At 62.7% G+C, this 55,794-nt stretch carries 56 protein-coding genes and 4 pseudogenes (1 of these 60 only partly in view); 29 read left to right on the forward strand and 31 right to left on the reverse strand.

Features of this window, described 5'->3' with window-relative positions:
• Positions 1-42: 42 nt before the first annotated feature.
• Both PXJ20_RS26320 and PXJ20_RS26325 read right to left on the reverse strand, forming a co-directional pair.
• On the reverse strand, positions 43-777 hold the full coding sequence (locus tag PXJ20_RS26320) for an immunity 52 family protein (RefSeq protein WP_421032959.1): 735 nt from the start codon (positions 775-777) through the stop codon (positions 43-45).
• 138 nt (positions 778-915) lie between these two features.
• On the reverse strand, positions 916-1,329 hold the full coding sequence (locus tag PXJ20_RS26325) for a PAAR domain-containing protein (protein ID WP_421032695.1): 414 nt from the start codon (positions 1,327-1,329) through the stop codon (positions 916-918).
• 354 nt (positions 1,330-1,683) lie between these two features.
• On the opposite strand from PXJ20_RS26325, the gene imuA reads away from it, so the two are divergent.
• The 6 genes and pseudogenes from imuA to PXJ20_RS26355 all read left to right on the forward strand — a co-directional run.
• Entirely contained in the window at positions 1,684-2,391 is a 708-nt protein-coding gene (imuA, locus tag PXJ20_RS26330) for a translesion DNA synthesis-associated protein ImuA (protein ID WP_421032696.1), read from the forward strand.
• Complete coding sequence (locus tag PXJ20_RS26335; protein WP_421032697.1) at positions 2,321-3,790, forward strand: Y-family DNA polymerase; 1,470 nt, start codon at positions 2,321-2,323, stop codon at positions 3,788-3,790. Before imuA ends, PXJ20_RS26335 begins: the two co-directional genes overlap by 71 nt.
• A 6-nt stretch (positions 3,791-3,796) precedes the next feature.
• Entirely contained in the window at positions 3,797-6,946 is a 3,150-nt protein-coding gene (locus tag PXJ20_RS26340) for an error-prone DNA polymerase (protein WP_421032698.1), read from the forward strand.
• Between the two features lie 68 nt (positions 6,947-7,014).
• Positions 7,015-7,974 (forward strand): SOS response-associated peptidase family protein, encoded by a 960-nt coding sequence (locus PXJ20_RS26345; RefSeq protein ID WP_421032699.1) that lies wholly within the window; start codon positions 7,015-7,017, stop codon positions 7,972-7,974.
• A gap of 194 nt (positions 7,975-8,168) precedes the next feature.
• Positions 8,169-8,933, forward strand: coding sequence for an H-NS family nucleoid-associated regulatory protein (locus tag PXJ20_RS26350; RefSeq protein WP_421032700.1), 765 nt, complete (start codon positions 8,169-8,171; stop codon positions 8,931-8,933).
• Positions 8,934-9,292: 359 nt separating this feature from the next.
• A pseudogene (locus PXJ20_RS26355) lies at positions 9,293-9,470 on the forward strand (IS21 family transposase); the annotation flags it as partial.
• A 150-nt stretch (positions 9,471-9,620) separates the two neighbouring features.
• Here the strand turns inward: PXJ20_RS26355 and PXJ20_RS26360 are convergent.
• Positions 9,621-10,073 (reverse strand): Rrf2 family transcriptional regulator, encoded by a 453-nt coding sequence (locus tag PXJ20_RS26360; protein WP_042303655.1) that lies wholly within the window; start codon positions 10,071-10,073, stop codon positions 9,621-9,623.
• 101 nt (positions 10,074-10,174) lie between these two features.
• On the opposite strand from PXJ20_RS26360, the gene PXJ20_RS26365 reads away from it, so the two are divergent.
• Positions 10,175-11,080, forward strand: coding sequence for an NAD(P)/FAD-dependent oxidoreductase (locus PXJ20_RS26365; protein WP_421032701.1), 906 nt, complete (start codon positions 10,175-10,177; stop codon positions 11,078-11,080).
• Positions 11,081-11,276: 196 nt separating this feature from the next.
• Here the strand turns inward: PXJ20_RS26365 and PXJ20_RS26370 are convergent.
• A pseudogene (locus PXJ20_RS26370) lies at positions 11,277-11,420 on the reverse strand (IS30 family transposase); the annotation flags it as partial.
• A pseudogene (locus PXJ20_RS26375) lies at positions 11,420-11,733 on the reverse strand (helix-turn-helix domain-containing protein); the annotation flags it as partial. The pseudogenes PXJ20_RS26370 and PXJ20_RS26375, both read right to left, overlap by 1 nt.
• Before the next feature lie 229 nt (positions 11,734-11,962).
• Here PXJ20_RS26375 and PXJ20_RS26380 point away from each other — a divergent pair.
• The 4 genes from PXJ20_RS26380 to PXJ20_RS26395 all read left to right on the forward strand — a co-directional run bounded on the left by PXJ20_RS26380 (position 11,963) and on the right by PXJ20_RS26395 (position 14,629).
• On the forward strand, positions 11,963-12,412 hold the full coding sequence (locus tag PXJ20_RS26380) for a hypothetical protein (protein ID WP_421032702.1): 450 nt from the start codon (positions 11,963-11,965) through the stop codon (positions 12,410-12,412).
• A 426-nt stretch (positions 12,413-12,838) separates the two neighbouring features.
• Complete coding sequence (locus PXJ20_RS26385; RefSeq protein WP_421032703.1) at positions 12,839-13,498, forward strand: M15 family metallopeptidase; 660 nt, start codon at positions 12,839-12,841, stop codon at positions 13,496-13,498.
• Between the two features lie 179 nt (positions 13,499-13,677).
• The gene (locus tag PXJ20_RS26390) at positions 13,678-14,016 is read left to right on the forward strand and encodes a DMT family transporter (protein ID WP_421032704.1); all 339 of its coding nucleotides are present in this window, start codon (positions 13,678-13,680) and stop codon (positions 14,014-14,016) included.
• Between the two features lie 178 nt (positions 14,017-14,194).
• On the forward strand, positions 14,195-14,629 hold the full coding sequence (locus PXJ20_RS26395) for a VOC family protein (protein ID WP_421032705.1): 435 nt from the start codon (positions 14,195-14,197) through the stop codon (positions 14,627-14,629).
• Positions 14,630-14,984: 355 nt separating this feature from the next.
• Here the strand turns inward: PXJ20_RS26395 and PXJ20_RS26400 are convergent, their stop codons facing one another.
• A complete protein-coding gene (locus PXJ20_RS26400; RefSeq protein WP_421032706.1) occupies positions 14,985-15,866 on the reverse strand; it encodes an NmrA family NAD(P)-binding protein in 882 nt (293 codons plus the stop codon).
• A gap of 115 nt (positions 15,867-15,981) precedes the next feature.
• Between PXJ20_RS26400 and PXJ20_RS26405 the strand changes: the two genes are divergently transcribed.
• The 6 genes and pseudogenes from PXJ20_RS26405 (at position 15,982) to PXJ20_RS26430 (ending at position 21,158) form a co-directional block, all read left to right on the forward strand.
• The gene (locus PXJ20_RS26405) at positions 15,982-16,860 is read left to right on the forward strand and encodes a LysR family transcriptional regulator (protein ID WP_421032707.1); all 879 of its coding nucleotides are present in this window, start codon (positions 15,982-15,984) and stop codon (positions 16,858-16,860) included.
• 207 nt (positions 16,861-17,067) lie between these two features.
• Positions 17,068-17,261: pseudogene (locus PXJ20_RS26410) on the forward strand (DUF1289 domain-containing protein).
• A gap of 446 nt (positions 17,262-17,707) precedes the next feature.
• A complete protein-coding gene (locus PXJ20_RS26415) occupies positions 17,708-17,977 on the forward strand; it encodes a CPCC family cysteine-rich protein (protein WP_421032708.1) in 270 nt (89 codons plus the stop codon).
• A 255-nt stretch (positions 17,978-18,232) separates the two neighbouring features.
• A complete protein-coding gene (locus PXJ20_RS26420; RefSeq protein WP_421032709.1) occupies positions 18,233-19,288 on the forward strand; it encodes a hypothetical protein in 1,056 nt (351 codons plus the stop codon).
• Between the two features lie 359 nt (positions 19,289-19,647).
• Positions 19,648-20,451, forward strand: coding sequence for a lipid II flippase Amj family protein (locus PXJ20_RS26425; protein ID WP_421032710.1), 804 nt, complete (start codon positions 19,648-19,650; stop codon positions 20,449-20,451).
• A 155-nt stretch (positions 20,452-20,606) separates the two neighbouring features.
• Positions 20,607-21,158, forward strand: a complete 552-nt coding sequence (locus PXJ20_RS26430; RefSeq protein ID WP_421032711.1) for an adenylate kinase — start codon at positions 20,607-20,609, stop codon at positions 21,156-21,158.
• A 346-nt stretch (positions 21,159-21,504) separates the two neighbouring features.
• Here PXJ20_RS26430 and PXJ20_RS26435 read toward each other — a convergent pair whose 3' ends face one another.
• Positions 21,505-21,945 (reverse strand): NUDIX domain-containing protein, encoded by a 441-nt coding sequence (locus PXJ20_RS26435; protein ID WP_421032712.1) that lies wholly within the window; start codon positions 21,943-21,945, stop codon positions 21,505-21,507.
• A 46-nt stretch (positions 21,946-21,991) separates the two neighbouring features.
• Entirely contained in the window at positions 21,992-23,395 is a 1,404-nt protein-coding gene (locus tag PXJ20_RS26440; protein ID WP_421032713.1) for an AAA family ATPase, read from the reverse strand.
• A 664-nt stretch (positions 23,396-24,059) separates the two neighbouring features.
• Between PXJ20_RS26440 and PXJ20_RS26445 the strand changes: the two genes are divergently transcribed.
• The 3 genes from PXJ20_RS26445 to PXJ20_RS26455 all read left to right on the forward strand — a co-directional run bounded on the left by PXJ20_RS26445 (position 24,060) and on the right by PXJ20_RS26455 (position 25,845).
• Positions 24,060-24,980: a tyrosine-type recombinase/integrase gene (locus PXJ20_RS26445; protein ID WP_042303857.1), complete on the forward strand. Its 921-nt coding sequence runs from the start codon at positions 24,060-24,062 to the stop codon at positions 24,978-24,980.
• A gap of 71 nt (positions 24,981-25,051) precedes the next feature.
• On the forward strand, positions 25,052-25,519 hold the full coding sequence (locus PXJ20_RS26450) for a hypothetical protein (protein WP_421032714.1): 468 nt from the start codon (positions 25,052-25,054) through the stop codon (positions 25,517-25,519).
• Between the two features lie 128 nt (positions 25,520-25,647).
• Positions 25,648-25,845 carry a hypothetical protein gene (locus PXJ20_RS26455; RefSeq protein WP_042303855.1) on the forward strand — a complete coding sequence of 66 codons (198 nt, stop codon included), beginning with the start codon at positions 25,648-25,650 and terminating at the stop codon, positions 25,843-25,845.
• A 354-nt stretch (positions 25,846-26,199) separates the two neighbouring features.
• On the opposite strand, the gene PXJ20_RS26460 is transcribed toward PXJ20_RS26455, so the two are convergent.
• The 9 genes from PXJ20_RS26460 to PXJ20_RS26500 form a co-directional block, all read right to left on the reverse strand.
• Complete coding sequence (locus tag PXJ20_RS26460; protein ID WP_042303854.1) at positions 26,200-26,553, reverse strand: hypothetical protein; 354 nt, start codon at positions 26,551-26,553, stop codon at positions 26,200-26,202.
• A gap of 113 nt (positions 26,554-26,666) precedes the next feature.
• Complete coding sequence (locus PXJ20_RS26465) at positions 26,667-27,218, reverse strand: phospholipase D-like domain-containing protein (protein ID WP_421032715.1); 552 nt, start codon at positions 27,216-27,218, stop codon at positions 26,667-26,669.
• An 80-nt stretch (positions 27,219-27,298) separates the two neighbouring features.
• The gene (locus PXJ20_RS26470; protein WP_042303853.1) at positions 27,299-27,505 is read right to left on the reverse strand and encodes a hypothetical protein; all 207 of its coding nucleotides are present in this window, start codon (positions 27,503-27,505) and stop codon (positions 27,299-27,301) included.
• A 47-nt stretch (positions 27,506-27,552) separates the two neighbouring features.
• A complete protein-coding gene (locus PXJ20_RS26475) occupies positions 27,553-27,750 on the reverse strand; it encodes a hypothetical protein (RefSeq protein ID WP_421032716.1) in 198 nt (65 codons plus the stop codon).
• Between the two features lie 72 nt (positions 27,751-27,822).
• Entirely contained in the window at positions 27,823-30,144 is a 2,322-nt protein-coding gene (locus PXJ20_RS26480; RefSeq protein ID WP_421032717.1) for an SMC family ATPase, read from the reverse strand.
• Positions 30,132-30,677, reverse strand: a complete 546-nt coding sequence (locus PXJ20_RS26485) for a hypothetical protein (RefSeq protein ID WP_421032718.1) — start codon at positions 30,675-30,677, stop codon at positions 30,132-30,134. The genes PXJ20_RS26480 and PXJ20_RS26485 overlap by 13 nt, the downstream gene beginning before the upstream one ends.
• 224 nt (positions 30,678-30,901) lie before the next feature.
• The gene (locus PXJ20_RS26490; RefSeq protein WP_421032719.1) at positions 30,902-32,251 is read right to left on the reverse strand and encodes a metallophosphoesterase family protein; all 1,350 of its coding nucleotides are present in this window, start codon (positions 32,249-32,251) and stop codon (positions 30,902-30,904) included.
• A gap of 262 nt (positions 32,252-32,513) precedes the next feature.
• Positions 32,514-33,857: a hypothetical protein gene (locus PXJ20_RS26495; protein ID WP_421032720.1), complete on the reverse strand. Its 1,344-nt coding sequence runs from the start codon at positions 33,855-33,857 to the stop codon at positions 32,514-32,516.
• Positions 33,854-34,123 carry a DUF7696 family protein gene (locus PXJ20_RS26500; protein ID WP_421032721.1) on the reverse strand — a complete coding sequence of 90 codons (270 nt, stop codon included), beginning with the start codon at positions 34,121-34,123 and terminating at the stop codon, positions 33,854-33,856. Before PXJ20_RS26500 ends, PXJ20_RS26495 begins: the two co-directional genes overlap by 4 nt.
• Before the next feature lie 643 nt (positions 34,124-34,766).
• On the opposite strand from PXJ20_RS26500, the gene PXJ20_RS26505 reads away from it, so the two are divergent.
• From PXJ20_RS26505 to PXJ20_RS26515, 3 genes are all read left to right on the forward strand, one after another.
• On the forward strand, positions 34,767-35,381 hold the full coding sequence (locus tag PXJ20_RS26505; protein ID WP_421032722.1) for a DUF1845 domain-containing protein: 615 nt from the start codon (positions 34,767-34,769) through the stop codon (positions 35,379-35,381).
• An 80-nt stretch (positions 35,382-35,461) separates the two neighbouring features.
• Entirely contained in the window at positions 35,462-36,235 is a 774-nt protein-coding gene (locus PXJ20_RS26510) for a hypothetical protein (protein WP_421032723.1), read from the forward strand.
• A gap of 13 nt (positions 36,236-36,248) precedes the next feature.
• A complete protein-coding gene (locus PXJ20_RS26515; protein WP_421032724.1) occupies positions 36,249-36,665 on the forward strand; it encodes a bactofilin family protein in 417 nt (138 codons plus the stop codon).
• A 515-nt stretch (positions 36,666-37,180) separates the two neighbouring features.
• Here PXJ20_RS26515 and PXJ20_RS26520 read toward each other — a convergent pair.
• From PXJ20_RS26520 to PXJ20_RS26580, 13 genes are all read right to left on the reverse strand, one after another.
• On the reverse strand, positions 37,181-37,735 hold the full coding sequence (locus tag PXJ20_RS26520) for a GNAT family N-acetyltransferase (protein WP_421032725.1): 555 nt from the start codon (positions 37,733-37,735) through the stop codon (positions 37,181-37,183).
• A 9-nt stretch (positions 37,736-37,744) separates the two neighbouring features.
• Positions 37,745-38,548 carry an SAM-dependent methyltransferase gene (locus PXJ20_RS26525; protein WP_421032726.1) on the reverse strand — a complete coding sequence of 268 codons (804 nt, stop codon included), beginning with the start codon at positions 38,546-38,548 and terminating at the stop codon, positions 37,745-37,747.
• A 113-nt stretch (positions 38,549-38,661) separates the two neighbouring features.
• Positions 38,662-39,822 (reverse strand): citrate/2-methylcitrate synthase, encoded by a 1,161-nt coding sequence (locus tag PXJ20_RS26530; protein WP_421032727.1) that lies wholly within the window; start codon positions 39,820-39,822, stop codon positions 38,662-38,664.
• Positions 39,823-39,836: 14 nt separating this feature from the next.
• The gene (locus PXJ20_RS26535) at positions 39,837-40,508 is read right to left on the reverse strand and encodes a class I SAM-dependent methyltransferase (RefSeq protein WP_421032728.1); all 672 of its coding nucleotides are present in this window, start codon (positions 40,506-40,508) and stop codon (positions 39,837-39,839) included.
• 44 nt (positions 40,509-40,552) lie between these two features.
• Entirely contained in the window at positions 40,553-41,989 is a 1,437-nt protein-coding gene (locus PXJ20_RS26540) for an MATE family efflux transporter (protein WP_421032729.1), read from the reverse strand.
• A complete protein-coding gene (locus PXJ20_RS26545; RefSeq protein WP_421032730.1) occupies positions 41,982-43,217 on the reverse strand; it encodes a hypothetical protein in 1,236 nt (411 codons plus the stop codon). Before PXJ20_RS26545 ends, PXJ20_RS26540 begins: the two co-directional genes overlap by 8 nt.
• A 25-nt stretch (positions 43,218-43,242) precedes the next feature.
• Positions 43,243-44,709: a class I adenylate-forming enzyme family protein gene (locus PXJ20_RS26550; protein WP_421032731.1), complete on the reverse strand. Its 1,467-nt coding sequence runs from the start codon at positions 44,707-44,709 to the stop codon at positions 43,243-43,245.
• Positions 44,706-45,980, reverse strand: coding sequence for a beta-ketoacyl-[acyl-carrier-protein] synthase family protein (locus PXJ20_RS26555; RefSeq protein ID WP_421032732.1), 1,275 nt, complete (start codon positions 45,978-45,980; stop codon positions 44,706-44,708). Before PXJ20_RS26555 ends, PXJ20_RS26550 begins: the two co-directional genes overlap by 4 nt.
• A complete protein-coding gene (locus PXJ20_RS26560) occupies positions 45,977-47,074 on the reverse strand; it encodes a beta-ketoacyl synthase N-terminal-like domain-containing protein (RefSeq protein ID WP_421032733.1) in 1,098 nt (365 codons plus the stop codon). The genes PXJ20_RS26555 and PXJ20_RS26560 overlap by 4 nt, the downstream gene beginning before the upstream one ends.
• Positions 47,075-47,173: 99 nt before the next feature.
• Complete coding sequence (locus PXJ20_RS26565) at positions 47,174-47,530, reverse strand: acyl carrier protein (protein ID WP_042303835.1); 357 nt, start codon at positions 47,528-47,530, stop codon at positions 47,174-47,176.
• Positions 47,531-47,555: 25 nt separating this feature from the next.
• Positions 47,556-48,284, reverse strand: a complete 729-nt coding sequence (locus PXJ20_RS26570) for an SDR family NAD(P)-dependent oxidoreductase (RefSeq protein ID WP_421032734.1) — start codon at positions 48,282-48,284, stop codon at positions 47,556-47,558.
• Positions 48,281-48,652, reverse strand: a complete 372-nt coding sequence (locus PXJ20_RS26575) for a hotdog fold domain-containing protein (protein WP_042303833.1) — start codon at positions 48,650-48,652, stop codon at positions 48,281-48,283. The genes PXJ20_RS26570 and PXJ20_RS26575 overlap by 4 nt, the downstream gene beginning before the upstream one ends.
• Positions 48,649-49,098 (reverse strand): hypothetical protein, encoded by a 450-nt coding sequence (locus PXJ20_RS26580; protein WP_421032735.1) that lies wholly within the window; start codon positions 49,096-49,098, stop codon positions 48,649-48,651. The genes PXJ20_RS26575 and PXJ20_RS26580 overlap by 4 nt, the downstream gene beginning before the upstream one ends.
• Before the next feature lie 374 nt (positions 49,099-49,472).
• Here PXJ20_RS26580 and PXJ20_RS26585 point away from each other — a divergent pair, with 374 nt between their 5' ends.
• Genes PXJ20_RS26585 through PXJ20_RS26600 form a run of 4 tightly spaced genes read left to right on the forward strand, consistent with a single transcriptional unit; the run spans position 49,473 to position 53,641 of the window.
• Positions 49,473-50,180, forward strand: a complete 708-nt coding sequence (locus PXJ20_RS26585; protein WP_421032960.1) for an ABC transporter ATP-binding protein — start codon at positions 49,473-49,475, stop codon at positions 50,178-50,180.
• Positions 50,177-51,574, forward strand: a complete 1,398-nt coding sequence (locus PXJ20_RS26590) for an ABC transporter permease (RefSeq protein WP_042303830.1) — start codon at positions 50,177-50,179, stop codon at positions 51,572-51,574. Before PXJ20_RS26585 ends, PXJ20_RS26590 begins: the two co-directional genes overlap by 4 nt.
• A 15-nt stretch (positions 51,575-51,589) precedes the next feature.
• A complete protein-coding gene (locus tag PXJ20_RS26595) occupies positions 51,590-52,375 on the forward strand; it encodes an outer membrane lipoprotein-sorting protein (protein WP_421032736.1) in 786 nt (261 codons plus the stop codon).
• A 3-nt stretch (positions 52,376-52,378) separates the two neighbouring features.
• Entirely contained in the window at positions 52,379-53,641 is a 1,263-nt protein-coding gene (locus PXJ20_RS26600; protein ID WP_421032737.1) for a hypothetical protein, read from the forward strand.
• 187 nt (positions 53,642-53,828) lie between these two features.
• Here PXJ20_RS26600 and PXJ20_RS26605 read toward each other — a convergent pair whose 3' ends face one another.
• Positions 53,829-54,362 (reverse strand): hypothetical protein, encoded by a 534-nt coding sequence (locus PXJ20_RS26605; RefSeq protein ID WP_421032738.1) that lies wholly within the window; start codon positions 54,360-54,362, stop codon positions 53,829-53,831.
• 252 nt (positions 54,363-54,614) lie between these two features.
• Here PXJ20_RS26605 and PXJ20_RS26610 point away from each other — a divergent pair, with 252 nt between their 5' ends.
• The gene (locus PXJ20_RS26610) at positions 54,615-55,688 is read left to right on the forward strand and encodes a sensor histidine kinase (protein ID WP_421032961.1); all 1,074 of its coding nucleotides are present in this window, start codon (positions 54,615-54,617) and stop codon (positions 55,686-55,688) included.
• A 1-nt stretch (position 55,689) separates the two neighbouring features.
• Positions 55,690-55,794, forward strand: the 5' end (the start) of a protein-coding gene (locus PXJ20_RS26615) for a LytR/AlgR family response regulator transcription factor (protein ID WP_421032739.1). Its footprint extends 627 nt past the window's final position; only the first 105 of its 732 coding nucleotides appear in the window; the start codon lies at positions 55,690-55,692; the stop codon falls past the right edge of the window.

A 55,794-nucleotide genomic window follows, 5' to 3' on the forward strand; every position in this document is an offset into this window, starting at 1 on the left:
CGTGGCGTCGATATCTGCGACCCAGACGATGTTGTCGCTCATTCAGATATCCGAATAGCGCGGCAGCAGGTCCTGATCGACCAGGCGGATTTCAATGCGGTTTGCGATCTCAACGTGTTCAGGATTGTCCACGGAGAACACGGAATCCGTGACGCTTACGATGATCGTGCCGGCCTGTCTGCTCCCGGCCTCGGGTACTGGAATCAGCGCGCGCGCTTCGGGAACGTCCTGCACGGTGAGGACCTTCGGCAGATAGAGCATCCACCCGGCGCCGGGCTTGTCATCAAACACCTGGTGCGAAAAATACTCCCGTGACGAGACAGACACATAGACCGGCGAGTAGGTCGATACGATTTCGCCGACGATCTCCGCCACGTCGGCGTAGCTTCGAAGGCCTGCGGCAGCTTCACGTGGACGTGGCAATGCCACCTCGATTTCCTCAGGAAGCGTCTTCGAATCGATGGCAAGTTTCAGCGTCGCACGGTCTGCCTCGCCAACATGACCGTTCCAGAAGCCGAACACTTTCGGTCGGCCCATCTTCGTTTCGTACCGCTGTGCCAATACGGCAAGAACGGCTGTCGACGGAATGCCCGGACCTTCGTACATCCGGTACAGGCGCGCTTCTTCCTCGGTGTCCGCCTTGAGATACCACTCCCCCAGCCGTTCGTCCTTCCGCGCCAGTGCATCAACGACAGGCCACAGTCGGACGAGATGGGCAGCGAAGTCCCCGGGCGGGGCGAAGTCGGTGGGGTTGCGAAACTGGGCAAGTATTTCCATGTGTGTCAGGGCAAGCGTGCCGGCGCCGTCGGTACCCGCGTACATGAGCGCGTCGAACAACGCGTAGAGCCGCAGGGGTAAGGTCGCCTGCAGCTGGCGTTGAGCGAGATAGTCGTCGATCGGGGGCACTGGAACCACCTAACCACGCATCACTGTGGTCGCTGCGCTTTCGGTAGCCGCTTTCAGGCATTCGAGGCACAGCGTGGGGCTCGGCGCAAGCGCAGTCGTTGCCGGCCCCGTTGCAACCCCGTGACTGCCCTTGCCTTCTCCGATGTCGTCGATGGTGGCGGTCGACTGCGAAGCGACAAGCACGGCGCCACACGCGGTGCGCATGCCCTCCACGGCGGTGTCCCGACCGTGGAGCCTGTGAGGGTGAAGCCTGCCCAGTGTGTCGGGAAGAATCGGGAATGTGCCCTTGCACTGCGGGCACGCCACCATGTGGCCGACGCCGGCGATTGCCCGTCCATTCACCGTGGCGCTGTCAGTGCCCTGGAGCACGCGTCCGCCGTGCGATGTCGTGTCGCCGACGAGGATCATGGCGCGTTTTCCCACCTCAATTTCCTGTTGGCCGCAGGGTCCGAAGCCTGTCACGACTGGCTAGACTTCGCCACCTCTCTAGCTTGGCAGCTGGTCTGCGTGTTCCTCATACGATTGCGTGTGAAATGTGTGGAGTGCGTCGCCGCTCGCCCTCAGCCTGGTCGAGTTCGTCGCTTTTATCCGCCCCCGTGGGTCAGGTTTCAGTGCAAATCGACGCCCTTGGCGGTAGTCGAACCCGTCTGGGGCATGGAGTGATCCGCAATCCTGGTTGTGCGTCACGTGCGACCCCACCTCCAAAAAAGTACCAGTTCACCTTCGCCGGTTTTGCGCTAGCATACTGTATAAATATACAGGTTTGTTGCCGTCCCCATGTCTGTCGCCCGCGTCCGCCCCGAAGAAATCCATCCGTCCCTGTGGCAGGCGTCCCAGCTCGCTCGCGGCCGCGGGCGCGTGGTGGATACGGGTTACGCGGCGCTCTCCGCCGAGCTTCCGGGCGGCGGCTGGCCACTCGGTGGCCTGATAGACCTGCTGGTTCAACAGTCGGGCATCGGCGAGATGCGGCTCCTGCGGCCCGCGCTCAGTGCGCTGGGCAACCGGCCCATCTCGCTGGTCCAGCCACCCCATCTGCCGAACGGCCTGGGGCTCGCCTATATCGGGCTGGGGCTGGAACGCTTCGTTTACGTCCGGGCCCAGAAGACAGCAGATGCACTCTGGTCGACGGAGCAGATACTGCGCAGTGGTAGCGCTGGCGCGCTCATCTTCTGGGCTCAGCGCGTTCCGTCGGGCTCGTTGCGCCGGCTCCACCTCGCGGCGCAGTCTTCAGAGACCCTGTTTGTCATGGTGCGGCCCGCGCTGACCGCACAGGATTCATCGCCAGCAGTCCTGCGACTGGCAATCCGGCCATCAGCCGACGGGCTCATGGTCGACATCCTGAAACGACGAGGGCCCCCACGCGCTGAGCCCCTGTCGGTTCCCCTTCAACCCACTCCAGTCCTGTTTTCACGTCATGCGCGTCTTCCTCGCCGTTCACCTGCCATTGCTTTCCCTCGAGGTGTTCCGGCCGACGTGGGCGCCTGAACCTGAACATGGCTTTGCGGTGCTGGAGAAAGACCGTGTCATCGCCGCGGACCGGGTAGCACGTGCCGCCGGCGTGCGTGACGGGATGCGACGCGGTGGCGTGCTCACGCTCTCCCCAGGGACGCTGACGTACCGGCGAGATACTGCCCGCGAGAATGCGGCCCAGCACGATGTCGCCACGGCGTTGATGACGTTCTCGCCAGACGTCGCCGTGCTGGACGAAGCGACCGTCGTGGTCGAGGTGGGAGCAAGCCTGCGACTGTTTGGTGGCGTGCTGTCGCTGTGCCGGCAGGTCAAGGCGACACTGGGCACGCTCGGACTGACAGCGTGCGCGTGCATGGCGCCTACCGGGCAAGGCGCATGGCTGCTCGCACGGTGCCGCAGCCGGCGTGTGATTCGGCTCGGCACGCTGGAGCGCGCGCTCACGCTGCTTCCAATGGTGACGGTGCCTGAGCTGCGTCCCTTCGTTGACTGGTTTGCCGGCCTCGGCTGCGAAACCATCGGAGACGTCCGTCGCCTGCCGCGCGCGGGCCTGCAGAAGCGATGTGGCGAGCATCTGCTCGACTCGCTCGACCGCGCGTTCGGTACGGCGCCAGAGCTCTTCGACTGGCTCGAATTACCTCCATCGTTCACGGCACATATCGAGCTGCCGGACCGCATAGACGATGCGGAAATGGCGATGTTTGCCGCGCACCGGCTGATTGTCCAGCTATGCGGCTGGCTGTGTGCAAAGCAGCTTGCCATCACCGCGTTCACCCTTTCGCTCGAACACGAACGTGGCCGCGAAGCCATTCCTCCGACGCAAATCGAGATCGCGCTGGGCGAACCGGCCTGGCGTGAGGACCATCTTGTCCGCCTGCACCGGGAGCGGCTTCACCGGGTCGAACTCGCGGCGCCCGTTATCGCGCTGAAACTGGATGCATCGAAGATTGAGCCGGCCGCACCGCCCACAGACAGCCTGTTTCCTGAGCCTGGTGGCTCACCTGAAGACCATGCACGGCTGGTGGAGCTGCTCGTGGCCCGACTCGGTGATGACAAGGTCCTGTGTCCAGCGCCGACAGCCGACCACCGGCCGGAGATTGCGAACCGCTGGGTTTCCGTCAGCCAGACCAGGCCGAAGGCGCAGCTGCCGCAGGGTCTGCCACGTCCAACGTGGATGCTCGAGACGCCGGTGCGTCTGCTCATGCGCCAGCACAAGCCCTTCTATGGTTCACCGTTAAAGCTCGTGTCACCCGGAGAGCGCATTGAGGCCGGCTGGTTCGATGGCCAGCTTGTTACCCGCGACTACTTTGTCGCCCAGGGCGACGACCAGAGCTGCTACTGGGTTTACCGGGAACGCGTGAGCAGCCGTCAGGCAGACGAAGAACCGCGCTGGTTTCTCCATGGCCTTTTCGGATGATGGGCGATGGACACGACCTTCGGCGCACTGCCGGCGTATGCCGAACTGTTCTGCTTTTCGAACTTCACGTTCCTGCGTGGCTCGTCACATGCTGAAGAACTCGCCGAACGTGCTGCCCAGCTGGGCTATTCCGGTCTCGCCGTCACCGATGAATGCTCACTGGCGGGCGTCGTGCGTGCCCATGTTGCGGCGAAGAACGCCGGCCTGCCTCTCGTTGTCGGCGCGTATTTCCAGCTGCGCAACGCCGACGGCACGTCCGCGTTCGGCCTGATACTGCTTGCCCAGAACCGCGCGGGGTACGGCAACCTGTCCGAGCTTGTGACGCTTGCCAGGATGCGCGCGCCGAAAGGCGAATACCGCCTCACGCCACAGGACCTGTCGCGGCCCGACCGCGAGCATGCCCATCTGCGCGGCATGCCGGACTGTCTCGCCATTCTCGTTCCGGACTTCCCCGCGAAGGAGGAGCAACTGGAAGCACAGCTCGAGTGGCTCGATGCGACGTTCCCTGGACGGGCGTGGACTGGCCTCGTCCTGCACCAGCGTGCAATGGACGACATTCACCGCGGCGCGGTCGAGTATGTCGCGGACCGGCGTGGAATTCCCGTGGTCGCCCTGGGCAACGTCGTGATGCACGTGCGTTCTCGCAAGCCCCTGCACGACACGATGACCGCCATCCGCGTCGGCCGCCCCGTGCACGAATGCGGCTACGACCTTGCGCCCAACGCCGAGGCGCATCTGAGGTCGCGGCTGCGGCTCGCGAACCTGTATCCCGGTTACGCGCTCAGCGAAACGACCAACATCCTCGCGCACTGCCGGTTCTCGCTGGATGAGCTTCGCTACGAGTACCCGGACGAGCTGGTACCGGGCGGCTTCACGCCTGCAGCGTACCTGCGGCAGGAGACCTATCTCGGCGCGCATCGCCGCTTTCCGGCCGGTATTCCTGCAGAGGTCCAGGCCCAGATTGAACATGAGCTCGAGCTCATTGCAGAGCTGCAATACGAACCGTACTTTCTTACGGTCTACGACATCGTGCGCTTCGCACGCAGCCAGCACATCCTGTGTCAGGGCCGCGGCTCTGCGGCCAACAGCGCCGTGTGCTTCTGTCTTGGTGTGACAGAGGTCGACCCCGCGCGCGGCAACATGCTCTTCGAGCGATTCATTTCGAAGGAGCGTGGCGAACCGCCTGACATCGACGTCGACTTCGAACACCAGCGGCGTGAGGAGGTCATCCAGTACATTTATGGAAAGTACGGTCGCGACCGTGCCGCGATAGCGGCAGCCGTTTCGACGTACCGCCCACGTGGTGCACTGCGTGAGACAGGCAAGGCGCTCGGCGTCGACCCGCAGATTGTCGACATGGTGGCGAAATCCCATCAATGGTTCGATGGCCGCCAGGACCTGCTCAGGCGCTTCACCGAATGCGGTCTCGACGCCGGGGCACCGCTCATCCAGGCGTGGGCGTCGCTTGCTTCGCAGCTGCTGGGTTTTCCGCGCCATCTGTCGCAGCATTCGGGCGGCTTTGTCATCAGCCGCGGGAAGCTGTCGCGGCTCGTGCCCATCGAGAATGCCGCGATGCCCGGGCGCAGTGCCATCCAGTGGGACAAGGACGACCTCGAGTCCCTCGGGCTGCTCAAAATCGACGTGCTCGCCCTCGGCATGCTATCGGCCATCCGGCGCACGCTTGACCTTGTCTCGGAGCAGCGCGGAGAAAGATTTGAGATGCAGGACATTCCTGCAGAAGACCCGCTCACCTACGAAATGATTTCCCGGGCCGATACGGTGGGTGTGTTCCAGATTGAATCGCGGGCGCAGATGAGCATGCTGCCGCGACTCAGGCCCCGGACGTTCTACGACCTAGTCATCGAGGTCGCCATTGTGCGGCCGGGTCCGATTCAGGGCGGCGCCGTCCATCCTTATCTGCAGCGTCGTCAGGGATTCGAGCCTGTCACCTATCCCAGCGAGGCACTGAAGGTCGCACTGTCCCGGACGCTGGGCGTGCCTATTTTCCAGGAGCAGGTGATGCAAATCGCGATGCTCGCAGCGGGCTTCAGCGCCGGTGAGGCAGACCAGCTACGACGTGCGATGGCGGCCTGGAAGCGCAAGGGAGGTCTGGAGAAATACTATGACCGCATCGTCAACGGGATGACGTCGCGGGGATACGACCAGGCATTTGCCGACGGCATCTTCCAGCAGATAAAAGGGTTCGGCGAGTACGGATTCCCGGAGAGCCATGCGGCCAGCTTTGCACTGCTCGTCTACGCCAGCGCCTGGCTCAAATGCCATGAGCCCGAAGCTTTCCTTGCGGCCATGCTGAACTCGCAGCCGATGGGATTCTATTCACCATCGCAGCTCGTGCAGGATGCGAAACGCCACGGAGTCGTAGTGCTGCCCGTCGACGTGACCATCAGCAGCTGGGATTCGGCGCTCGAGAGGAATGGTGATGCCGCACGCCCCGCTGTCCGGCTGGGGCTTTCACTGCTGCGTGGCATGCGCGATGGCGCCGCAGAGCGTATTGCCAACGCCCGGGCCGTACGCCGTTTTGAATCGGTGCGCGACATGGCACGGCGCGCCCAGCTTGACCGTCATGACCTTCAGGTGCTCGCTGCGGCCAACGCACTTCCGTCGCTCGCCGGCCATCGTCGCGAGGCATTGTGGCAAGCTGCGGCGGCAGTGCCCGACAGGGACATGCTGGCAACGGCTTCGCCTGAAGACGAAACGCCTGCCCTCCAGCAGCCGTCCGAGGCGGAGGACATTGTCGGCGATTACCGGTCCATGGGGCTCACACTTGGACGGCACCCGCTGGCTTTGCTGCGGGCACGTCTGAAGGCCAGCCGCCTGATGCCGGCTTCGACGCTGCACACCTACCGTAACGGCCGGCTTGCGCGGGCCTGCGGCATTGTGACGGTGAGGCAGCGTCCCGATACAGCGAAGGGCGTCATTTTCCTGACGATTGAAGACGAGACAGGAAACGTCAACGTCATCATCTGGCCGAAGGTACTGGAGCGGCAACGCAGGGAGGTACTGGGTTCATCCCTGCTCGGCGTACTGGGTGTGTGGCAGTGCGAGGGGGAAGTGAAACACCTTGTGGCGCACCGCCTCATTGATATGTCCCACCTGCTTGGCGAGCTGCCATCCATCAGCAGGGACTTTCACTGAATTGCCGCGCGGAGCTTCGTGCTTCACACTTGTCATCAGGGACTTTCCGGCCAGACCTGGAGGCGCATATGTGCTACTCGGCCCAGATTCAGGCGAGCTACCGCAAGTACGTCAGGATGTTCGGCGCACACATGAGCATCCGCGAATTCGCGCAGCTCTACTGGGAGCGGGCAGAAGGAAGCGGTGCCAAGATACCCAAAGCCATGGATGACGCGTTTGCCGAGCCCCTGTCGGAAGGCGAGCGGGAAATCAGGGCACTCATCGACAGATACAACGCCCAGCAGGTCGTAAAGCTCGAACAGGAACTGTTTAAACAACGGTCGCGACTGGCCACAGCCGAACGCACGCTTGAGACCAGGCCAACGAAGGCCGCTACTGAAAGCAGGCGCATTGCGACAGACCGGATTGAATGGACGCTTGGCAAGCTCGACGATATCCGGCGGACGACACCCAAAGCGCGTGACTCGCGCATCTTTCCGGGCCACTATGCTCCCGTTCTGATTGTCGAAAATGGCCAGCGCGTGGTGAAGCCCATGCGGTACCAGTGCCGCATCGCAGGTAAACCTGCCAGCTACGATGTCAAATATCCGGGAACCTACAACGCGAGACGCGACAATCTTGAAGGCTTCTGGAAGCCCCTGTTCGGATACTCGCACGCCATACTCGTCGTCAGTTCGTTCTATGAGAATGTGAGCCGCGCGAAAATGGAAGGACGCGCGCTCGCCGCAGGAGAGAAGGACGAGAACGTCGTCCTTCAGTTCGAGCCCAATCCGGCACATGACATGCTGGTGGCCTGCCTCTGGTCCCGATGGTCTGCTGAGGGACAACCCGACCTGCTTTCGTTCGCGGCCATTACCGATGAACCGCCGCCCGAGATTGCGGCCGCGGGTCACGACCGCTGCATCATTCCAATCAAGCCAGAGAACATCGACGCCTGGTTAAATCCCGACGCATCCGACCTTGCTACCCAGTACGCCATTCTCGACGACAGGGATAGACCGTATTACGAACACCGGCTGGCTGCATAAAGCTTTCTTTACCACTTCCCGATTGGCTGCGCCCTTGACAGGCACGCCTATGGGCAACACTAGCTCGCCGGCTCGATTCCCGGGAAGATGAACGGGAATTTTGACGAAACCAATAAGGATGCTACGGGTCGTTCTGGTGGTGATGCCACGCAATATGGCATAGTCCCACAATTCAACATGAATAAGGAGGTCTAATGGCCACGCTCGAAAGCATCCAGGCACGAATCGCCCGATTGCAGACACAGGCACAGGAGCTGGTTGCAAAGCAGTCAACAGTTGTTCTCGACAAAATCCGTGAACTGATGACGAAGCACGGGATAACGACTGCCGACATCGAAGCACATGTCGGCAAGCGACGTGGTCGCAAGCCGGGGACGCCGGTAACGACTTCGAAGCATGCCGCTGGCGCGGCGAAGTACCGCGACCCGAAGACTGGCGCGACATGGACCGGTCGCGGGCGAGCGCCGGCATGGATTGCTGCAGCGAAAGACCGCAATAAATTCCTGATTTCAGGCGAGTCCACCGAGGCCACGGTCCCGGCAAAGAAGGCAGCAAAAGCCGGAAACTATGTTCGCGGCCCGCAGCCTGCGATGTATCAAGACCCGAAGACCGGGGCCACCTGGAGTGGACGCGGTCGCGCGCCGGCGTGGATTGCTGGCGCCAGGGACCGGACGAAATTTCTGATTGAAAAGGCCGCAGCGCCCGCGACGAAGGGAAAGGCAAAACCCAAGGCCGTGTCTGCCAGTAGGACGGCGACGAAAAAGACCTCCGCCAAAAGGTTGGTCACCAAGAAGGTAATAGCGCCTGTCGGCAAAGCGCCTTCGAAGAAGGGCGTCGCGGCCAAAGCGCCTGTTGCCCGAAAGACGCGAGCAGCGAGGAATGCCGTAACGTCCGCAAAACGCGCTGACGCCGCGCAGTTCCCGCCAGCTGCTGAGACTGCCAGCGCGGCAGTGGCTTGATTTGCGGACGGGCACGTTTCCTGGCGAACTAGCGAATCGCCATTCGAACACCCCTTGGTCATAATCCGACGGCGACATGTCGTGAATTCATCCAAACGCGAGCTTGAGGAAAACGCAAAACCGGTCCGGGCTCTTTCCCCGCCGCTGTAACGTCCGTAGTCCATTTTTCAATGGACCATCGGTATCGAAGGGGACCTCTTGGTTTGGGTTAGGGGTGCGGACAAAATCATGGACTACTTTGGAGGTAGTCCATGTACTCGTACGAAGACTACTTTCAAGCGTTTCGGCTCTATCTGACGTTGGGGAAGCGCATCAAAGCGACCGTCAGGCAGTTTTGGGTTACCCGACATGCGATTCGAGCACATGGTCACACGTTTATCGCCTGGGGTGGCATTCCACGCCGCGGCATCTACGACAACATGAAGACTGCCGTCGACCGGATTCGTCCCGGCAACGTGCGCGAGGTCAGCGAGATGGTGAGCTACTACCTGTTTTGATGACGGGTTCTGTAACGTGGCCTCGGACTGGGGAGAAGGGGCAGGTCAGACTGGTTCGCATTCCGAACCTGCCAATCGCCTGCGCCCGCATTGTAGAACCGGGTGATCGCCGAGATCGTCACGATTCGACCTTTCACGGTTTTGATCAGCGTCGACTTGCCAGAAGGCGCCAGAGCGCATGCGACAGCGATTATTTTTTCCCTGCGCGAGACGATTTCGACCGCAACGCCGAAGTTTCAACTTCTCCTGCAAGCATCGCAATGGTGACCATCTCGAATTTTTTCAGCAGGACAGCCTCGGCTTCGAGAAGCGTCGCCGAAAGATGGGTATTCACAGCTTGTTCGACAAGACATTCCGGATGATCCTCCGAAACAAGATGCGAGAAAAGCGAAGGTTCGCCGACCGCACGGTAGACGTCCAGTAGCGTGATGTTTTCGAGAGGTTCGGCCAGCACCCAACCGCCTCCGTGCCCTTTCTCCGAAGTGACGTATCCAATATCGCGCAGACCGCTGAACAAACGCCTCACGACGACGGCGTTCGTGCACAGCATTTCACCGAGCGCTTCGGAGGTGAGCGGACCATCCGCATGCTTCATGTGAATCAACGCGTGCAAGACGCGAGACATGCGGCTATCGGTCTTCATCGTGGGCGCCCATCTCAAGAAACTTTTCAAGTTGCATAAGAGTTTAACATGGCGCTATCATGCAACTCACTACGTTACGTGATGATCTGGAGAGGGGACGTATGGACGAGCACTACGATGTCATCGTGATCGGAGGCAGCTTCGCCGGTCTTTCAGCCGCAATGCAGCTGGCGCGCGCGCGACGGCGTGTGCTTGTGCTCGATAGTAGAAGGCCACGCAATCGATTCGCATCACACGCTCATGGTTTTCTCGGGCAGGATGGCAAGGCGCCCGGCGAGATCATCGATGAGGCGACGGCGCAACTCTCGGCGTATCCGACGGCGCACGTCGAGACAGGCGAAGCACGCACGGCGGAGCGTGTTGATCATCGCTTCATCGTCACGCAAAGCAGTGGGAGCACCGCAAGCGCGGATCGATTGATCCTTGCGACGGGCGTTCGAGACGAACTGCCCGCGCTCCCCGGCCTGGATGAACGGTGGGGTATCAGCGCGCTGCATTGTCCGTATTGTCACGGTTACGAAGTCGCGGACAAACGGCTCGGCGTCCTGGCCACGCATTCACTATCGATTCATCAGGCGATGCTCGTTCCTGACTGGGGACCGACAACCTGGTTTACGCAAGGCATAGTCGAGCCATCGCCCGAAGAGACTGCGTTGCTCAAAGCCCGCAATGTGCGGATCGAACGGGCGCCAGTCGTGGAAGTGCTTGGCGACGTACCCAACATGACAGGGTTGCGTCTCGCCGACGGCCGCGCTATCGAAATCGATGCACTGTTTGTGGGGCCGCGCACCCAGATGGCAAGTCCGCTCGCAAAGCAGCTCGAATGCGAGTTCGACGAAGGTCCGATAGGTCCCTTTATCCGCGTGGACGACTGGAAGCAGACCACCGTTCCGGGAGTGTTTGCCGCTGGCGATGCGGCGAGCGCATGGTCCAACGCGACGTTCGCCTCGGCGGCCGGCGTTGCAGCGGGCGTTGCTGCGCATCGCTCGCTCATTATTGGCCTGTAACTGGCCGTGGAAGTGGTCGCGCCCAGGCAGCGGGCTTCAGCGCGTTGAGTGCACCGAACGGCTGTCCGCGAGGCTCGCATTTGTTCGAGGTTGCCGGGTGGCGGTCCGATCGATTATTCCGGCGCCATTCGTTCGTCCCATTGGCACGCAAAGAACATTGACGCTACAAGCGGAACGGCCGCTTCGCGTGGGGGATTCAGCCGGTCGATGCAACGATTTGGTTAAATCGCTCAGCCGGCGTGTCGAAGTTTAGTGTTTTTCGGGGACGTTCGTTGAACCGCCTGGCTACGGCATTCAGTCAGGCCTGCGAGTAGACGGAGAGATCAGTACGCTTAGGGAACCTCCGTTGCGCTGCAGCTCGCGGCTAATCGTGAAAAGAGCACGGGCCAGCCTCGCTGGCAATAGCCCGAATCGACCATCGCGCCCCCAAAGCAGCGAGAAATCTCCTCGCGCTCCGCAAGCGTCAAGGCCTGCGGCGCGCGGTGTCTTCGCCGCGGCTCAATGCCGCCGGCCTCCGCGAGTATCCGCTGTACCGAAGAGTGGCCCCGATCAAACAGTTTTGCAATCTGATGAATCGTTTCGCCTTTGCGCCAGCGCTCCCACATCAATGCCTTCTGGCGTTCGGAATAGTAGATCCCCGGCCTCTGTTTCATTGCAACACCTCCGCTGCTCACGTGGATTCCAGGTGTTGCATCGACCGATTGAATCCGCCGCCAATTTCGGCCATTCGACATCTCACTCTAGTTCGTCGACAATGTCGGACTGCTCTCCGCACGCGATCCGCTGTCGCTTCGCCTCATCGAAGCAGTAGAGCGACCAGCTCATGTCGCCGACGATTTTTCTTCAAAATTTATCTCAACCTCGCGGACCGGAGTCGGATACTTGAAATTGGCGAAGATAACACTGGGATGGCTCGCGCTCTGCCTGCCTGCGATTGGGCTTGCAAACGAGGTGTGTGCCGAGATTCCGGACGACGTTTCCCTGCGCCCCTACGTGATCGAGGACACCGAATTCAGGGCTCCAGGTGCTTTCCGGACCATTTATGCGGTGTCGGACGGTAAAGTCCTATGGGTGCGGTTCGATTCGCCGAAGCCGTGGCCGCGGCCGTATACAACTGGCTCGACAGGGGAAGATTTGCTGTTGGACTGGCACGAGTCGAAAGATTGCCTCACGGTCACGAGACGGGGCCATTACCTCAATGGAGGGCAAGAGCTTCTTTCCACTTTTCCGACTGAACTCTATCTCGGTCAAGGCGGCTATGTGACCCGCTTGGGGACAAATCCCTACGAGCCTCCAGCGCCAAATTGGCCCGTGCCGGGCATCCCGAAATAAATTTCAACGGACGAGCGATGAAAGGTGGCCAGACTTGCGGTGCATAGTTGTGTTGATCGCTCAGCGTTCCACTGGTGGCTCCGATGAGGCGGGGCAGACAGGGAAAAGCAATGGCGTTGGAATAGCAGACGGACTCAATGGAACGGCAGCGTTCAATGTCCCTGGCGGGTCGCTTTATGCCCTTTGCATGAAGTGCCACGCCCGCTGCGATCGCCAGGCTTGGTCGTCGGCGTTAGCCGCCAGTTTGAGACGTCCGACGTGGTGCTCAGAATCGTCGACCACGCGGTGCCCCTTCGCATTCGTTGGTTCACGCGAACGACGCGGACCAGACAGAGAGTGGCTCAGAGAGTTTTTGCTCCTGTTTGTGGAAGCCTTCGGCGCGGGTAATATCGCCCACGCCCGCATTGAAGTTTCTGAAATGAATTCATGTTGACTCTAGCCGATCCTAAAATTCTCCAAATTCCATTGATCGAAAACGGAGAGCGTTTGGTCCCGCTCGACGGTTTGAACGCGCGAATTATTGTCGATAACTCAAAGGAGAACACCGACGCCCTCGGCTACGAGCCTTGCTTTTACATACGCGAAACGGTGGGTTGCAAACTCGTCGAAGCCGTCCTTCAAACCCCAGATAACTATGCTTTCCTTATTAAGGAATCACTTCGCCCGCGGAACCTGCAGGCATTGTGGTTCGGTGACTATCTGCGCAGCATTTGGGACGCTAACCCCGCACTTCCGGAAGTCGAGGCTGTGGCGCTAGCTGCGCGGTTTGTCGCACCACCTTCCGTTGCAGGACACCCGACAGGCGGTGCGGTCGATCTTACGCTTTGTGATCTGCGAGGATATGAGTTTGACTTGGGATGCGCATACGACCAGGATGAAAAGACGTCGAATGGCGCATGCTTTTCTCATTTTGAGAGGATCTCACCTGAAGCATCCAAACATCGCCGGATACTTTTTGAGGCTTTGAGTTCCGTTGGATTCGTCAACTACCCGTTCGAGTGGTGGCATTGGTCCTATGGGGACCGTTATTGGGCTGCCGTCACGGAGCATCCGCACGCATTGTATGATGCTGTTGCCGACCGTTAGCAATATGGGCTCGCGCGCTCATCCGACGACCATCGGCCAAGAAGCGACGCACGACGACACGTTGAGCATCGTTGACAACCGTTCCTCATTTTGGGACGATATTTTCAGTCTCGGGGTACCGCTACCTCTTACGCTTGCTCTAACGTTCGGTATAAACGTTGGGCTGGCGAGGTACGTCCATGTCCCCCACCCAAGCCGCATGGCTCATTCTTGCTGCGAGCGTCGCCGCTGAATCACTCGGCACTGCAGCCCTCAACCTCTCCGCTGGCTTTACCCGCCTGCTTCCGTCGGTAGTGACCGTTACGTGTTATGTGGCAGCCGTCTTTCTGATGGCTGTCGCGACGAAAAGAATCGAAATGAGTTTGGCTTACGCAGCCTGGGCTGGAAGCAGCGCGGTGCTGACGGCAGTGATAGGTTTCGTCTGGTTTGGGGAATCGCTTAACGCCGTTAAGGCGATTGGATTGATTGCTGCGATATTTGGCATCGTTTTGCTGAACTTCAGCAGCAACGGTGCATAGCTAGCCAACGGCCGCTTCGGAGAAAGCTGGATGACCGCTCGGGGTCGGATTATGCCTTTTGCATTAGATGGGCGCCCGGCTTGATCGCCGCGCCAAGCCGTGGGGCAAGGTGCGGCCAAAACCGGTCACTCGGCAAGGCGGCGAAAATTGGCGACAATTTTCGTTCGACGTATCCTTGATGATCGATGTTCTGACACTCTTAGCCAACGACCCGATAAATCAGATGCAGTCACATCTCAGAATCGCCAGGCCTGTCAGCGACCTTTCGCGGGCAGAAAGCATGTATTGCGCAGCGCTTAGCCTCGTTGTGCTGGCAAAATTTCGAGACCATCAGGGGTTCGACGGGGTGATGCTCGGACGTTCCGGCATGGACTATCATTTCGAGTTCACACAGTGCCGCGAACATCCGGTAGCGCCAACACCGACACGTGAGGATTTGCTGGTGTTTTACGCCCCGGATCGAGTTGAGTGGCAGTCCACTTGCGATCGCCTCGCCCGGAGCGGATTTGTTTGCGTGACGTCGCTCAACCCTTATTGGGATGTGTCAGGCAGAACATTTGAGGATCACGACGGTTATCGAATCGTTTTGCAAAACTCGGCATGGTCCTCATGATGCATGCGTAAAGCAATTGGATGCCAACTCGATCGCTTTGCAGCAAGTCGCCGATCGCGTAAAAGGCAAACTCCGGCCATGAAGCGTCACTCACGAACTCTCAGCGGATGGCCGCTCCTCGAACCGAAGCTGACAATGGGCCGCGTCTCCGAACTCATTGTGGACGACGTGCGGATGGTTGCACGTGTTCGATGAGCGCACTTCGAAAGCTGGAGTGCCCTGCTTTTGATTTCACAGTTTTGGCTGTGTTTCCGGCATATGTCCGTTAGGTATCTGAACCAGGCGTTCGCATTGGACCAACTGGCTTGCGAGACAGCTCTGGTCAGTCGGTCCAGGAGGCATATTGTTTTTCAGGTCAGGACTCAAGTGCCCAGGTCTTGGCCATCGCGAGCGCGAAGTCACGATATGAACGTGGCATACGTCCCAGAAGTGTCGCGAGACGCTCGACATGCGTGGAGGAGGCAGCGGCACCATCCTGTTGGTAGCGGGCCATCATCAGCCGCATGTCGTATGCCAGCCATGCCGGGGCAGCCGCTTTGAGACGTGTCTCGAGGCGTTCGAGATCGTCGCCGCCATAACGGACCGGACGTCCCAGCGCTTCAGTCCAGATCGCGACCACAGTTTCTGCATCGATCACATCGGGCCCGACGAGTTCGTACGTCTCCCGCGGAAGCGGATCGGCGGCCCGCTCGCGGCGCAGCAACTCTCGGGCGGCCGCGTCGCCGATATCTCGAACATCGACCATCGAAATGCCTTTTGCGCCGATCGGCATGCCGTAGATGCCGTATGAAAGCAATGATTCTTTCAAGCGAGCGTCGTTCTGGATGAAATAGGCGGGGCGCAGCACGGTAGCGGGCAGGTCGAGACGTTCGATCATGCGTTCGACCGTGTATTTACCAGTGAAGTGCGGCACGTCGACGAAATCCTCTCCCTTGAAGACCGAGAGGTAGACCACGCCTTTCACGTCGGCCTCGCGCGCGATGCTCAGCGTCTGGAGCGCCTGGGTGAGCTCATCCGCAGCGTTCGGCGCCAGAAGGAACAGCGTGCTGACGCCGTTCATCGCCTGCCGGACGGAGTCGATGTCGGCGAGGTCGCCTTTGACTGCGGTGACACCATTGGGGAATGTCGCGCGCTCCGCTGCGCGGGTGAGTCCGCGTATCTCGGCCCCGCTGCTGCTCAGATGTTCGAGAACCTGCTTGCCGATAACGCCTGTGCTGCCTGTAACGAGGATTGCCATGATGATCTCCTGGAAATGGATGGGATGGGTTCGTCCACGAGGTGAACAATAGGCGTTTCATCGACGCGCGGAAAGTGACACCATTCAGATAGCTCGTCTCATAAATGGAACGATCATGGATCTGATTTCGCTTGCCGATTTCAATGCAGTGGCGGCGCACGGTGGGTTTGGCCCTGCGGGCAGGGCACTCGACCGGCCGAAGGCCACGTTGTCGCGCCGCGTCGCCGAACTGGAGGAAAGCCTTGGTGTCAGGTTGATCGAGCGGGGTTCACGCAGGCTTCGTCTCACCGAAGAGGGGCTCGCGCTCTACGAACGCACGCGTGGGCTCATAGCGGAAATTCAGGAGGCGGGGGAAGCGATCGCCTCGAACGCGCCTGTCGCGCGGGGACGATTGCGCATCAGTGCGCCTGTGGTGTTCGCGCACGTTGTGCTGAGCCGGATCGCCGTGCGCTTTGCGCTTGCCTGGCCCCAGGTCGAACTCGAAGTCATTGCGGAAGATCGTGCGGTCGATCCCGTCGACGAGGGGTATGACCTCGTCATCCGGATCGATCCGCCCCGTGACGAACCCCTTGCAGGCCGGCGCATCCTGGGCGATCAGCGGCTCCTCGTTGCCGCGCCTTCCCTGGCGATGCCCGCGACGGCTCCCGGTGCCGACTCATGGGCGGTGCCGGCGGTCATGTACGCGGCCTCGGCACCGGGTACGGTTTGGGAGGTTCGCGCGGAAGACGGCAGGACGAGAACGATCAAACCGATGCCCGTGTTACGCCTGTCGTCACTGCTGATGGCGCATGCCGCGGTGCTCGAAGGCGTGGGCGCAGCGGTTCTGCCGCGCCTGTTGGTCGATCGAGACATAGCGGAAAGACGACTCGTTTGCTGGGGAACGGTGGGCGCGCCCGTCGAGATCTGGGCGCTCTATCACTCGCGCCGCTTGCTGAGCGCGAAAGTTCGGGCATTCATGAACGTTCTGCGGGATTTGCAGCAGGATGAGGGGTAATGAGCAAGGGGGCGTGATCTGCGTGACCAACGGTATCGATTGATACAAGTTGCGCGCTGGACGAAGCCGGATCACTGCGCGGACGGGGAACCTACGCCACGTCATCGAGGACGCAACCCGAGCGTCGACCATGCGGCGCTCAAGCGCTTCAAGGCACTTTCACATGTGACGGACGAAGTCAATCCGACCCGCGTAGCGGCCTGAGTAATGGCAGTCCGACCACCGTGCATCGATGTTCGCTCGTTCGATGGCAGAACCAGCCTTTGCATCGGCTGCCTGCGGACGCGCGAAGAAATCCGGGCCTGAAAAGGATGACCGACCATCGGCGTCATCAGGTCCTTAATAACCGGCCACGGCGGCAGACAAGGGTCGGATGTGCGATGACGGGTCTGAAGCGATGAGCCGCCTTTCACCGAACGAGGACAGATGACCGAGAAGGGTCGAATTATGCCTTTTGCATTAGATGGGCGCCCGGCTTGATCGCCGCGCCACGCCGTGGGGCAAGGTGCGGCCAGTAGCGGCCGATCGACACACCGTCGGAGATCGCTGACAATTTGGCGAATTCTCAGCTTGGAAGCCAAGCGATGAAATGCCGGATATGTGAGCGAGCACTCGATCAGCCCGACGCCCCCTTGTCGATGAATTGTGGCGATGACTGCTGGGGGTTGCGTCGGCGAGATTGAGGCCGCTTTAGGCAATGCGGAATCGATCGAGCTGGTCCGAGAAGAACACGTTCGCGGATTTCGCCCGGGATTGACCACCAATCTCCCGTTCGAGGTGCCGTCGGCCAGACGCGGCCGTCCGTCTGGTTGCCGCAAAGCTCAGACTCTCAATTCAGTTAAACCGTATGACTTCTATCCGCGACCTTCCTCTCCGATGCCCTTGCTGCGGGTTCAAGACGCTCGGCGAGCGTGGCAGCTATGAAATCTGCGCCGTCTGCTTCTGGGAAGACGACGGGCAGGACGATGATGACGCGGACCGCGTGCTCGGCGGGCCTAATGGCCATTTGAGCCTTACGATGGGGCGAGCCAACTACCGAGCGTTTGGCGCTTCTCGCAGACAGGACCTACCGCACGTTCGACCACCATTACCTCACGAAATGCCAGATGTCGTGTAACCTCTTATTGCTCTAAAGTCGAGCAAAACTGCCAAAGAAAGGCGTTAGCGTCCGCCTTCTCAAGTTGCAAACGACGGCTCAGGGTCCGTTGATGCCGGGCGCGTCGGGCAGCAGTCGGCCAATTGCGGCCGGCCGTGCTTGCGATGCCGTGTGGATAATGGGACTATGCGGATAGTCGGCGGCGGCCATCGATGTTAAAGGCGGCATACGTCACTGAGTTGTGCTGACTTTTGTTGTTCGAATGGGACATAGGACATGGCGTCAAACAGGGACGAGTTTTCGCAACCTGTAAAGGATAGACTAGCGAAAAGGGCTGGATTTATGTGTTCGAACCCTGATTGTCGCGCAGTTACGTCAGGCCCGCATGATGACGGAGAACGTGCAATTAGTGTCGGGGTCGCTGCACATATTGCGGCCGCAGCAAGTGACGGGCCAAGGTATAACTCATATCAATCTTCCACTGAACGTGCTGACATAAGTAACGGGATTTGGTTGTGCCAAACTTGTTCGAAACTGATCGATAGCGATACCAAGCGGTTTCCCGAGGGGATTCTGCACCAGTGGGCTAGAGAACATGAGAAATTCGTTAAAGGCTTGGTTGGGCGTCCTGTTGCAGCGAATGCATCGTCTGGCCGTGTGGGAAAATTGAATGTATCCGCGATCTTTGTTAAATACCCGGGCGATGGAAAGTCCTGTATTCTTGATATCCGCGTAGACAATCACGGCGATGCGGAATTGATGATTAATTCTGTTGAGCTTGAGGTGCTGGAATGTTTTCAAAAGGCCCCGCTTGGGCACGCCTCATATTCCCATATTTATGACCTTGATATTAGCCATCTGCTGGAATTTGGTCAGAGGATTCGATGTGAGGTTGCGCAAGTTCTGGCTCCTGGAGAAACCGATAGATTTGCCATCGTGTTGTCGGCTCCGTCGCAATCGCAATTTACTCATTGGCGACTTGCGACTCACTTCGCTACCAATACTGTTGATGTTTTTGGACCAGAAATAGAACTATCCATTTCCCGCCCTACACAGGCACTTAATTCAATGGAAGAGATTAAGTCCCACTATAAGGAAAGGGGGGGGCAGCTTCTTCTGGAATACGTAAGCAATGGAGCGGAGGGGCCTTACTGTGGCAAGTTCGTGGCTGTAGAGCCTGCCCGGCACGGGGGCTTCAAGACATTTTTTGTTCTTGGATTAGCTATTTGCACATATTGCGGGCCCGAACCTTTATTTTCGGGGGACGCAGTGCTGGTTTTGCCGCAAGGCGGTTTGGCTAGAGCGATGTTGCGCAAAACCCCGACCGATTAAATTCGTTTCATTGATTTACCCCCTCTGGGAGAGCACGATGTTTGGCAAGCCAGTGATATCAGGTGGATGGCTGAGCAGTCATGAATGATTGAATCAATTCAGGGGATCCTGCGACAGAAGATTACTTGGTGCCCGTGCCTTTAGCCAGATTTTCCTCCAGCGAGCGTATGGTCTTGGGAATCGTCGGCGTCCCCTTTGGGTCGACGCGTGCCCTCCACCCATCCAGGCGCCCCGAGGCGGCATCGTCGGGCGATGGTCGGCCAGGATCGGACGTTCGGCATCGGCCACCAGATTGGTGACAATCGAAACGGGTCGGGCTCCGGTAGACTCCAACTCTTGGCCAACCTCGTCGCGATAGCATGGACACCCAGCTTTTCATCATCTGCGGACTTACATTCGTAATCCACGTCATCGCAACGCTGGCCTATGCGGTACGGATCGCAGGCGTTCGCACGCGACGGATCGCCGTGTCGTTCTCTCTGTTTGGGATCATCGCACTTGTCTCCCGAACGGCGAACTCGTTTCAAGGGCCGTTCATCGCCAAGCGCGTCGAGCTTGATATCGCTCAGCATCTGGAGGGTGGGCTGCTCAATGATTTTCGGCTCTTTCTGGTTACAGCCACTGCGGCAAGCATAGTCGGCGCGTTGCTGATCCCAACATTTCAGCGCTATTTCAGTCGCGCAGTCGAGCACTTCCAAGCCAATCGTTCGTTGCCGCGTCTTTTGCTTCACATTTTCAGTCGCGGAGGTATCAACTATATGCGTGACGGTGCACGCATCCCGTCACGCCAAAACATCTCTCAGCTAACGAGCGGTGCGGGTGTCTCTGGAAGGGTGATAGCTCTCAACGTATTCGCGATGGCCATCTGGACGGTTGGCGTTTTCGCGTCACTCTACGCGGGATACCTGAAGCCAGATTTACGCGTGACGTGCGCCAATCTATCGTCGGTCATTAATGGATTTGCGACTGTGGTTCTGGCGGTGGTAATCGACCCTCAGGTTTCTGTCATGACGGACGATGTAATCGAAGGCCGAATCTCCGAGAACAGCTTTAGGCGAGCTATCACTACCCTTGCCGGCGCACGTGTTCTCGGGACCGTGTGTGCACAAGTAATCCTCGTACCGGCCGCACTTCTCATCGTACGCGTCGCCGAGATAATCTAGACGATAGCACTGGCGTACCGTGCGTCGGAACGGCCGCTTCAGAGCAGCTCGGCTGTCCCTTCTGGGTCGAGTTATGCCTTTTGCATGAAGGGCCGCGCCCGTGCCGATCGCCGCACTCGGGCATGGGGCGGTGGTCGGCCAGAAGCGGCCGGTCGATGAATCGAGATGAATTGGCAACAATCGTCATCCAATCGCATTGTGAGTCGTCGCGTATGAACTTGGCCAGAACAGTGGTAGTTGGAAATTCGGGTTCGGGGAAAAGCTGGCTTTCGGAGCAGCTTGCAATCTCGCTCGGCGGTGCCTGGGTTGACCTTGACCTGCTCAACTGGGAGCCAGGCGGCTACAACCTGGCTAGGAAGCGAGAGGAAGTCATCTCAATGGCGCGTGTCGCGGCCGCCGAAGAGTGTTGGGTAATTGAAGGCATCTACGGCTGGATTGTTTCAGAGATTCTGCCGGCCGCGTCTGCACTTGTCTGGATAGATGTGGATGAGGCTGAATGTGTCGCGAACATCCACCAACGTGGAATGCGACGCGGCGCGGATGCGCAGTCGTTCGCAGAATTGCTGGGTTGGGCCGAGTCGTACCGCTCTCGTTCTGGATCGAGTTCGTATGGTGCGCACGAGGCGATATACAACGCGTTTGAGGGACCAAAAGCACGCCTGAAATCCAGAGTCCAGGTTACTGCCTTCGCTAGCAGCTTCGCCTGAGGATGCCACCTCAACCCAAGCGGACAGTGGCTCGATCGATGACGGACATTCGGTGGGGTGACGTGTAGCGCTCGGATGCCGGAGAGCTCGCGGACGCTGTCTATCGACCTATTGTGTTGAAAAACTCGTTGATGATCGATCTAGCGAGGTTTTCCGGGGTTCTCTTACGCTTGACCGATGCTCGCGAGCCGTCTGTACACCCATCTGAGAGAGGTCGATTTTTTGCGAGCCACCGCGTAACGGGCCCTACAATTTCAGCAAATTTGCCGGCTGTCAGCCGTCTACAGTGAGCAATACGACGGCCGATAGATTCGTATCTACGTTCACCGTCCGCAGCAAAGGCCGGCTACTTCTTGGTGACACGACAGTTGAGTTCCCAGAGAGCTGTCTTGTTTGAATCCCAGCGCAGTAGCGCATTAATCTCTCGATATGCTCCCCAACGCACGTCCACGTGTTCGCTTGATAGAACAAGCTCCTTGTCTGTGCAGTCCAGCCCGAAGCAATATTCGGGGATGACAAACATGTCAGTTGGCCAATGTCCGCGGTCGGTAAAGTGCTCAACGGGGATCGACGCCCGACTTTTTAGCGATTGAACCCTGCTGCGTGAGCCAACGCCGACTTCTTCCTGGCATTCCCTAACTGCCGCCTGAAACGGGGTTTCACCAACTTCTCCGCCGCCAGCGACACCCTGCCAATGTCCGTCGTCAGAACGTTTTAGGGCAGCGAACGTCACCTCGTGACTATCAACACGGTACGGGATGACAAGAACCTGAAATGGCGCACGCATCGAGTGAATCCGGTGAACCAAAGCTGCTTCGGATGGCAAAGCTTCGTTAGTTGGCCGCCGTTCGCGCCGACTGAGTCCGGGGCAACACGGCGGTTCCGCCTAGAAGCGTGCGCGCGAGCTTGCCATCGTGGCGTGCTAGCTCCGCGAAAACATTGTCCAGGTCGCCCATGGTCACCTTGCCGGGACTGCCTCGCATGATGCTCTGCTGCGCCAATCGGCGGACGAGCTCTTTCATGAATGCAGCGCTAACCCCTGTTGTCTTGGCCACGGCAGCCTCGGCAACATCGGTCGGGATTTCCATGGCACTTCCGTAAAGCTCAAGCAGCCTCAGGCGACATTCGTCGTCGGGAGCCGGTATCTCGATGGCTTGGTCGATACGGCCGGGACGACCTGCGATGGCATCTTCGATGTCGTCAGGGCGGTTGGTGGTGAGGATGAAGAAGAGCTGTGCCGATGGACTAAGTCCGTCCATTTCGTTGAGGAGGCGATTGAGCAATGCTTCCTCTTTCGCCTCCCTCATCTGCGTCCTGTCCCTGCCAATCAAATCCACATCCTCGATAACGATGATGCAGGGCTGGAGGAGCTTTGCGAGGTTGACATACTCGTCGAGTGCCGCGACCTGTCCGGCCGTGATCAGCAGCGTCGTGTGATGCTCCAGATTGGACGCAAGGTAGCGAATGATGTGTGTCTTTCCGGTACCAGGCGGCCCGTAAAGCAGGATTCCCTTCTGTTGGGAGTGGCCGAGCTTCGCAAGCGCTGGTCTGCTCTTCGCGAACTGGAAGATGTGGAGGTCAAGCGCTTCCATCGTGGCGGCGGAGAGAATCACCTCTTTGCGCGTGACCGTGTTAAGGCGATGCACAGTGACGCCCTTGGTCTGCCCGATATAGACCTCTTTGTCCTCAAACGAGAGCACTTTCCCCCGATAGAGTTTGGTTTTCGAAAGCGTCTGTTCGATGGTCTCGAACGTGCGAGTCACGAACGCCGCGCTATCCGGTGACGGCGGAAACGCAATCTCCACGTTGACGGTGCGAGGTCCTCTCGGAGGTTCGAAGCGTGTGAAAAGAACGGCTGCTCGAAGATTCGCCTGGTCGTGTACCAGCCAGAGGGCGTTATCCAACCCTTCGACCGGCTCATCTTCGCCGACGTCGATAGATTCATAGCGCACTGGCGTCAGAGCGAAGTCCGCTGGCGCCGAGCCTCGCGGTTCGACAAAGAGACCTGAAATGCGCGCAGGCATGAAGCTTTCGTGTGCTCGATTGATACCTAGAAGGCGCGTTTGATATGCCTTGAAGCATTCAAGTAACGCTGCCTGGACCTCCGTCCGAATATAGCTCGGAAACACTCGCAAAGCGGAGGAAAGCTCGGCAGTCGGAACGTCTCCAAAGTGCTCTTTGACGGCCTGCCAGGCATGCGTGTGTGGACTCTTATTCGTGGCTTGTTCTTCCTGCACGTTTCTGCTCCCGGAAACTCAATTTCGCTCCGACCTCGTTTGGCGGAGTAAGTGTATGGGGGAAAGCCAGGAATAAAATTCCAATTTGACGATGGGCCGTAGCAATCGCGTAGAAGCAGCGGCGCGCCCACGGCTTTGTGAAGAGGGTGGTGCGTTGGTGCGGGAGGAGGGAAAAATGCGTGCGCCCTTCGGCTTCTTCACAAGTTTTTATCGACGACTCAGTTGGGCCCCGTGCCATATTCGAGTTGTAACGAATGTTCCCTCGGCGAGCAGTGCGAGCACGCATGCGGTACGCGACGTGCCGACGACGCCGCGTCGATCGTCGCCAATCCGAGTTGATGCAATGGTCAAGTGAATGTCCGCGATCGAGAAAACTGAAGGTCCCTTGTGGGTCGACTCCGGTACTTCGTAGCCGGCGGCCGCGGTGTTTGCCGCGGCCGCTCTTCAGCGCCATCCGATTGGCAACGGGGTCGGGTGCCCCGTGCGTGGTGACACAACTATCGTCGCGACGGTGTCACTTTTATAACGATCTATGGCTGCCGGAGAGCCGAGCGCTACGGATAGCCCGGCCGGCGAACGGTACCCCTTCTCCCTGGTGGCACGTTGAGCGAATCGAAGATTCGCCCGGTGGGCGAGGAAACTCTAATTCAGTATATTTGGTGGTATGGACATCTACGAGAAGTGGACGACAGCGCCAGAAGACGGTTTCCGCTGGTGGCAGCAGACACACGCGACGGGTGCAAGCCGGCGGCCGTTCTCGGCACGCTCCATGGTCCAGCACTCCGCAATGTTTAGCCGCTTCAGCCGTCACCTCGTACTGCATGGAGCGACGGTGGCCAGCTTTGGGGCCGCTCACATCGAGTCGTTCCTTTCAGAACTGGCCGGCCGCAGCGCGCCCGGCACATCCACCGCCCTCCGCTACGTCAAGCTCCTTGACCGCCTGTGCAGGCACCTTGTCGACGAGGGCGTGCGCGCCGACAACCCAGCCAGCCAGTACGTGGTGCGAACGACGTGGCCGACCGGCGAGCCGGTTCCGGTCTTCCTTGATGAGGCCGAGGATCGGCGGCTGCAGAAGCACGTGCACGCCGTGGCACCTCCCGACGCGCGCGAGGTCCGCAATCGCGCAGTCGTAGCGCTGCTGCACGGCACCGGCATCACGTCGGCCGAGATCCGGTCCGTGCGCCGCGGCGATATCGCCGTCGAAGGTGCTCGGCCACACGTCGTCGTGAGGCAGCGCGGCGCACGCAAAGAGCGAAACATTCCGCTGCCTGCGTTTGCCATCGGAGCAATCGGGGCCTGGCTGTGCCGCGATGACGCGGCAGCGGACGATCTGCTCTTTCCGCTGAACGCCAGCACGGGCTCCTTCTGCGAAGAGACGTTGTGGCGCGCAGTCCGCGAAGCGCTCGGGGCGATTGGATTCAGCGGCCCGGACATGAGCCCGCGTGTGCTCCGCAATACCTATGTACGCCGGCTACTGCTTGCAGGCAGATCCCACCCGGACGTGAGTGCACTGCTCGGCCTGTCGAGCCAGCGCACCGTGGTGAGAATCCGGGCAACGATACCGCCGTCCGACGCGGCGACTTGACTTCGGGCAAGGCTCCGTAACCTGGAATGGCCGCCAGAACCCGGCGGTCAGTCCAGCAAAAGGAGCCCTGTATGCCCTACCGAAGTCCCTTCACACCGATCGTGTACCCGGACGAAACCGGCAGACCCAGCGTCATGGAATACCGCGTGGTCTTTACGGCGCGCGACCCGTGGCTCGCGATCCTGCAACTACGGCACACGAACACGGAATACACCAGTCCCGTTGCCTCAGCCGCGATTCGTGACGCCGTCCTCAACCGGGTACTCGACAATGATCTCCGTTCGCTTCCTCTGAACGCGTTGCGCCTGGTCGCTAGCGATGCGTCGGGCGATTTCGAGTACCGCCTCTCGCCGAACATCCACGACTATATCGCGCGGGGCAACCGTTACACGACTTCGCCTGAACCGGCGCGCGGAGGTAAGACGGTCGATCTCATCAGGATTGATCCCCGCCGACTGGTGGCCGGTAGTGCACGTGTCGACACGCTGCACGCTACTGCCGATCCGCCGTCGCCGGAGGTTCTGGCCGCTCTCGCATGACGGTCCGGCCGCCGGTCGCGATTCCGGCGCCGGCGGCCCGAACGCAGTGCGTTTTGAGCAGGATTCGTTCATTCCGGCGCGGGCATTGCGAGCCAGAATGTCCGGGTCATCCCAGTCTCATCAGTCCCATGACCACCTTCTCGCCAACCAACGTCCACCGGGCCAAAGGCCTCGAACGGCACCGCACGAAGGTAACGGGCGACTTCAGGTTCAAGGTCGACGACGACGGGCGGACCACAATGACCGATGAGGAGAAGCGGCTGCTTGACCTCTCGGAGCTGCGCGCCGATCTGCTGAAGCTTTTCGCGGACGCGGCGCGCGACTAGGTTCGCGACGGCAAGCCAGGCTGCACGCGCGACATCGGTTCGTCCGACGACGCGTGCGTGGGCGCCCGCGCAAGGCGGCCGCGGAGTGCCATGGCCGTTTCCGGAAGCCGTGGCTACGCCGGGGCTCGCGGCGGACTTGCCCGGTCGCGTGGCGAGCAGCAGACAGGCTCTCCCCGGTTTCCGTCCACGCTGAAAATGCAAAAAGCCCGCAATCTCCCTCAAGGGAGCGTTGCGGGCCTTTCTGCAGCGTATCCTCAGGCGGCATCCCCACGGATCGCACATGTCTAGCGTGCCGGCGTCATGGCTCAGGCCGCCATGGCAAAGAGATCCAGCTGCCCGGCGTCGACCGTCCCGTCAGGTTCGCCCGGGCAGCCGCATGTGCTGCCGCCACCGCGCACCGCCGGGCAGGCCACCGATGAACGCGGCGAAACCACGTTGGTGCACCGGCAGATCGATCGCTCCGCCGGTCGCGACAGCATCCGCGAGATACACAACGTAATCGACGGCATGCTCGCCGAACGTCTCGCGAAGTGCGCTCAGGGATTCAATTCCCGAGAGCATTTCGGCGAGAAAGTCAGCCCCACGCGCGCGACCTGCGAGGCCAGTGATAGCCGATATTGAGGCGTCGGCCTGGGCGCCCGCATCGGAGCCCACCTGGTCAACCGGCATGGCACCGGTTTCGCACAGACAACGCAGAACGTCGTCCATATAGTCACTTGCTGAATACGTCATCGTTGCTCCTTGAAAGCGATGACGCAGGTGCCCCGCTGGGGACACGCTGCCCCACCGGGAGATAGAAAGAAGAGAGAATGGATGCGCGCTCAGGGAGCGCTGTACAGCACGCCCTTCGCGGTCACATCACGCCAGTTCGCCGCATACGCGCTGGCCACTGCCGGCGCGCCGTGAATCACCACGACGTTTTCGGAGTTGAACCGTGCGGCCTGCTGCGAGTAGTTGAATGACCCGGTCTCCACCGTTGCGTTGTCGACCAGCAGGTACTTGCTGTGCTGCAGATCGAAGGCGTCGACCGTGCGCACCGGAATGCCGGCGTACACGAGGCTGTTCAGCGCCGCTCTTGCGCGGTGGCTGTGGTCGTCCGTGACGTTGTTGCGGTAATCCACTGTCACCGCGATGTCGATGCCGCGCCGATGCGCGGCGACAAGTGCGGCAACAACAGTACGCGACGTGAACGAGTAAGCCATCACGCGGATACTCGAGCGCGCCTCGCCGATCGTCTGAAGCACCAGCTGCTCCGCGCCACCATCGGGAGAGAACGCGACGTCGACGGACTCGGCGTGTGCCTGCGCCGCGATGAGGATGGCCGCTGACACGAGCACGGCCTGGGCGGCTGCGGCGGCGATCTGTCTGTTCATAAAGACTCCTTCGTTTGCTTACCGCCAAAGCCCCGCTCCTCGCGGAGACGGGGCCGGCTACGGAAACGCCTGCGGGGCTGTCAGTCGCAGGTCTTCGGGTGCGATACAGGAAACACGAGTACCCGCCCGTCGTTGCAGATGATGAAGTCGCCCTTCTCGCCTGCCGGCTCGTGGACGACGATGCTGGGCCTGAACCCTGCGGGCCGGACCTCGTGAACCGGGGTGGAACAGCCGCACAGGCCGGCGGAGCCGCCGGCCGCAATCAGCAGCATGAGGAAATTGGACATATGGATCGTTGGGTTGGAAAGCGTGCGTCCCGTGGGACGCACGCGTGTCAGAAGCAGCCTTGCTGGCCGCAGGGAACGGGCGGAGCCGAGACACCGAAGGTGAGCCACCTGCCGTCGAGCAGAACGTCGCGCAGCAGCGTGCCGTTCAGTACGTAGGTGTGCGTGGTCCCCATGCGGCGCCCGGCGGGCCGGATGTCTACTGTCACCGCCTGCACCCGGTCGTTGAAGATGTGTTGCGCTTTCATGGCATTCCTCTTTTGATGCGAGGAACGCCCCCGTGGGGATCGTTCCCCACGGGGTTAAAAGTTAGGTCTCACTCAGGCTGCAAGTGCGACTACGTCAATGACTGCGTCAGCCTGTTCAACCAGCTCGGGTGTCTGCGAGATGAAGAACTCCCGCTCGTATCCGCCCTGACGCAATACTTCGCGCTTCATCCGCATGAACTGCAACTTGCGCTCAGGATCGAGCGGGCCGTCCGATTCATCGCTGAAAAGCGTCTGGTAAGGCTGGCCGGCGTTACTGGCCATGTACAGCGCTATGCCGCGCGTCAGGCATTCGTTGACCCACACCTTCTGGCCACCCGACATCACCGACACAGCCTTGGTGCTGTCGTTGTCGCCGTCATGGACGAGGATCTCGAAGCCCTCACGCAGATCGCCGTTCGCAAGCTCACGCTGCGTGCGTATCTCGACCGTGAAGCGGGGGCCATAGCACGCGAGCAGCAGGTCGTTGACTGTCTGCGTAAGTGCCGGTCCGGCGTCGTCGATCGTCAGCGCCACGAGACCATCGTTGCCAAGGCCCCGGGCGAGCAGCTTCCACTGCGCGATCTCGTCAGACAGGCGTTCGGCCTGCGTGCGCGTTGCATCGAAACCGGCCAGTTCCGTCTTCATCGCGTCACGCTGTGTCTCGCGTGTTGCGTGCTGACGGATCAAGGTTTCAATGCGTCCATCGAGCGCCGCGGTGGCCTCGCGGTTCACGAGCAGTTGCCTGTCGAGTTCCGCGATCGCCGCCGTGACATCGTGCGCAGCCAGCCGCGAGACCTCACTGTCCATGTCGCGCAGTTGGCCCTGCAGTCGCGTCGTGTCCGCCTCCCGGCGTTGCGCAACCTGGGCCATCTGCACGCCGATGTCGGCAAGCTCGGTTCTTACCTGCGACAGCGCGACGGCTGCGGCGTCGAGCAGTGGCTTGCGGGCCGCAAGCTCGGTGGCTGCCTGCAACGCACGACGGCCGGACGCAAGCGCGTCCGTCGCCGCACGCAGTTCTTCGCGCTTGCTGGCAAGCTCGCCAACAACCGGACTGAGCCCATCGGCCAGGGCCTTCTTCGTGCGGTACTGCTCCCGAAGATCCCTGACGGCGACGCGCTGCTCGCCGGCCTGTTGCGCTGAAGACCGCGCCTGCGTGAGCAGGGGGCAGGTGGCATGCATGGCGTGACCCGCACAGGGCACCTGGCTGATGACCGAGGCCTGCTGCTCAAGGGTTTGCAGCAGCTCCGCCTTCGTCCTGCCTTGCGACTCCAGAGCCGTCAGCACCGCGCTGGCTTCGGTCAATGCCGTGTGCTTTGGCTCCAGCATTGCGATCGCGGTCTGAAGCGTCTGAATACGCGCCTCTTCCCTGCCGATCGCGAGTCTCGCCTCATCGCACTGTGCCTGCGCGCCTTCAATCCGCGCGCGTTGGGCAAGCGTTGCCTCGTGCGATACGCAGGTTTGGAGAAGCGCCGTGCGGCGACCATCAAGGCGGCGGGTGACCGCACCTGCGTCGACGACCACTGCGTCGAGCGACGCCTGTACCTCGGCTCGCCGTTTCGCCAGTTCACGCAGACGGGCCTCCACCGTTGCCGACTCGGCCTGCTTCGCTGCCAGCGTCGCGCGCTGTTGCCCGAGCGTCTGCGCTGTGGCCTGAAGGCCCTCGCGCTCGCGCCGTGCTGCCGCAATCGATTCAGCATCGGATGCGATCGCGCGCTCCGTCGCCTCCACCAGCTCGCGCCTGTGGGCAAGCGAGGCCAGCTCGCGCTGGATGCTGTCCAGTTTCCCGGCCAGCAGTCTGGCGACATCGGCCGCTTTGGCAGACAGTGCACGCAGGTGATCGATATGCAGCAGCTCGGCGAGCAACGACTTGATCTCGCCGGTGCTGTACGACGCAAACGGCCTCCGGTTCTGTGCCGAAAATGCGCTCGTGAAAAACGATTCGAGCGAACCGCATACCGACTCGACACAACGGTCGTACGTCTCCGCCTTGCCATCGGACCTCGTGCCGTCCGGCGCAATGTAGGGTTGCCAGGGGCCTGCCCGGTCGCGCCACGCGAGGAAATACTCCGCCTTGCCAGTCTTGCCCGGTTTGCGGAACGCGAAGGTGGAGCGGTAGCGTACGTTGGCGTGCTCCCACTCAAGGATCTTCTGCGCCTGGGCGCCAAAGAGATGGTCCCAGTACGAGAAGGCGTCAACGGAGAGCTTCGCCGCACGCGAGGGCATGATGCGGTAGGGATGCAGGTTGTCCATTAGCGTGGACTTGCCCGCGCCGTTCGGCCCGGTAAATGCGATAAGGCCCGTGGGCAGCGATTCGAGATCGAGCGTGACGCTTTCGCGTCGCATCCCGTCGCGAACGCCCAGGAAGCCTTCGAGCGTCAGGCCTAGCGGTCGCATGGCAGGCCCTCCAGCAGTGGCACGTCGTGGAGGTAATCGGACGGCAGCCACGGCACGTCATCGTCGTTGGGCAACGACGCGCCAATCACCGGATCGGCGACGGCTGTCACAGTCGCTGGCGCCGGCGGCACGATCGTGCCGTCAATGGCGCGCTCCAGCGCCGTGCAGGCCGCGCGAAACCGGGTGCCTGCGAGCGTGAGCAGCTGTTCCCAGCTGTCGCACGCCGTGAGCGCCTTCAGTTCCCGCGGGGACCACTGGCTCGCATATCCATTGCTGTGCGACCAGAGCAGATTCGTCATCTCGACGTCAGGGGCGACGACGCACTCGATCTCGCGAGCGTTGTCGTCATGCACCATCACGACAAAGCCATGGCGGACAGCGATGACCGATCCACGTGCAGGGCCGTAGGGTTGATGGAAAAGACCGGCCGTGAATCCGGCATGCTTCACGAGCAGTTGCTGGATCTCGCGCGACGGTGTGGTGGCAGTGAAATGCTGGACCCAGGCGGGACCGGCGGGGTAAAGGCCAAACATGGGCACACTCCATGGAAAAGGACGGAGTGCGCCCCCGTTGGGGATCGCTCCCCGTCAGGGTCAACAAGAAAATGGATGCAGCGGATGCTGCGGTCGATACGCCAGTGGCGCGGGTGAACCTTGTTCCGGCAGTGCGCTCGTTGTGAACGCATTGTCGGGACACGGCTGTGTCCAGAGCACGGGCGGGCCATACTGGCCCCGCCCGCGCCTGTGACGGCCATGAATCAGGCCGCGAAGAGATCGCCTTCGAGCCAGTCCGGCTCATCGGGATACGTGCCTGTCGTCGCGGCGGCCGCGTTGACGTCCGGTGCCGCACGCGCGACGAGCGAGAGCGGCGAACCCGACGGCACCTGATCGATGCGGGCAAGTACCGCCTCGGCGATTGCGGCGGCGTCTCCGCTCTGAAGCAGCTGCAGCCGTTCGAGCACCGGCGACGCGGAAACGCCCGTCAGTTCGCACCAGCGCGCGAGCTTTGCATCAACGGACGTTTCCAGACTGATGCCCTGGGCACGGCTGCGCACCACCGGAAGAATGCGAGGCTCGATCTTCAGGCCGGGGGAGTTCGCGAACATCGCCTCGATGGCAGCCCGATCCACCGACTGCCGGTGCTCTTCGTCAACCTCCCAGCGAACACGCACGAACGCATCGCCAGATTCGGCGGCCAGCCTGGCAAGCCGCTCCATGTCCGGAGGACCGTCAAAGTCGATGCAGACCATCCGTCGCGACGGCGTGGGCACGAGTCCGGCCGAAGCCGAGTCGGTCTTCACTTCCCATAGCAGGTATCCTTTCTCGTCCTGCTCGCCATAGTGGAAGCGGCCGATCGAACCCGGATAGGCAATGCGGCGGCCGCCCTGCTCCCACGACTGCGACTTGTGGATATGCCCGAGCATGAACGCAGAGCACTGCGCATCGAACAGCGCCGAGAGCGAGAACTCGTGATCGAATCCCGCCATCGTGACACCGTGCTCCGTCTCGCAGCCGACCACCGTGCCGTGTGAAATGCCCACGGTCGGGATTCCGGCCTCGCGCAGTTGCGAATTGTTCCGGCCCGAAGCCGCCAGATACGTCGCGAGCACGTCGCCCAGATCGGTCGCTGCCGCGAGCGCGCCAACGCTCGCTGCTAACTGCCCCTTGTTCACGGTCGGCAGACAGGTGAATACCGCTTCGGGCCGCTTCGCGATGACAGAGGCGAGCTCATTCTCGTCGAACAGGGGGCCGGTCGAGGCATGAAACCGACCGTCGATCAGCGCAACCTGCTGGATGCGGCTGGCGACGAACACCTCGAAAGTCGATCCCATGAGCCCGAAGATATCGAGGGTGCCCGGCGGCTCGTGCGAGAACGTGCCCTGCAGCATGATGACCGGCATGGCGGCCGCCAGGCGATGGATCCGCCTGGCGAGTGCGCAGAGCGCGGGCGAATGTGCATCGAGCCGGTGGTCGGTCGAGTCGCCCGAGACCACTGCAATGCGCGCACCGCGCGTGATCGCATCCTGCACGGCGAAGCCGAAGCAACGGTCGGCTTCGCCCAGCCGTTCGGGTGAGTAATGCAGGTCAGAAAACTGTGCGATCTTCAAGATGCACCTCCGTAAACGAAAGATGGCTACCCGATGGCAGCCACGATTGAGAGGACACCGCGCGAGGCGGCAATAGCAAAGGGGACACGGGGCGAATAGCGCCAGCCGGGCAAACAAGAGATGGCCGCACAAGGCGGGCGGTTTCGATGCGCTGTCGCACGTTCGAAAGCGTTCGAGCAAGGCAACCCTGCTTGCTGAAACACTCTCGCGTCGCGGTCTGAAAGAGAAAGGAGCGCCGACCCCCATGAGGGGTCGGCAAGGGTCAGCTGAGCCCGGCGGCCCGTACCGCGGCCTCGATTTCCGTGTCGAGCGCGGCGCGATCGGCGAGGGCCGCGACCAGACGCTGGTTCATGGCGTCCACGTCGGCCCCGCGCTTCGACCATCCGTTTCCGTACTGCGCGTGAGCGTAGATGCGGAATGCGCGCTGGCGATGCTCTGCGTTCAGCCCGAGGCGGGCCAGCAGGTCAGCCATGCGATCACGCTTCTCCCCAATCGTTTCAGGCGCGGATTGTCCGGGTTCGCAAAGATCGGCGTTCGCCGCGTTCAGCAACGTATTGCCGGTCTGCGGCTCGCTCCCCGGTACCTCCTCCAACGTCTGGCCGGTTGTGGTCGAGCGCAGCGGATGCACCGTCCCCGAGGCGAGATCTCCCGATCCTTCGAGTAGTTGCGCTGCATGCGTTGCTGCGGCAAGCGCTGGCGATTGATCCTCGGCCCCGTCCAGCAGGGCGCTGATGTCGATATCAGCATCGAGCACAGTGAGCATCTGTGCCTGACGGACTGCCTCGCCCTGCTCGTTGATACGCGTGATCTCAAATTCGCGCTTCGAGATGAAGAACCGCGTGCCAGTGAGACGGCCGCGCGCGAGCGCCACGGTCTGCATGGCCGAGTACGCTTTCTGCAGCACGTAGATCGAGTTGGTGGGAAGCTCGATGAGCCCCAGCCCCTTGATCTCGGGAACCGCGAAGACGAAACGCGCCGAGAGGTTGCATTGCCGTGCCTGGTACTGCGGGCACTGCTGCGGGTTGCACACACCATCGGGAATCGCATCGTCCTGCCGGAGCACCGTTGTGCGCGGCCCGAAGTTGCGCTGCGAGCGCTGCGCCCGCGGGTCGCGCTCCGGCTTTGCGTACAGCCTGCAGAAGCGCGTGCCGTCGACGCCGTACTCCGAGAAGAACCTGCGTCCGTTGGTGCCCCACGTCGCCATCTCGTTCGGGATGTTGGCCATCCAGTCGTTGAAGGCGAACGTGACGGGGAAGCGGTAGAGCTTCACGCCATCGCCGCGATCCTCGCCATATAGACGCAGGATCTCGTCGGCAATGTCCGGATTGTTGAAATCAGAGCGGCGGCAGGTGAAGTACGGCACGTTGCGCGGTGCAAGCGGGTTCTTCAAACGGCAACGGCGTTCGATCTCCTCGCCGATCCGCTCGAACGATTCGCCGTCGGCGACGAGCTGTTCGTACAGCCTGACGGCCTCTTCGTTCTGCCTTGCGGCGGACGTCAGAACCTTGATGCCGGGACGGATCCGTCCGATGACGGGGGCGCGCGGTACACGCTCCTCGACGATGCTGCGCACAGGCGCCGCACCCAGGGCGACGACAGCGTTCATGATGGTTTCCTCGCAAGAAAGAAGATCGCCGAGGTGCGCATCTCGCTGGATGACTGCTCCAGGCTCGATGCCGCCGACTCTCCACGACGGCTGGCGATATGGGAAAGGACAACGCGGCGCTCGCCGTCGGCAAGCATTGCGATGCGTGCGACCTCGCAGCGTTCGCGCCAGGCGGACGATGCGGTGTCGGCTTGTTCGCGCTCGCGATCGATCGTCTTGCTGATCGTCTCGGCGATACGCTGGTCAAGGCCATTGGGAAGAAGCATGGAAGCACCTCCAGACAGGGAATGAAAAAACGCAGGACGAAAAAAAACGCGCTCCCCGGTCATGAGGAACGCGTTGTGGATTCGGTTGAAGATGACCCATGCACCACGTCCCTTTCGGGGACGTGGTGCACAGGGAGCCGTGAGGCTCTCAGCGGGGAACGTAAGGTCGTTCCCGGCGCGACATGATCACGTCGCGCAGACAGCCCATTTCCGAAAACCGTGTTTTCGCCGCAGGATCACGGGTCAGTCCACTTCGATCGCTCTGCCCGGGTGGGTCTGGAGAGAGACACCCGAATCTCCGGGTTCGAACGATGTCGCGGCGCAAAGACATGCGGCCGGCGACGAGTATTACGACTGACGGAAGGGGGAGCAGGTGGCGAGCTGCCCAGCACAAGAAAGATTCCACACCGGTAGCCAACCGGTCGGAGCATGCCCAGGGGGCACGACTTGAGGCATGGGACGGACTCCGGGCTACGGAGTCGAGGTCGATGCGTCAGGAGACGCAGGAAGTAGAGCCAGTATCTCCAAAAACCTACCTGTGTACCTGGGAAATGGTGCGCGATTTTGGGTAGCTTTTGCCCGGAAGCGCCTGGCAAAACGCGAACAGAATGGGAAGTGAGAGAGACCACACCCGAAAATTCCTATGGCCGCCGTTCCAGAAACTGCGCCGCAGCCGGATGACCCGTCCGGTAACGTGGCGCCAGGCGGGGTGCCTGAAGCCCCCACCACGCTCACGCTCGTTCCGTCTGGCACGGGCCTCAAGCCCATCGAGCGGCTGACGAGCGACACGCGCTACGCGAAGATCATCCCCGACGCGGCGCAGATGACGCGCCTGAACTACAGCTCGCAGTTCGTGCGCACCTTCATCCGCTCGGACTACAACTTCTGCGCCACGAAGATTTCAGTCGCGCGCGACGGCAAACTGCGCGCTCTCGACCAGGCAATGCGTGAGACCAGCGAATGGTTCACCAAGGCCGATGCGTGGATCGAGCAGCTAGGTGCACGCGCCCTGCCCCGTCCGTTCGAAACGATCGACCTTGAGGTCAAGCGTCCGCTCACCGGGCGGCTCGTGCGATGTCTCACCCAGTACGAGCGTCTCTTTGCGCGAGCGTTTTCCGCGCGTGCAGCCCAGGTGCTGAGCGAAGAGCGGTGCACTGCGATGCTGGCGAACGCCGAGAAGAAGCTCAACCGCATCGTCCAGCTGTGCATTCCGGACAACGACCAGTACGAACCCGACGGCACGCGCCGCGAACCCTGAGTCTCCCATCGTTTGCCCCCGGCGTGACTGCGCCGCCGGGTGACTACGCTCGACCGTACACCGTGAAGGAGAGAGAACCCATGGATATTGATCTTCGCGAGATCCAGGCGCTGCATGCGCGCTATGCCCGCGAACCCGTCGTCATCGACCTCGAGCACCAGATCCGTGCGATTCCCGTGCCGCTCATGCTGTCTCACCAGACGGCAGGCCGCGTGTCGCTGCAAAGGCGTGCGTGGAATGCGCGCTGGAAAATTGGGCGTATCACGCTGATGGTGATTGGCGGCACCGTTGTGTGCGGAGCGTTCGGCATGGGTGCCGCGCGCCTGTGGCCATTGATCCATAGTACGGAGCGTGCCCACCCGGCCGCATCCGCCGCGAGGCCTGCCTCCGTCCAATCCGGAGGCCCAGCGGCTCCGTCTGCCCCGCCCGTCCCAGCGCAGCCCCTCACCTCGCAGAGTCTCGACAGCGCGACCCGCGGTACGCCCGGACTTGCCGCCGTCGATCCATCCGCCCTGCTACACGGCCATGTAAGTACGAGTGTCGCCGAACCCGTAATCACCCCGATCCCCACGGTGCCAGAGGAACAAAAGGCGATCGCACCCCCGATCCGCCAGCGCACCACCATCAGCGCATCAGCACCGGGCGTGGCCACCGGCGCGGCACAGGCCGCACCGGCCACGGCCGCGAGCGCCGCGTCGGCGACGGCCGGGTCTGTGTCCAGACCAGGCCGGCCTGTCCGCCACCTGGCGCGCCTTCATCCCAGCGCACCGAAGGACGTATCGCCCGCGACGGCCGACGGGCAGAAAGCCGCCCCGGCACCCGCACCGCGAAGCAGCGACGTTCAACTCTTCTGAAGGAATGGGCATCGTGAAGCCACAGAACACACTCAATGTCACGCTCCTCGCGTCCGGTTCGGCCATCGAGGGGAACCTGATTCTCGATCACGGTCTGAGCCTGTTCGGCCTCGTGGACGGTAACGTGATCACAAACGACGGGCTGCTGCACATCGGCGCCGGTGGACTCGTGAAAGGCCAGATCGAGGGAGAGCACGTGCGCGTGGACGGAACGGTAGAGGGCGACGTGCACGCGCGCGGCTCACTGGAAATCAACGGACGCGTGAAGGGCAACATCTTCTACTGCGGGACTATCCGCCTGGGAGAACGTGCATCGATCGACGGCCAGCTCAAGCGCGTCGCACGGGAGCTTGTGATCGAGAACGCGGCAGCCGCCGCGCCGGAAGCGCTGAACGTGCAGCAACTCCCCCGCACCGCCAGCCAGGTCTGATCATGCGATGCGCAGGCTGCAATACATCAACTTCACCGACATCGCATACGATTGACAAGGCGCGATGGAGCGCACGTTGATGGCCAGATAGCGTCTTTCATCCGCCCAACGATTAGATTTTTTCGCGATCCCGGGACCACCGTCCTGCCATCCAGCGATCCTGATGCGTACCGTTCCACACGTTCGTCGGTTGTGCGAACCTGCAGCACTTCAACTGCCCACGAACGCATGCCGCTACGGGGCCGGTCGTTCCGCCTTCCGCTTATTCACGCGCACCCGTAGTTTGTGACCGGACTGCCCTGCGCCGCTGAGCTCGCCAGAGCAAACGCCGTCTTCCGTGTACAGCGGCCGGCCAACGTTCGACCGTATCGTTGTGCCACGGCAATGGCTGCGGGGTTCTGCGGATCGCATCGCGCGGTTTCGGGAGGACGTTGAGATCGTGCATTTCAACAGCCTGAATGGTCAGAACCAGAGCGTGGACCAACCTTCAACCGCAGCCCCCTTCGGGTCACCCGCTACACGCGGTACCGGAAATACTGCTTGTCAACCCACTCGATATTGCGCCGCCCGTCACCGACCATCTCGTTCGGAACCCGCACCGCACCGAACGGTTCGAACCCGAGCTTCTGATAGAGCCGGTGCGCGACGAGCGCGTTGCCGTTGCTGCGCACGATGATGTCGCGGTAACGGGGCGCCGCCTCGTCGACGCAGCACCGCACCAGCGCTTCGCCGCCCCCGCGTGACCGCCAGTGCGGCGCGACCGCCAGTTCGGCGATCGACATCACCGGCCCGTCGCCGAGGGCCGCACGCAGCGATACCGGCAATTTGTGGTCATAGCCCCAATCAGCGGATAGCAGGAAACCGGCCAATGCTTCGTTAGCCACCCACAGGTGGCAGCGCGCGGCGTGTCCGGTGAACAGCCCGTAGATCCAGCCACGTTCGGCCGCCTCGTCAAGGTAGTGACCGGCGTATGGGCCCGTCGTAAAGGCGTCCATGTAAAGCCGGAGTACCTGCTGCTCCCACGCATGAAACAGGCCGATTCCGCCCGACCGAATCTCGCCAGTTGTCATCGCACCCTCCTACCAGTCGAGCTGATAGGCCGTACTCACCAGCAGCGACGAGCACATCGCGGCCAGTTTCACCAGCGGCAGGCCGGCCGGATCAAACCCGTAGTTCGGATAGAAATACTGGCCCAGCCCCTGCACCTGCCGCTCGACCACAATTACGCGGCGGTCGCGCGGCGCCGTCTCGATGATCCGTTCGACGATCTCCATCTTATTCTCGATGTGAATCGACAGGATGATGATGTCGCATGCGCCGTAGTCGTACGCCGCGCCATCCGCGTGGACCATCTCGATGGAGGCACGGCGATAGCGTGTGGGGTTCGATGCGCACAGGTAATCGACGAACCGCTCGCCCGTCCTGAGCGATTCCTCGCTGAGATCCAGCCCGACGATGCGGGCTCCGCTGAACGACTGCATGAACAGCAGCGACAGCGGCATCCCGCCGGAGCCGACCATCGCCACCGTCGACTCAGCAGACATGTTCGACAGGAATATCTCGGTTCGCGCGAGCAGTCGGTAAATCTCCGCGTAATACTCCTTGATGATCAGGAGCAGCCCTTCACTAGACGGCCCGGCGCGCAGCACATCGCTCATTTGCCGCTCGAAACGAACCTCGTTGTCGAGCGACAGCGCCTGAAAGCGCTCCATGTACTGACGCACCGTGGCGTCGCGCAGGAAACACTCGGTCTCGTAGGCATCGAGCACCGGGGAAAGCAGGTAGTTGCGGATCAGCAGCGTCTTCGCAAAACAGGCGCGCAGATCGTGCCGGTCGGGCGATACGAACATCTCGTCGATCCAGCGATGGATCTGGGTCTTCACGAAATCGATGCGATGCTGGGTATCGGTGGCCGCACGATGCGGCGCAAGCGGCAGGTTGGTCAGCATGTCGGTGTCGGTCCAATCTCGGGTTGAGGGGCGCCGGCGAACCGGCGTCAGATCCAGGCCTTCGGCAGTGCGGCAAGGCGTTCACGCGCTACTGGGCGGGTCTGGCCGAACGGCGGGTGTGCCTTTTTTTGCAACGCGTGCGCGAGCATGGTCGGCATCCGCGCAAGCAAGAACACCGGCGTAGCTAACACAGCGGGCACACCCAGTTCCAGCAGGATCGCCGCGGCAGCCGAATCGATGTTCGGCGGCAAGCCACGCATGTCTTGCATCGCACCGCATACAGCCCGGTACGCATCGAATGCCGCGCCGTCGGCACCAAGCCGCACCGCATGACGTTCGAGTGCGGCCGGCCGTGGATCACGCTCGAGCAGCGGATGACCGAAACCAGGAATCCGGTCGCCCGCCTGCACGCGCTGCGCGACCCGATCGCGAATCTCCTCAGTTGATCTCCCGACAAGGCTCGCGAAAAAACGCGTCGCGTCGCTGCAGGCGCCCACGTGCGCCGAGCCGCTGCCCGTCAGTCCCGCGACCAGGTTGAGGTCGATGCTGGCGTAAGTGCTCGCCGAGAAACGCGGCAGCGCGATGGTCGGCGCGACGAGGCCAAAGCCGCCGTGCAGCGATACCAGCAGGACGTCGAACAGGCGGGCCCGCGCGTCGCGCGATGCGTCGCCGCCCAGGCAGTCCAGCACCGCCGCGCTGAAACCGCGCGCGGCATCCGTTGGCCGCGGCCGTTCCCGCTCCGCGCCGTGCGCGTCGCTCCACACCGCCAGCAATCGCGGCAACCGGGCGACGATGCCCAAGCCGCTCGCCACCTCGTCACCCTGCCCGCTGCACGACAACGCGACGGGCCACGCCGGCGGCCCGGCAACCAACCCAGCCGAGATCGCGGCGATCAGGAACGCCTCGGGCCGATGCTGGCGGCGGGCCAATTGCGCACAGAGCAGGCGGTCCTCAGGCGGTCCGTCGTCGGCGAGCGCCTCCGCCATCGCGTGATCGAGTGCGCCCACATCGCCAGCGTCCGGCATCTGGCCCGTCAGCACGTGCAGGATCGCGGCAGCGAAATCGACGGAATCGATCAGTTGCAGCAGATCGACGCCACGCACGGTAAGCCGGTCGGGCGAAATCGAAACCGCATCGATTTCGCCTTCGTCGCGTGCGGCGCGCGGACGGACAACGTCCGGCGACGACAGATCGTGATCGGTCAGCATCGGCGATGCCCCACTTACTGCTGGGCCGGTTTCGCGATCAGCACCTCGAAGCCGATCGCGAGCATTCCCGATCCCTTCGATACAACGGCATGCTCGCCGACTCCGGCTTCGTGCAACTGCTCGAGCGACTCGGCGACCGTGAACTTGCCGTCGAGATGGACCGGATGAACGCCCGCGGCTGCACGCCGCTCGTTGAAGAACGCGAGCGCCTCCGGAGCCGGATCGCTGCACGGCTCGTGAATCAGCGCGAAGCCGCCGGGCGCCAGCATGCGGAAGATTTCCCGATACGCGCCGACAGGATCGGCCCAGTGATGCACGACCGAACGGCCGATCACCGCAACGAACGCCCCGTCGTCGAACGGCAACGCATGAACATCGCCTGCGCGGATTTCAATGCGACCTTCGAGCCCTTCCGAGCGCACGTTCTGTTTCGCGCGCTGAACCATGTCGTCGTAGTAATCGACGCCGACGAAATGCAGCGGCATGAGCGACGGAACGTGGGCCAGCTCGATCAGAGTACGCGCGGTACCCGTGCCGACATCGAGCAAGCGACCCGACGCGATGCGCCGCAGCGCGAGTTCGTGCTCGACTCGCTGCACGAGATTGCGGTTCCATTCGAGCGTGAATGCGTCGACGTAATGATCATAGGTATCGGCGTTGACTTCGGCAGGGGTGTTGGTACGCATGCAGGTCTCCAGTCATGAGGTCGAAGGGTACAGCGGTCGCGGAATCATCCGGTCACGGGACGCGCTCCGGCCCGTGGTACGGCAGGCGCGGCGCCGAGCCTGCGCATGAGCCGCAGGAAAATCGTCAGGTACACGGCCTGGCGCACGACGCTCACACCCGCGAGCAGCGCGAACAGCCGCGCGAGCACAAGGTGATGCGTGACACCGAGGTAGATGGCGCCCGGGGTGACGATCCAGGAAAAGAACAGTCCGAGTGCCATCGCCCGCGCGGGGCGTTCGAGGATCTGGAAGCAGCCCGTCACGAGGTTCGTCAGCAGATAGCTGAAGACGAATAGCGGCACGTAGTCGAGCAACGCAGTCGCCGCCGCGATCACGCCGGCGTCGGACGCGAGAAAGCTCAGCGCAAGCGAGCGCAGCAGGAGGAACGCGACGCTGATGGCGGCCGTGAATAGCACGCCGAGCAGCATCACAGACTGCAGCGCCGCGCGGGATGACGCCCTGCCGCGCACAAGATGGCCGATCCGGATCATGAACACCATGCTCAAGCCCTTGATGAGGATGAATCCGATCGTCATCAGTTCGAAGCCGATACCGTAGCCGCCGATCGCGCTCACGCCGTAGCGGGCGATCAGCGAATAGACGACCGTGTTCGCGAGAAAGGTCAGCGTCTCCAGCGCGGCCGACGGCACGAAGATATGTAGCAGCCGTCGCTGCGTCGCCCATTCCACGTTCGGACGCGGCAGCGCAACCTGCTCGCGGCGCAGCCGCTGGCGGATACACCGTACGCTCCAGCCGAGATACAGGCTCTTGGTGATCCACGAGGTCAGCGCGAGGCCGAAAAGCTGCAGCGACGGATGCTGCCCGAACAGCCCGAACACGAGCAGCGGATCAAGGATGTTGTTGACCACGCCGCATACGATGCTGATGCGTGCAGGCGACCTGGTGTCGCCGTACGTGCGCATCGCCGCGGAAAGCGCGGTGCTGAGCAGCGTGAGCGGAAAGCTGCCGATGACAAGCGCGTAATAGCTGAACATACGCTCGCCGTGGAAGTGGCCGCCGGAAATGAACGTCATCAACGGCGCCCGCGTGCCAACCAGCACCAGCACGACCGCTGTGCCGATCGCGCCCGCGAACACCAGGCTCTGCACGAACAGCCCGCCCTGATCTTCGCGGGGCGCCTTGGCGAACACTGCGACGAACGACTCCTCGAAGCTCTTGCCGAGCAGGAACAGGAAAGTCGCCACGCTGCCGTTGACGAGTGCGAGCAACGCCATGTCCTCGGCCGGCAGGTCACGGATCCAGCGATAGTCGAACAGCGTCATGCAGTAGCCGAAAATCGACGACAGCACCATTGGATAGAGCATCAGCCAGGTCCCGCGGACCTCGGTCACGAACTGCCGCATGCGGTGCGCCGTCGACTCAGGCGGCGAGGCGGACATGGCGGTCGCGGCAGGTACGACGGTGGCTCGATCATCAGACATGGGCGTGCCTCTCGTCGATCAGGCGCGGCAACTTCTGGCGTGCGGAGAAGCGCAATGCGTCGCGACCGAGCACATCGAGGCGACCCTCACCCTTGTCGATGCACTCGCGCACTTCTTCGATCTCGAGTAGCGCGTCGGTAAGCCGTGGCATGAGCGGCGCGAGTTCGTCGTCGTCCAGGTCCAGCGCGACCGTCAGGCAATCGCGCCCTTGCGCGTCGGCGTCCAACCGAAACTGGCAATCGAGCGGCCGCCCGGCGCACGCCACCAGCCGCTGCGCAAGAAGCTCGGTGCTGACCAGGTTGCCGGCGAACTTGAAGCGCTGATCCGCGCGGCCGTCCAGCACGACGACCGACCCCTCCTTGCCGCACGCGCAGCGCACCGACGGCCCGACGCGCACGCGATCGCCGATCCGGTAGCGCAGCATGGCGAGGCCCGGATTGGCGCGGCTCGTCACGAGGAGTTGCCCGTCTTCCTCCTCGAGGAAGAACCAGTCGTCGAGCACGTGGTAATGCCCTTGCGCGCACTGCGGCATGTGATAGGCGAGAAACCCCGTTTCGGTGGCGCCGTACAGCCCGAAGAAGGTGGCGTCGCGCCAGCGCCGCCGCACGATCGCGCGCTTGCGCTCGGAGAACGCCTCGCCGGTGTAGAGAATCTTCGTCACGTCGAGGCCGACACCGTGCGCATCGAGTAGCCGCAGGCATTGCAGCACGCTGGTCGGCGTGCCGAACAGGACGTTGGGACGGGCGCGTCCGATCAGATTCAGCATCGCGGGCAAATCGGTGCCGTACGCATCCAGCCGGCCGATCGGGAGTACGTTGGCGCCGATTGCTTCCAGCAGCCGGTTCACGCCGTCGTACAGCGTGGAAAAGCCGCCGGCGGTAAACAGGTTCGCCACCCGGTCCGTCGGCGCAATCGCCGTCCCCGCGAGCGCCTTGGCGAGCGCCCGGCCATAGGTCGTGTCGGGCCGATTGCGCGCAGGCGCGTTGAGCAGCAGCTTGACTTCGCCGCTCGTGCCTGACGTGGTATAGAACGTGGCCCCAGCGAGCGTGTTGCGATCGAGGCGGTCCAGAACACGCCGTCTCAGGTCGTCGGCCGTCTCGATCGAGACCAGTGCGCGAAAGGCCGCATAGCTGGCCACGCCAGCCGGCAGCAAATGCGCATAGCGGGCATCGTACGAAAGCGCCTCGCTCACGGCGGAGGGATCGAAGCGGGTCGTGCGCTCGGACATCGTGGGCTCCAGGTCGAGGCCGTGGTCAAGCGCTTTCGCGCAGGAGACGCAAGGAAATCTTTCCGGTGCTCGTGACCGGAAGGTCGTCAACGAACAGCACGTCCGCGATGCGCGGATACAGCGGAAACGCGGCGCGGTAGCGGCTCAGAATGCGTGCCTTGAAATCCACCTCCGCACCGGCCTGCGTCGGGCCGGGCACGACGAACACCGTCAAGGCGCCGGTCTGCGGATCGGCAAGGAAATAGCTCTTCTCGATGTCGTCGAATGCATCGAAGTGCTGGTGCAGCAGGCTGACGTTGATCAGCCGGCCATTGCACTTGACCGTCTCGTCGCGACGCCCGACCCAGAACACGACGCCGTCGTCGCGGCGGAACATCAGGTCGCCGGATTCCAGCGTCGTGAACCGCCGGAGGCTGCCGTCGGGCAGCAGATAGCCGTGCATCGCATATGGCGTGCGGTAAAGCAGATGACCGGGTTCGCCGGGTGCACACGGCCGGCCCTGCGCGTCGACGATGGACAGCTCGATGCGCGGATCGATCGGGCGGCCCGGTGCGAGGACGCCTTCAAAGCAGTACGAATCGACGCGCGGCAGGTCGTCCGGCTTGAGCGGCAGCGCGAAAATCCGCGGCCCGGATTCGGTCTGGCCGAAGTTGTTCCACACGCAAGCGCCGAGCGCGAGCAGGCGGCGCACCTGCGCCGCATAGATGCGGTCGGACGCATTGAGCACGACGATTCCGTCGAACCGCATGCCCGGCGTCGCCTCGGCCAGGTCGCACACGCGCTCGGCAATGCTGCGGATCAGCGGCACGAAGCGGATCCGGCCGCTGCTCAGGTAACCGAGCACCTCGTGCGCGGTCAACGAAGCCCGTTCCATCCAGACGGTCGCGCCGGCCAGCAGGCCGTTCATCATTGTCGAGAAACCGTACATGTAGTGCGTAGGGAACATGCACAGCACGCCATCGCCGGGCTGCACGCCCAGATACCGGCCGACTGCCCGCGCGTTTTCGACGAGTTGCGCTTCGTCGTAGACGACCAGCTTCGGCGCGCTCGTCGTGCCCGACGTCATGAAGACAATCTGCGCGCGCGGCGCGTCGGCCTCGGACCACGCGCGTGCGGCGGCCTCCGACCCGTCGGCGTCGGCCACTGCCGGGTCGAGCACGACGACCGGCAGCCCATCGCACGCAATCGACCGGGTCGCGACGACCGCGAGCGCATCGAGCCGGTACTGGCGCAGCGCAGCGGACAGCATCTTCGGGTCGCACAAGACGATCCGGCAGCCGAGCGTCGATGCGAGCAGCGTGAACAGGAAATAGTCGAACCCCGAGAAGCCGACCGCGATCAGGCAGCCGCGCCCAAGCAGGTGCGGCCCCAGCCTGCCGAGCGCGCGCCGCGCGGCCCTCAGCCGCGTGCGCAAGTCTTCCGCCGTCAGGCGCGCCCCATGCAACACGATTTGCCAGCGCGCGTCGCGGGCAAGCAGCGACGTGAACTTCATGCGGCTGCTCCTTCCAGCACGAGCGAGGCCGCGAGGCCGCCCATGCCGAACGAATTCTTGAGCACGCGCCGCGCATCGCTCGGCATCGCGGCGCGCACCACGTTGACGGGACATTCCTGCGCCTGCTCGTCGAGGTTGATGGTCGCCGGAATGAAGCGCTCTCGCAGCCCGATCGCCGTATTGAGAACTTCCATGGCGCCCGCTGTCGCGATCAGGTGACCGTGCTGCGACTTGTTGGCGGTGACCGGCATCCCGGGCTGCGTCGGGAAGATCGCGCGGATCGCCTCCGATTCGTGCTTGTCGTTGAGAACCGTCGACGTCCCGTGCGCGTTGACGTAGTCGATATCGGCCGGCGCGCATCCCGCATCGTCAAGCGCACGCTGCATAGCCAGCCGCATTTCGAGCGACTGCAGGTGCGGGATGACGATGTGCTCGGCGGCCATGCTGGCCCCATAGCCGGCAATGCGCACGAGCGGCGTATCGCCACGAGCGCGCACGGCCGATTCGCGCTCGAGCAGGAACAGCACCGCGCCTTCCGCGAGCACGAAGCCCGAGCGGCGCACGTCGAACGGCCGCGAACGGTGCCGTGGATCGAGGTTCAGGTCGGTCGAGATCACGTCGAGGGATTCCAGCCGCGCGAGATTGAGCGGATTGACCTTGCCGGACACACCGCCGACGATGGCGGCGTCGACACGCCCCTGTCGCAGCGCGAGCATGCCCATGCCGATTGCCTGCAGCGATGCGGAGCACAGGCCCACGTGCGCGAGCGCGCAGCCGCTGAAGGGAATGTGGCGATGAATCGCGCCGAATACGGAGGTCGCATCGCCGCTCACGAACTCGCTCATGCGCATGTGCGACACGAGCACGCGAATCAGCGCGTCGCGCGATTTGTCTCCATTGACCTTGTCGACGAGCTCGAGCGCACTCTGCACGTCGGTGGCCGGCACGTCCACGCCGACGAGGCAGCCGATACGCTCCGGTGTGTAATCGCGCACGACGAACGGCGCCTGCGCGAGCAGCCGCGCGGCGGCGAGATCGCCGTATAGCTGCTCGGTCCCAATCCGCCGCGCCGAAGGCCAGCGCACGCGCTCGTTGCCTTCGGCGGGAACCCCCGCGTGCTGGGTCGTATAGGTCGAGCAATCGAATTTCTCGATCCTGCGAATGCCCGAGCGGCCTTCGCGCAATGCAACATGAAGTTCTTCGTAGCTGCCGCCAAGCGGTGTAACGGCGCCGAATGCACTGATGACGATTGCGTCCGATTGCGGTTTCATTGCTCCACCCCGCCCAGCTTGCGTACCAGGATCGCGCCCAGTCCCGACGACACGCCGATGCCGTTGATGAGCACGGGTGCGCCGACTGGAATGGCCGGATCCGCGATGGCGAGGACCAGATCGATCAGGTTGTTCGCGCGCCCGGTATAGCCGACATGCGGCTTGTATGCATGCACGACGGCATTCGGCCATGCAAGCTGCACGGCATTACGCTCCGCCTTGCCCAGCGACGGCTCCCCGTTCTGGTACAGCACGACGTGCAGCACGCCAAGCGCGCTCTCGCCGGGAAAGCAGGCGAACAGCCTCGACCAGTCGGTGCTCGACACGGACGTATCGGGCTTGTACAGCGAACGGGCGTCGAGCACCTGCGCGCAGGGCGCGCGCCCTTCACGCGGCATGCGTTCGACGACCGCGCCTACGGCCCCGAACGCGGGAACGATGCCGACCGGGTGCGATACCGTGCGCAATAAGCCCATCTTCCCGAACGCCGCGACGTTGTCCGGCGATGTCATGTCGCCGACAGCCGCGATGACCGCGCGGTCTATCACGCCGCCCTCGATCTGGCGGTGCGCTTCCTCGAGTGCGCACAGGCTCGTCAGCGACATCCGTTGCAGCGGATAGCCTTCGCCGCGCAGCTCGAACAGTTTCGAGATCTGATACAGCGCATTGGTCGTCAGCAACCGCAGCATATCGAGCGGATTCAGATGCGCCTTCACCTCGCCGAAGTGGCCGCAGCTATCGACGCCGTAACGCTCGTGCAGCGGCGTGAGCACGGCCATGGTCGCGTCCTCGCCCTCCACGCCCGTGAAAACCGCAAAGCGCTGGCGCTCCTCGACCGTATAGGGCCGGCCGGCCGAAGCCGAGTCGAACGCTTCTGCGGCGACCTGCAGCGCAAGTCGCGAACTCGAATTCAGCAGGGAGCGATCCTCGCGCGCCATACGCTGCACGAGCGGAAACGGCAGATTGATGCGCGCGTAATCGCAGGGCTTCGCGGCCGGCGCGAGCGGCTCGCGCGCCGCAAAGTCGACGCCCCGCAACGACGCGATGTCGGGAAAGGCGGTTGTGGCAATGCCGAGGCCAGTGATGTACGACATGGCAAATCCCCATTCACGTGAGTCGAAACCCCATCGGCGCGAGATGCCGCGCCGCGCAGCAGGGCGTTCGTGCAAGGCTGCGTGAAGAGACGGACCGGATCAGTTGAACTGCGCGATGCGCTGCTCGATGTAGTTCACCGAGAAGTGCTCGTAGAGATCCTGCAAGCTGCATTTCTCGCGGTCGTTCCAGTTCATCAACTCGCATACCTGTTTCCAGCCGGCGTCGGTCCAGTCCGTGCCGGTGTGGCATTGCGGATCCAGCAGCATCCGGTTGAACGGCCACAGGTTTTCGAGGCTGATGCGGTTGTCCACCTTGTCCTTGAGCTCGTAGCACAGGTCGACGTAGTCGATCGAACTCATGTTGAGCTCACGGAACAGCGACGCGGAATCGGCCACCTGTTCGGGGCCGCTCAGATAGAGGATTTGCGCGACGATGTTTTTGATGTCTTCCTTCATGGTCCACTCTCCTTTATTCAGTGGGTCAACCACTGATGTTTTCGCCATTGCCGAGATCGACGACACATCCCGTCGTTGCGAGCGAGCCGTTGGCGAGCAGCACAACCGTGCGGGCAACCTGGTGCGGCTCGAGGATCTTGCGCATCGGAATCTGGCGGTAGAACGCCGCCGCGTCCTGCGACGCGAGAAAGCGCTCGAACAGGTCGGAGCGCACGAACCCCGGCGCGACCGCGTTGACCCGCACGCCGAAGCGCGCCATCTCGAGCGCCAGTGTTTTCGTGAAGCGCTCGATCGCCGCCTTCGAGGCGCCGTACGCGCCGTTGCCGGCTTTCGGCTTGCGCGCGGCGACCGACGAGATGTTGACGATCGCTCCGCGCCGGCGCGCCTGCATGCCTTCGCCGAATGCATGGCAAAACGCCATCGTGGCGCCGAGATTGATCCGAAACGCTTCCCAGTAGCGGGTGAACGGGCTGCCGATCAGCAGCGCATCGTCGTTCATGCCCGCATTGTTGACGAGCACGTCGACCTCGGACTCGGCATTGACGCGATCGGCGAAGGCCTGCACGGCCTCCCAGTCGCCGCCGTCGACGCGAAAGCCGCGCGCAGCGCCCGCGCAGGACCGCTCCAGTGCTTCGGCTTGCTCGCGATTCGTTCGATAGGTGAAGTAGACGGTGTGACCATCGGTAATCAGCGCGTCGACGATCGCGCGTCCGATCCCGCGGGTGCCGCCCGTCACAATGGCCAGTTTCGTCATGCGCCGCACTCCCAGCTGAGGATGCCTTCCATTACCCGTTGATCGTGCGCGTTGCGCAGCTCGACATGCGCCGTGGTTCGCTCCGCCTCCTGCTGCAAGTGCCGCAGGCGTGCGGTCAGACGCTCGCCTGGCCGCACCGGACAGAGGAAGCTGACCTTGCGAAGCGTGAGTGTTCGGTCCGGCCGGTTCGCGGCACCGCCGAGTGCGTCGAACAGCATCTCGATCACGAGGCTCAGGCTGAACGAACCCGGCAGCACCGGAAACTGCTCGAAATGCTCGTCGAAAAGCGGTGCAGTGGGTGCCACGTCGATCACGCCGAACTGTTCGCCGGCGATCGTGGCTGCCGGCGTGGCGATGGCGGGCATCATGGCCGTTCTCTCGAGGCAACCAGCCACGGATCTGGATCCGGCAGCGACGCGACGAAGATGGTGCCCGACGCCACGGCCGGATCCATGAAGGCATCGGCATCGCGCGCCGACACTTCGACACGGTATCCGTTGCCGTACCGTGCAACGGTGCCCGCGAGAGCAAGCCGCGGGTAACCTCGGACGCCGTTTAGCGTGAGCTCGCGTAGTTGCGCAGGCACCATCAGCGCTGGCTGTCCATGTGTCGCGCGCGCCGCCTTGACTGCGAACTGGTGCAATGCCTCGATGACGAGCAATGCGGGCCGCGTGCGGGACCAGTCGCGATATCGCTGCGGATCGGCATCTCCCGCGAAGCGCGCGGGGTCGGACTGATCGCGGATCACGCGACAAAGAGCAAGAAAGTCGGGCCGCGACATCTCGCTCCTTCTCTCAAACCTGAGCTGCGTCATTGTTATGCCTTGTTATGTCTGTGTTTCGGCGTCCCCCGCCACACCGACGCTCTCTCGTCGGCTGGCGGTCGCGTGGATCAACTGCTGTTCGGCTGCGAGTGTATCGATTCGTCATCGAAAGAAGCGGTGATGCGACCAATTGCAGAAACGCGCGACGAACCGCGCATGGAGCCGATGGAATGCAACGCGCTCGTGGTCGCCTGCGGGTCGCGACCGGCTCGCTGCACCGGGCGCGGGAGCGCCCGCGGACACCTGCCGTTCGTCGAGGAGGAATGCCGTTTGTCCGCCCGTTTCGCCGTTCGTCGCACGGCGCAATACGGGCGCGCGGTTCCCGCTAAGGTGGCGCCATCGATCGAATACCTTGGGGGGTGTCAGTGTTAGCGGCCAGCTTGAGTCATGTCACGAAAACCTATGGAACCGGCCCGCTCGCGGTCGCGGCGGCCGACGATGCGTCGCTCGATATTCTCGCGAACCGCTTCACGGTACTCTCGGGCCCGTCCGGCAGCGGCAAGACGACGTTGCTCAACCTGCTCGGCGGTATCGATCGCCCGACGCGCGGCGCCATCACGGTCGCGGGCCAGCGAATCGACGCGATGCGCGAGAATGCGCTGGCGGATTTTCGCGCGCGCCACGTCGGGTTCGTTTTCCAGTCGTTCAACCTGCTGCCCGTGTTCAGCGCGTTCGAGAATGTCGAATATCCGTTGACCCTGCTGGGTGTCGCTCGCGCGCGGCGACGCGATCGGGTGCTCGCGCTGCTCGATGCCGTCGGCATGGCCGACAAGGCGAATCGTCGCCCCGGGCAGTTGTCGGGTGGCCAGCAGCAGCGCGTCGCAATCGCGCGCGCGCTCGTCACCGAGCCGGCGCTCGTGCTGGCCGATGAGCCAACCGCCAACCTGGACACCGCGACGGGCGCGACCATCATCGCGCTGATGCGCACGATGCAGCGCGAGCGCGCGACATCGTTCGTATTTTCTTCGCACGACCCGCAGGTGATCGCCGCCGCGGACGACGTCGCGATGATTCGCGACGGGCGCGTCGTCGAAACCCGCTCCGCTGCCGCGCACGAGGAGGTCTGCCAATGAGCCTGTGGGTGCTCGCCTTGCGCAACCTGTTGCGCAATCGCCGCCGCTCCTCGACCACGCTGCTCGCGATGGTCGTCGGCCTTACCGCCATCCTGCTGTTCGGCGGTTATGCGCGCGACATCAATTACGGACTTCAGACCAGCTACGTGCGCCAGGGCGGCCATCTGCAGATCCAGCACCGCGACTATTTCCTGTACGGCAGCGGTGACCCGGTCTCATACGGTATCGCCGACTACCGCAAGATCATCGACACCGTGCTCGACGATACCGAGCTGGCACGCGAGGTGACAGTCGTGACGCCGGTGCTGACGATCAACGGCATCGCCGGCAACTTCGCGGCGGGCGTGTCGCGCACGGTTTCGGGCAGCGGAATCGTCGTGGCCGACCAGAACCGTATGCGACAGTGGAACGACTACGGCTTCGCGGACAGGGCGACGCCCCTCGCACTGACGGGCAGCGCCCCGAATGCCGCGGTGATCGGCACGGGCGTCGCGCGCGTGCTGCGCCTTTGCGACGCGCTGCGGGTCCCTGATTGCCGCGATCCGGTGACGTCCCCCCCGGCCGGCGCGACGAACCTGCCCGACGACATCGCGTCGCTCTCACGGGCCGAGACCGCTGCAAAGCCCGCGCGCAGCAGCGGGCTCGCCCATCTCGAACTGCTGACGTCGAACGCGTACGGCGCACCGAACGTCGCCGAACTGTCGGTGATCGCGGCGCAGAAACAAGGCGTCAAGCAGATCGACGACATGTTCGTGCAGGTGCATCTGCCGCAGGCACAGCAACTCGTCTACGGCAGCGGTACGAACGCGAAGGTGACTTCCATTGTCGTGCAACTGAAACACACATCCGATCTACCGGCCGCGCGAGCACGCATCGAGGCGCTGCTGCGCACCCGGCTTGCGGGCGAGCCGCTCGAGGTGCTCGGCTTCGCGACGTTGAATCCGCAGTACGGCCAGGTCACCGGCATGTTCGGCGCGATTTTCGGTTTCATCGCGGTGCTGATCGCCACAATCGTGCTGTTCACGGTCGGCAACACCATGAACATGGCCGTGATGGAGCGCACGCACGAGATCGGCACGCTGCGCGCACTCGGACTGCGCGGCGCCGGAATTCGCCGCCTGTTCGTCTGCGAAGGGTGCCTGCTCGGCATGTGCGGCGCGATTGCAGGCACGGGTCTCGCGCTCGCGGCTGGTGCCGTGATCAACCACGCCGGCCTGCACTGGACGCCGCCCGGACAAACCGATCCCGTCGCGCTATCGGTACGCGTGTGGGGCGAGTTCGGGATGATCGCGCGGTACGCGCTCGGCGTGACGGTAGTCGCGACGCTGTCGGCCTGGCTGCCCGCTCACCGTGCGGCCCGTCTGCCGATCGTCGCCGCGCTGCGTTTCGCCTGACCGGGAGCCTTCAACATGACATTCCCGATCCGGATCATGCGCATCGCCGCGCTGCTGCTCGCGATCGCCGCCACCTCGACCGCGGCGGCGGACCCGTCGGCGCAACAGCTACTCGCGCAAAGCGACGCTGTGCGCAACCCCGACAAGCCGTTCGGCCTGACCACGACCCTCCTCGAATTTCGCAACGGACAGCAGACGGACGCCGAGGTGTTGAAGATCTACTCGAAGGCGGACCCGGCGACCAGCCAGTTCCGCACGCTGGTGCAGTTCGTCGCCCCTGCCCGCGACGCAAACAAGCTGATGCTCAAGAACGGCAACGATCTATGGTTCTATGATCCGTCGAGCCAGGCCAGCGTGCGGATCTCGCCGCAGCAGCGCCTGCTCGGTCAGGCCGCGAACGGCGACGTCGTGACGGTCAACTGGGCAAACGACTACGATGCGTCGCTCGCGGGCGAGGAAAACGTGGCGGACGGCGAGCATCAGACCCGGCACTGCTACCGGCTGCACCTGACCGCGCGCGCGCCGGACGTCACCTACCACGCGATCGACCTGTGGATTGCGAGCGACACGAAACGGCCGGTCAAGGCGCGCTTCTTCGCGGCGAGCGGCAGCGTGCTGAAAATCGCGTACTACCGGCACTACCAGGATCAACTGGGTGCGGCGCGGCCGACGGAAACCGTCATCATCGACGGGCTCGATCCCGGTTGGGTCACGGTGATGCGCTATTCCGACTACGCGTGGCGCGACATTCCGGACGCGTGGCTGCAGCGCGCGTATCTGTCCCGCTTCAAGGCCAACTAGACGATGGCGCGATCACGGGTCACAGCGCTGGTCTGCGCGGCGGGCCTTGCCGCCGCGCACCCCGCCCTCGCGGCCGACGACGTGGACGGCGACGCTCTGCGGCTCGCCGACACGGCGACAGCGGCGCCCGTGACGCCGAGCAACTGGCGCGGCACGTTCGAAGCGGCCGTCGCAAACTACACGGCGGCGAACCAGACGGCGCCCGTCACGCTCAACGACAACGCGCGCGTGTCGAACACGCTCTCGTACGACGGCACGGCCGGCAACTGGCGGACGATCATTTCGAATCGCCTGGACGCGGGATGGCGCGCGGGCACGTCGCAGTACAACGCGGTCGACACGCTGAAGCAGGCCTACGTGAGCTGGCAGGCGGACCCAAACGCGATCGTCGATGTGGGTCGCGTGAACCTGCGCGAAGGCGTCGCGTCGGGCTTCAACCCCACGGACTTCTTCAAGGCCGGCGCGCTGCGCTCGGTCGTGTCGATCGACCCCGAAAGCCTGCGCGAGAACCGCCTCGGCAGCGTGATGGCGCGCGGGCAGCTGCTGTGGAACGGCGGCTCGATGACCGCCCTGGTATCGCCACGGCTCAACACGCATCCGAGCGACGCGACCTTCGATCCCGATCTTGGCGCGACGAACGCGCGCACCCGCTTCATGCTGAGCGGGTCACAACGCCTGTTCGGCAACTTGTCGCCGCAGTGGCTGCTGTACGGCGGCGAAGGCATCGCCCCGCAACTGGGCGTGAACGTCACCACGCTGATCGACGATGCGACGGTGGGATTCCTCGAATACGCGATCGGCCGCGGCAGCGGGGTCGCGGATCTCGCGCAGGCCACATCGTCCTGGAACTCGAAGCTCGCGACGGGGGTTACTCACACCTTCGCGAACAAACTGTCGTTGACGCTCGAGTACGACTACGACGGCGCCAGCGCGAGCGCCACCGCGTGGCGGGCGTTGCAGGACGACACGTCGCGATACTGGCGCTATCGCAACGCGGCGAGCATTGCACAGGAGCTGATGACGCGGCGCTCGCTGTTCGTGTATGCATCGATGCCCGACGTCTTCGTCCAGCATCTGGCACTGACCGCGATGGCGCGCTACAACCTCGACGACCACAGTTACTTCACGTGGCTCGAAGCGCGCTATCACTGGCCACGTACCGACTTTGCCCTGCAATGGCAGAGCAACCACGGCTCGGCGCGCAGCGTCTACGGCGCGCAGGCGCAAAGCGAGATCGTGCAGGCGATCGCAACTTTCTTCTTTTGAGGGAAGGCGGGGCAGCGTGGCCGCCCGCACGCATCATGCGGCAAGTGCCCGAGGCGACGCGTCGGGCACGGAACGCATCGTTGCGATACGTGGGTCGCAAACATGCAGGAACAGGCGGTACGACCATTGGGATCGCCGGAATCCGGATGAAACGCGGCGCATTCCCTCGCTCGCGAGCGTGCCTCGTTCAGCGCGACTCGAGCGCGGCTCCATCGTCTTCCTCCAACGCTGCGTTCGCGTGGCGAATGCAACGCATCACCACGTTGATCGCACGTCCGAGCGGCATACCGACGAGCCCGCCCCACACGGCAAACGACAGGACAACGAAGGTGCCGGTGGCTGCCCATGGCCGGGAGGCGGCGATCGCGTAATGAATGAACGTTTCGGCAAAAAACGTCAGGAGCAGCGTGACGAGCAGGCTTGCGTCGCCTGGCAAACGCACGAGCATGCCCTCCGGCCCGGTCCTGAATTGCAGGCGCCAGCGACGGGCGTGAAACCAGCCGCCCGCCGTGCCGATCAAAAGCATCACGAGGGCCGCTGCGTAGGCATCGGCACCGGCCCATGGAAACAGATGGCCAAGACTCGACAGGCCGAGACCAACAAACAGCACAGGAAAAAGAATCGGGCGTACCGGCCTGACTTCGCGCACGAAGCAGCGCTTCACGCCGATATAAACGAGCAAGCAGAACAGCACGTAAACGTAAGTCGGGAAATGGAGCATAGGGGTACCTGTTCCTGGAGGCATGAGCAGTGGTTATGCCCGACGACTATAGCGATCAGGCCTGCCGTGCGCTTCGCTTTGCGATGAACGGTGAAAATGGGCGACGAACCGCGTTTGCGTCCGACTAACGTCCGGGCGAGGCACCTGTGCAACGAACCCGAGGTGGGTGGCGGAGCGGCGAAGCCGATCAAAGGTGATGACGCTGCCCTGAATTACGCTAACATCTCCGCAATCCGCCCCCCGCTCGCTGCCATGCCAAGCAAGCCGCTCGCCATTCTGTCGTCTGCGCCCCACGCCAGCGCCGCGCATCGGGGGCGGTCGCTGCTATCCCTGTTCTGTTTCAACTCCGCGGTCGGGCTGATCTTCTGGGCAACACGCCGCAATGAAACGTTACTGCCCTATCTGGTCGTCGCGAATGGCATCGGGTTCAGCGCGTCGCTGCTCAGCGTGGCCGCGGACAGACTCGTACGCGGCAAGCTGGCGCTGGTGCCGAAGATTCTGATGGTCGCGCCAGCGAGTGTATTCATTGGTTTCGAGATCACGGCATCCACGGTCGGGCACGTTCCACATCTTATCGGACACGCCGGCCTGAAGATCTGGCTCGCCTACGGCTCGTCGTTCATTGTCGCGGGCGCGGCATGCGCGTTCGTGTCGGTGTTTGCGCAAGCCGCGCGCATGCGCACTTCGCTCGAGACACAGCGGCGCGAGGCCGCCGAGGCGCGCCAGGCCGAAACGGCTGCGCGGCTAGCGTTGCTTCAAGCCCAGATTGAGCCCCATTTCCTGTTCAACACGCTCGCGAACGTGCAGAGCCTGATAGAGCGTGATCCAAACCGCGCCACGACGATGCTGGGCAGCCTGAATCACTATTTGCGCGCGAGCCTCGGCCGCACGCGCAAGGCCACGGCCACGTTGGACGAAGAGCTGGAGCTCGTTGAAGCACTCCTGAAGATCGCGACGATCCGACTCGGCGAGGAACGCCTGCGCTATACGATTGACGTCCCCGGTGTGCTCAGGGCATTGCCACTCTCGCCGCTGCTGCTACAGCCTCTCGTCGAGAACGCACTGCTGCACGGCATCGAGCCGTCAGTAGACGGCGGCGAAGTGCTCATCCGCGGCACGCGCGACGGTGACCTGCTCGTCCTGAGCGTCACTGATACCGGTGTGGGGCTCAGCAACGGCGGCACGAAACTGCATGGTGGCGTGGGACTCGCGAACGTCCGTGCGCGGATGATAAGTCTCTATGGCGAGCGCGGCCGTGTATCGGTCGGCGCTAATGCCGACGCCCTACGGGGAGTGACCGCGACCCTACAGATTCCGATTGCCTGATATGCCGACTGCCCTGATCGCCGACGACGAACCCAACCTCTCCGCAGAGCTTGCGGCACGCCTCAGCGCGCTCTGGCCCGAGCTCGAGATCGTCGGAATGCCACGC

This window comes from Paraburkholderia sp. A1RI_3L (assembly GCF_048957895.1).
Lineage (GTDB): Bacteria > Pseudomonadota > Gammaproteobacteria > Burkholderiales > Burkholderiaceae > Paraburkholderia > Paraburkholderia kururiensis.

Coding starts and splice junctions, on each gene's coding strand:
- PXJ20_RS26540 (WP_421032729.1), bottom strand. CDS start 41,989: ATGTCTGATGATCGAGCCACCGTCGTACCTGCCGCGACCGCCATGTCC.
- PXJ20_RS26595 (WP_421032736.1), top strand. CDS start 51,590: ATGACATTCCCGATCCGGATCATGCGCATCGCCGCGCTGCTGCTCGCG.
- PXJ20_RS26535 (WP_421032728.1), bottom strand. CDS start 40,508: ATGCGTACCAACACCCCTGCCGAAGTCAACGCCGATACCTATGATCAT.
- PXJ20_RS26395 (WP_421032705.1), top strand. CDS start 14,195: ATGATCGATGTTCTGACACTCTTAGCCAACGACCCGATAAATCAGATG.
- PXJ20_RS26565 (WP_042303835.1), bottom strand. CDS start 47,530: ATGAAGGAAGACATCAAAAACATCGTCGCGCAAATCCTCTATCTGAGC.
- PXJ20_RS26320 (WP_421032959.1), bottom strand. CDS start 777: ATGGAAATACTTGCCCAGTTTCGCAACCCCACCGACTTCGCCCCGCCC.
- PXJ20_RS26475 (WP_421032716.1), bottom strand. CDS start 27,750: ATGAAAGCGCAACACATCTTCAACGACCGGGTGCAGGCGGTGACAGTA.
- PXJ20_RS26560 (WP_421032733.1), bottom strand. CDS start 47,074: ATGTCGTACATCACTGGCCTCGGCATTGCCACAACCGCCTTTCCCGAC.
- PXJ20_RS26430 (WP_421032711.1), top strand. CDS start 20,607: ATGAATCGAGATGAATTGGCAACAATCGTCATCCAATCGCATTGTGAG.
- PXJ20_RS26465 (WP_421032715.1), bottom strand. CDS start 27,218: ATGAACAGACAGATCGCCGCCGCAGCCGCCCAGGCCGTGCTCGTGTCA.
- PXJ20_RS26390 (WP_421032704.1), top strand. CDS start 13,678: ATGTCCCCCACCCAAGCCGCATGGCTCATTCTTGCTGCGAGCGTCGCC.
- PXJ20_RS26590 (WP_042303830.1), top strand. CDS start 50,177: ATGAGCCTGTGGGTGCTCGCCTTGCGCAACCTGTTGCGCAATCGCCGC.
- PXJ20_RS26435 (WP_421032712.1), bottom strand. CDS start 21,945: ATGCGTGCGCCATTTCAGGTTCTTGTCATCCCGTACCGTGTTGATAGT.
- PXJ20_RS26365 (WP_421032701.1), top strand. CDS start 10,175: ATGGACGAGCACTACGATGTCATCGTGATCGGAGGCAGCTTCGCCGGT.
- PXJ20_RS26345 (WP_421032699.1), top strand. CDS start 7,015: ATGTGCTACTCGGCCCAGATTCAGGCGAGCTACCGCAAGTACGTCAGG.
- PXJ20_RS26425 (WP_421032710.1), top strand. CDS start 19,648: ATGGACACCCAGCTTTTCATCATCTGCGGACTTACATTCGTAATCCAC.
- PXJ20_RS26450 (WP_421032714.1), top strand. CDS start 25,052: ATGCCCTACCGAAGTCCCTTCACACCGATCGTGTACCCGGACGAAACC.
- PXJ20_RS26575 (WP_042303833.1), bottom strand. CDS start 48,652: ATGATGCCCGCCATCGCCACGCCGGCAGCCACGATCGCCGGCGAACAG.
- PXJ20_RS26415 (WP_421032708.1), top strand. CDS start 17,708: ATGACTTCTATCCGCGACCTTCCTCTCCGATGCCCTTGCTGCGGGTTC.
- PXJ20_RS26340 (WP_421032698.1), top strand. CDS start 3,797: ATGGACACGACCTTCGGCGCACTGCCGGCGTATGCCGAACTGTTCTGC.
- PXJ20_RS26505 (WP_421032722.1), top strand. CDS start 34,767: ATGGCCGCCGTTCCAGAAACTGCGCCGCAGCCGGATGACCCGTCCGGT.
- imuA (WP_421032696.1), top strand. CDS start 1,684: ATGTCTGTCGCCCGCGTCCGCCCCGAAGAAATCCATCCGTCCCTGTGG.
- PXJ20_RS26570 (WP_421032734.1), bottom strand. CDS start 48,284: ATGACGAAACTGGCCATTGTGACGGGCGGCACCCGCGGGATCGGACGC.
- PXJ20_RS26605 (WP_421032738.1), bottom strand. CDS start 54,362: ATGCTCCATTTCCCGACTTACGTTTACGTGCTGTTCTGCTTGCTCGTT.
- PXJ20_RS26460 (WP_042303854.1), bottom strand. CDS start 26,553: ATGGACGACGTTCTGCGTTGTCTGTGCGAAACCGGTGCCATGCCGGTT.
- PXJ20_RS26600 (WP_421032737.1), top strand. CDS start 52,379: ATGGCGCGATCACGGGTCACAGCGCTGGTCTGCGCGGCGGGCCTTGCC.
- PXJ20_RS26510 (WP_421032723.1), top strand. CDS start 35,462: ATGGATATTGATCTTCGCGAGATCCAGGCGCTGCATGCGCGCTATGCC.
- PXJ20_RS26480 (WP_421032717.1), bottom strand. CDS start 30,144: ATGCGACCGCTAGGCCTGACGCTCGAAGGCTTCCTGGGCGTTCGCGAC.
- PXJ20_RS26555 (WP_421032732.1), bottom strand. CDS start 45,980: ATGAAACCGCAATCGGACGCAATCGTCATCAGTGCATTCGGCGCCGTT.
- PXJ20_RS26455 (WP_042303855.1), top strand. CDS start 25,648: ATGACCACCTTCTCGCCAACCAACGTCCACCGGGCCAAAGGCCTCGAA.
- PXJ20_RS26445 (WP_042303857.1), top strand. CDS start 24,060: ATGGACATCTACGAGAAGTGGACGACAGCGCCAGAAGACGGTTTCCGC.
- PXJ20_RS26360 (WP_042303655.1), bottom strand. CDS start 10,073: ATGAAGACCGATAGCCGCATGTCTCGCGTCTTGCACGCGTTGATTCAC.
- PXJ20_RS26580 (WP_421032735.1), bottom strand. CDS start 49,098: ATGACGCAGCTCAGGTTTGAGAGAAGGAGCGAGATGTCGCGGCCCGAC.
- PXJ20_RS26485 (WP_421032718.1), bottom strand. CDS start 30,677: ATGTTTGGCCTTTACCCCGCCGGTCCCGCCTGGGTCCAGCATTTCACT.
- PXJ20_RS26405 (WP_421032707.1), top strand. CDS start 15,982: ATGGATCTGATTTCGCTTGCCGATTTCAATGCAGTGGCGGCGCACGGT.
- PXJ20_RS26350 (WP_421032700.1), top strand. CDS start 8,169: ATGGCCACGCTCGAAAGCATCCAGGCACGAATCGCCCGATTGCAGACA.
- PXJ20_RS26470 (WP_042303853.1), bottom strand. CDS start 27,505: ATGTCCAATTTCCTCATGCTGCTGATTGCGGCCGGCGGCTCCGCCGGC.
- PXJ20_RS26400 (WP_421032706.1), bottom strand. CDS start 15,866: ATGGCAATCCTCGTTACAGGCAGCACAGGCGTTATCGGCAAGCAGGTT.
- PXJ20_RS26530 (WP_421032727.1), bottom strand. CDS start 39,822: ATGCTGACCGATCACGATCTGTCGTCGCCGGACGTTGTCCGTCCGCGC.
- PXJ20_RS26335 (WP_421032697.1), top strand. CDS start 2,321: ATGCGCGTCTTCCTCGCCGTTCACCTGCCATTGCTTTCCCTCGAGGTG.
- PXJ20_RS26495 (WP_421032720.1), bottom strand. CDS start 33,857: ATGAACGCTGTCGTCGCCCTGGGTGCGGCGCCTGTGCGCAGCATCGTC.
- PXJ20_RS26500 (WP_421032721.1), bottom strand. CDS start 34,123: ATGCTTCTTCCCAATGGCCTTGACCAGCGTATCGCCGAGACGATCAGC.
- PXJ20_RS26610 (WP_421032961.1), top strand. CDS start 54,615: ATGCCAAGCAAGCCGCTCGCCATTCTGTCGTCTGCGCCCCACGCCAGC.
- PXJ20_RS26520 (WP_421032725.1), bottom strand. CDS start 37,735: ATGACAACTGGCGAGATTCGGTCGGGCGGAATCGGCCTGTTTCATGCG.
- PXJ20_RS26385 (WP_421032703.1), top strand. CDS start 12,839: ATGTTGACTCTAGCCGATCCTAAAATTCTCCAAATTCCATTGATCGAA.
- PXJ20_RS26550 (WP_421032731.1), bottom strand. CDS start 44,709: ATGAAGTTCACGTCGCTGCTTGCCCGCGACGCGCGCTGGCAAATCGTG.
- PXJ20_RS26545 (WP_421032730.1), bottom strand. CDS start 43,217: ATGTCCGAGCGCACGACCCGCTTCGATCCCTCCGCCGTGAGCGAGGCG.
- PXJ20_RS26420 (WP_421032709.1), top strand. CDS start 18,233: ATGGCGTCAAACAGGGACGAGTTTTCGCAACCTGTAAAGGATAGACTA.